Annotated in this window: 55 protein-coding genes (1 of these 55 cut by a window edge); 37 read left to right on the top strand and 18 right to left on the bottom strand. The window is 37.1% G+C overall.

Translation table 11 applies throughout. The annotated features are described in order from the left end of the window. Positions 1–213, top strand: the 3' end of a protein-coding gene (locus FN817_RS04545; protein WP_142716901.1) for a DUF6766 family protein. Its footprint begins 444 nt before the window's first position; 213 of the gene's 657 nt are visible here — the last part of the coding sequence; the start codon falls outside the window, past its left edge; the stop codon is at positions 211–213. Here FN817_RS04545 and FN817_RS04550 read toward each other — a convergent pair. Beyond that, complete coding sequence (locus FN817_RS04550) at positions 210–998, bottom strand: AraC family transcriptional regulator (protein ID WP_228451471.1); 789 nt, start codon at positions 996–998, stop codon at positions 210–212. The two genes, FN817_RS04545 and FN817_RS04550, sit on opposite strands and share 4 nt — an antisense overlap. Before the next feature lie 127 nt (positions 999–1,125). Between FN817_RS04550 and FN817_RS04555 the strand changes: the two genes are divergently transcribed. Beyond that, complete coding sequence (locus FN817_RS04555) at positions 1,126–2,262, top strand: Atu1372/SO_1960 family protein (RefSeq protein ID WP_142716903.1); 1,137 nt, start codon at positions 1,126–1,128, stop codon at positions 2,260–2,262. A gap of 60 nt (positions 2,263–2,322) precedes the next feature. Here FN817_RS04555 and pdxR read toward each other — a convergent pair whose 3' ends face one another. Beyond that, entirely contained in the window at positions 2,323–3,759 is a 1,437-nt protein-coding gene (pdxR, locus tag FN817_RS04560) for a MocR-like pyridoxine biosynthesis transcription factor PdxR (RefSeq protein ID WP_142716904.1), read from the bottom strand. A 101-nt stretch (positions 3,760–3,860) separates the two neighbouring features. On the opposite strand from pdxR, the gene FN817_RS04565 reads away from it, so the two are divergent. The 3 genes from FN817_RS04565 to FN817_RS04575 all read left to right on the top strand — a co-directional run bounded on the left by FN817_RS04565 (position 3,861) and on the right by FN817_RS04575 (position 5,594). Then, entirely contained in the window at positions 3,861–4,316 is a 456-nt protein-coding gene (locus tag FN817_RS04565) for a cupin domain-containing protein (RefSeq protein WP_142716905.1), read from the top strand. Between the two features lie 150 nt (positions 4,317–4,466). Then, the gene (locus FN817_RS04570) at positions 4,467–5,351 is read left to right on the top strand and encodes a dihydrodipicolinate synthase family protein (RefSeq protein WP_142716906.1); all 885 of its coding nucleotides are present in this window, start codon (positions 4,467–4,469) and stop codon (positions 5,349–5,351) included. Positions 5,352–5,360: 9 nt separating this feature from the next. Beyond that, positions 5,361–5,594 (top strand): thioredoxin, encoded by a 234-nt coding sequence (locus FN817_RS04575; protein ID WP_047422955.1) that lies wholly within the window; start codon positions 5,361–5,363, stop codon positions 5,592–5,594. 247 nt (positions 5,595–5,841) lie between these two features. Here FN817_RS04575 and FN817_RS04580 read toward each other — a convergent pair whose 3' ends face one another. Further along, positions 5,842–6,348 carry a pyridoxamine 5'-phosphate oxidase family protein gene (locus FN817_RS04580; protein ID WP_047422956.1) on the bottom strand — a complete coding sequence of 169 codons (507 nt, stop codon included), beginning with the start codon at positions 6,346–6,348 and terminating at the stop codon, positions 5,842–5,844. A gap of 235 nt (positions 6,349–6,583) precedes the next feature. On the opposite strand from FN817_RS04580, the gene FN817_RS04585 reads away from it, so the two are divergent. Both FN817_RS04585 and FN817_RS04590 read left to right on the top strand, forming a co-directional pair. Further along, positions 6,584–7,381: a helix-turn-helix domain-containing protein gene (locus tag FN817_RS04585; protein WP_142716907.1), complete on the top strand. Its 798-nt coding sequence runs from the start codon at positions 6,584–6,586 to the stop codon at positions 7,379–7,381. A gap of 64 nt (positions 7,382–7,445) precedes the next feature. After that, positions 7,446–8,399, top strand: a complete 954-nt coding sequence (locus FN817_RS04590) for a nitrilase family protein (RefSeq protein WP_142716908.1) — start codon at positions 7,446–7,448, stop codon at positions 8,397–8,399. 46 nt (positions 8,400–8,445) lie between these two features. Here FN817_RS04590 and FN817_RS04595 read toward each other — a convergent pair whose 3' ends face one another. From FN817_RS04595 to FN817_RS04610, 4 genes are all read right to left on the bottom strand, one after another. After that, on the bottom strand, positions 8,446–8,763 hold the full coding sequence (locus FN817_RS04595) for a rhodanese-like domain-containing protein (protein ID WP_228451472.1): 318 nt from the start codon (positions 8,761–8,763) through the stop codon (positions 8,446–8,448). Positions 8,764–8,798: 35 nt separating this feature from the next. Beyond that, complete coding sequence (locus FN817_RS04600) at positions 8,799–9,101, bottom strand: DUF3817 domain-containing protein (RefSeq protein ID WP_142716910.1); 303 nt, start codon at positions 9,099–9,101, stop codon at positions 8,799–8,801. 2 nt (positions 9,102–9,103) lie between these two features. Beyond that, entirely contained in the window at positions 9,104–9,562 is a 459-nt protein-coding gene (locus FN817_RS04605; protein WP_142716911.1) for a hypothetical protein, read from the bottom strand. 70 nt (positions 9,563–9,632) lie between these two features. After that, positions 9,633–10,223 carry a TetR/AcrR family transcriptional regulator gene (locus tag FN817_RS04610; protein WP_142716912.1) on the bottom strand — a complete coding sequence of 197 codons (591 nt, stop codon included), beginning with the start codon at positions 10,221–10,223 and terminating at the stop codon, positions 9,633–9,635. Between the two features lie 150 nt (positions 10,224–10,373). On the opposite strand from FN817_RS04610, the gene FN817_RS04615 reads away from it, so the two are divergent. Further along, entirely contained in the window at positions 10,374–11,591 is a 1,218-nt protein-coding gene (locus tag FN817_RS04615) for an MFS transporter (RefSeq protein WP_052186409.1), read from the top strand. Positions 11,592–11,830: 239 nt separating this feature from the next. Here FN817_RS04615 and pdeM read toward each other — a convergent pair whose 3' ends face one another. The 5 genes from pdeM to FN817_RS04640 form a co-directional block, all read right to left on the bottom strand. Then, positions 11,831–12,475, bottom strand: a complete 645-nt coding sequence (gene pdeM / locus FN817_RS04620; RefSeq protein WP_142716913.1) for a ligase-associated DNA damage response endonuclease PdeM — start codon at positions 12,473–12,475, stop codon at positions 11,831–11,833. Positions 12,476–12,523: 48 nt separating this feature from the next. Beyond that, positions 12,524–13,126, bottom strand: a complete 603-nt coding sequence (locus FN817_RS04625) for a 2,3-bisphosphoglycerate-dependent phosphoglycerate mutase (protein WP_047422963.1) — start codon at positions 13,124–13,126, stop codon at positions 12,524–12,526. A 355-nt stretch (positions 13,127–13,481) separates the two neighbouring features. After that, positions 13,482–15,935: a ligase-associated DNA damage response DEXH box helicase gene (locus FN817_RS04630; protein ID WP_142716914.1), complete on the bottom strand. Its 2,454-nt coding sequence runs from the start codon at positions 15,933–15,935 to the stop codon at positions 13,482–13,484. Between the two features lie 340 nt (positions 15,936–16,275). Then, a complete protein-coding gene (locus FN817_RS04635; protein ID WP_142716915.1) occupies positions 16,276–17,856 on the bottom strand; it encodes an ATP-dependent DNA ligase in 1,581 nt (526 codons plus the stop codon). Then, on the bottom strand, positions 17,853–18,875 hold the full coding sequence (locus FN817_RS04640; protein WP_142716916.1) for a ligase-associated DNA damage response exonuclease: 1,023 nt from the start codon (positions 18,873–18,875) through the stop codon (positions 17,853–17,855). Before FN817_RS04640 ends, FN817_RS04635 begins: the two co-directional genes overlap by 4 nt. Positions 18,876–19,076: 201 nt before the next feature. Between FN817_RS04640 and FN817_RS04645 the strand changes: the two genes are divergently transcribed. Genes FN817_RS04645 through FN817_RS04655 form a run of 3 tightly spaced genes read left to right on the top strand, consistent with a single transcriptional unit; the run spans position 19,077 to position 21,092 of the window. Further along, positions 19,077–19,865: an SDR family oxidoreductase gene (locus FN817_RS04645; RefSeq protein WP_142716917.1), complete on the top strand. Its 789-nt coding sequence runs from the start codon at positions 19,077–19,079 to the stop codon at positions 19,863–19,865. A 4-nt stretch (positions 19,866–19,869) separates the two neighbouring features. Further along, on the top strand, positions 19,870–20,271 hold the full coding sequence (locus FN817_RS04650; protein WP_142716918.1) for a GlcG/HbpS family heme-binding protein: 402 nt from the start codon (positions 19,870–19,872) through the stop codon (positions 20,269–20,271). A gap of 14 nt (positions 20,272–20,285) precedes the next feature. Then, on the top strand, positions 20,286–21,092 hold the full coding sequence (locus FN817_RS04655) for a helix-turn-helix domain-containing protein (protein WP_228451473.1): 807 nt from the start codon (positions 20,286–20,288) through the stop codon (positions 21,090–21,092). 153 nt (positions 21,093–21,245) lie between these two features. On the opposite strand, the gene FN817_RS04660 is transcribed toward FN817_RS04655, so the two are convergent. Next, a complete protein-coding gene (locus FN817_RS04660) occupies positions 21,246–21,701 on the bottom strand; it encodes a PPC domain-containing DNA-binding protein (protein WP_142716919.1) in 456 nt (151 codons plus the stop codon). Between the two features lie 145 nt (positions 21,702–21,846). Here FN817_RS04660 and FN817_RS04665 point away from each other — a divergent pair, with 145 nt between their 5' ends. Further along, the gene (locus FN817_RS04665; protein ID WP_142716920.1) at positions 21,847–22,473 is read left to right on the top strand and encodes a CatA-like O-acetyltransferase; all 627 of its coding nucleotides are present in this window, start codon (positions 21,847–21,849) and stop codon (positions 22,471–22,473) included. 78 nt (positions 22,474–22,551) lie between these two features. On the opposite strand, the gene FN817_RS04670 is transcribed toward FN817_RS04665, so the two are convergent. Next, positions 22,552–23,145, bottom strand: a complete 594-nt coding sequence (locus tag FN817_RS04670) for a Crp/Fnr family transcriptional regulator (protein WP_142716921.1) — start codon at positions 23,143–23,145, stop codon at positions 22,552–22,554. A gap of 541 nt (positions 23,146–23,686) precedes the next feature. Here FN817_RS04670 and FN817_RS04675 point away from each other — a divergent pair. Next, positions 23,687–24,028 carry a helix-turn-helix transcriptional regulator gene (locus tag FN817_RS04675; protein ID WP_052186412.1) on the top strand — a complete coding sequence of 114 codons (342 nt, stop codon included), beginning with the start codon at positions 23,687–23,689 and terminating at the stop codon, positions 24,026–24,028. A 14-nt stretch (positions 24,029–24,042) separates the two neighbouring features. Here the strand turns inward: FN817_RS04675 and FN817_RS04680 are convergent, their stop codons facing one another. Then, positions 24,043–24,774: an MBL fold metallo-hydrolase gene (locus FN817_RS04680; protein WP_142716922.1), complete on the bottom strand. Its 732-nt coding sequence runs from the start codon at positions 24,772–24,774 to the stop codon at positions 24,043–24,045. Between the two features lie 254 nt (positions 24,775–25,028). Here FN817_RS04680 and FN817_RS04685 point away from each other — a divergent pair, with 254 nt between their 5' ends. Then, positions 25,029–26,225: an MFS transporter gene (locus FN817_RS04685; protein WP_142716923.1), complete on the top strand. Its 1,197-nt coding sequence runs from the start codon at positions 25,029–25,031 to the stop codon at positions 26,223–26,225. Between the two features lie 103 nt (positions 26,226–26,328). Here the strand turns inward: FN817_RS04685 and FN817_RS04690 are convergent, their stop codons facing one another. Then, the gene (locus FN817_RS04690; protein ID WP_142716924.1) at positions 26,329–26,706 is read right to left on the bottom strand and encodes a winged helix-turn-helix transcriptional regulator; all 378 of its coding nucleotides are present in this window, start codon (positions 26,704–26,706) and stop codon (positions 26,329–26,331) included. Between the two features lie 159 nt (positions 26,707–26,865). Here FN817_RS04690 and FN817_RS04695 point away from each other — a divergent pair, with 159 nt between their 5' ends. From FN817_RS04695 to FN817_RS04735, 9 genes are all read left to right on the top strand, one after another. Next, positions 26,866–27,804, top strand: a complete 939-nt coding sequence (locus tag FN817_RS04695) for an alpha/beta hydrolase (RefSeq protein WP_142716925.1) — start codon at positions 26,866–26,868, stop codon at positions 27,802–27,804. After that, the gene (locus FN817_RS04700) at positions 27,804–28,970 is read left to right on the top strand and encodes an MFS transporter (protein ID WP_142716926.1); all 1,167 of its coding nucleotides are present in this window, start codon (positions 27,804–27,806) and stop codon (positions 28,968–28,970) included. The genes FN817_RS04695 and FN817_RS04700 overlap by 1 nt, the downstream gene beginning before the upstream one ends. Before the next feature lie 248 nt (positions 28,971–29,218). After that, the gene (locus FN817_RS04705) at positions 29,219–29,920 is read left to right on the top strand and encodes a DsbA family oxidoreductase (RefSeq protein WP_142716927.1); all 702 of its coding nucleotides are present in this window, start codon (positions 29,219–29,221) and stop codon (positions 29,918–29,920) included. A gap of 114 nt (positions 29,921–30,034) precedes the next feature. Next, entirely contained in the window at positions 30,035–30,616 is a 582-nt protein-coding gene (locus FN817_RS04710; RefSeq protein WP_142716928.1) for a 5'-methylthioadenosine/S-adenosylhomocysteine nucleosidase family protein, read from the top strand. 74 nt (positions 30,617–30,690) lie between these two features. Then, on the top strand, positions 30,691–31,485 hold the full coding sequence (locus FN817_RS04715; protein WP_142716929.1) for a helix-turn-helix domain-containing protein: 795 nt from the start codon (positions 30,691–30,693) through the stop codon (positions 31,483–31,485). A gap of 69 nt (positions 31,486–31,554) precedes the next feature. After that, complete coding sequence (locus FN817_RS04720; RefSeq protein WP_142716930.1) at positions 31,555–32,565, top strand: S41 family peptidase; 1,011 nt, start codon at positions 31,555–31,557, stop codon at positions 32,563–32,565. 9 nt (positions 32,566–32,574) lie between these two features. Further along, positions 32,575–33,096: a GNAT family N-acetyltransferase gene (locus tag FN817_RS04725; protein WP_142716931.1), complete on the top strand. Its 522-nt coding sequence runs from the start codon at positions 32,575–32,577 to the stop codon at positions 33,094–33,096. Positions 33,097–33,193: 97 nt separating this feature from the next. Then, complete coding sequence (locus tag FN817_RS04730) at positions 33,194–33,769, top strand: Crp/Fnr family transcriptional regulator (protein ID WP_142716932.1); 576 nt, start codon at positions 33,194–33,196, stop codon at positions 33,767–33,769. Positions 33,770–33,933: 164 nt separating this feature from the next. Then, positions 33,934–34,746, top strand: a complete 813-nt coding sequence (locus tag FN817_RS04735) for an alpha/beta hydrolase (protein ID WP_142716933.1) — start codon at positions 33,934–33,936, stop codon at positions 34,744–34,746. A 354-nt stretch (positions 34,747–35,100) separates the two neighbouring features. On the opposite strand, the gene FN817_RS04740 is transcribed toward FN817_RS04735, so the two are convergent. Further along, positions 35,101–36,198, bottom strand: a complete 1,098-nt coding sequence (locus FN817_RS04740) for a TauD/TfdA family dioxygenase (RefSeq protein ID WP_142716934.1) — start codon at positions 36,196–36,198, stop codon at positions 35,101–35,103. 216 nt (positions 36,199–36,414) lie between these two features. On the opposite strand from FN817_RS04740, the gene FN817_RS04745 reads away from it, so the two are divergent. Genes FN817_RS04745 through FN817_RS04785 form a run of 9 tightly spaced genes read left to right on the top strand, consistent with a single transcriptional unit; the run spans position 36,415 to position 50,110 of the window. Next, the gene (locus FN817_RS04745; RefSeq protein WP_142716935.1) at positions 36,415–37,941 is read left to right on the top strand and encodes a pyridoxal phosphate-dependent decarboxylase family protein; all 1,527 of its coding nucleotides are present in this window, start codon (positions 36,415–36,417) and stop codon (positions 37,939–37,941) included. Then, positions 37,913–40,321 (top strand): GNAT family N-acetyltransferase, encoded by a 2,409-nt coding sequence (locus tag FN817_RS04750; protein WP_142716936.1) that lies wholly within the window; start codon positions 37,913–37,915, stop codon positions 40,319–40,321. Before FN817_RS04745 ends, FN817_RS04750 begins: the two co-directional genes overlap by 29 nt. Next, positions 40,314–41,630 carry a lysine N(6)-hydroxylase/L-ornithine N(5)-oxygenase family protein gene (locus tag FN817_RS04755; RefSeq protein WP_142716937.1) on the top strand — a complete coding sequence of 439 codons (1,317 nt, stop codon included), beginning with the start codon at positions 40,314–40,316 and terminating at the stop codon, positions 41,628–41,630. The genes FN817_RS04750 and FN817_RS04755 overlap by 8 nt, the downstream gene beginning before the upstream one ends. Before the next feature lie 7 nt (positions 41,631–41,637). Beyond that, positions 41,638–43,449, top strand: a complete 1,812-nt coding sequence (locus tag FN817_RS04760) for an IucA/IucC family protein (protein WP_142716938.1) — start codon at positions 41,638–41,640, stop codon at positions 43,447–43,449. After that, a complete protein-coding gene (locus FN817_RS04765) occupies positions 43,446–44,849 on the top strand; it encodes an MATE family efflux transporter (RefSeq protein WP_142716939.1) in 1,404 nt (467 codons plus the stop codon). The genes FN817_RS04760 and FN817_RS04765 overlap by 4 nt, the downstream gene beginning before the upstream one ends. Before the next feature lies 1 nt (position 44,850). Continuing rightward, the gene (locus tag FN817_RS04770) at positions 44,851–45,096 is read left to right on the top strand and encodes an acyl carrier protein (protein ID WP_047374822.1); all 246 of its coding nucleotides are present in this window, start codon (positions 44,851–44,853) and stop codon (positions 45,094–45,096) included. A gap of 4 nt (positions 45,097–45,100) precedes the next feature. Next, positions 45,101–46,489, top strand: coding sequence for an AMP-binding protein (locus FN817_RS04775; protein ID WP_142716940.1), 1,389 nt, complete (start codon positions 45,101–45,103; stop codon positions 46,487–46,489). Further along, entirely contained in the window at positions 46,476–48,920 is a 2,445-nt protein-coding gene (locus FN817_RS04780; protein ID WP_142716941.1) for a TonB-dependent receptor, read from the top strand. Before FN817_RS04775 ends, FN817_RS04780 begins: the two co-directional genes overlap by 14 nt. Positions 48,921–48,922: 2 nt before the next feature. Continuing rightward, entirely contained in the window at positions 48,923–50,110 is a 1,188-nt protein-coding gene (locus FN817_RS04785; RefSeq protein WP_142716942.1) for a PepSY-associated TM helix domain-containing protein, read from the top strand. A 427-nt stretch (positions 50,111–50,537) separates the two neighbouring features. Here the strand turns inward: FN817_RS04785 and FN817_RS04790 are convergent, their stop codons facing one another. After that, positions 50,538–52,028 (bottom strand): aminotransferase-like domain-containing protein, encoded by a 1,491-nt coding sequence (locus FN817_RS04790; RefSeq protein WP_142716943.1) that lies wholly within the window; start codon positions 52,026–52,028, stop codon positions 50,538–50,540. Between the two features lie 66 nt (positions 52,029–52,094). Between FN817_RS04790 and FN817_RS04795 the strand changes: the two genes are divergently transcribed. From FN817_RS04795 to bioA, 5 genes are all read left to right on the top strand, one after another. Then, complete coding sequence (locus FN817_RS04795) at positions 52,095–52,718, top strand: hypothetical protein (RefSeq protein ID WP_142716944.1); 624 nt, start codon at positions 52,095–52,097, stop codon at positions 52,716–52,718. Then, a complete protein-coding gene (locus FN817_RS04800; RefSeq protein WP_142716945.1) occupies positions 52,711–53,820 on the top strand; it encodes an aminotransferase class I/II-fold pyridoxal phosphate-dependent enzyme in 1,110 nt (369 codons plus the stop codon). Before FN817_RS04795 ends, FN817_RS04800 begins: the two co-directional genes overlap by 8 nt. A 45-nt stretch (positions 53,821–53,865) precedes the next feature. Beyond that, positions 53,866–54,480, top strand: coding sequence for a dethiobiotin synthase (bioD, locus tag FN817_RS04805; protein WP_142716946.1), 615 nt, complete (start codon positions 53,866–53,868; stop codon positions 54,478–54,480). After that, positions 54,480–55,463: a biotin synthase BioB gene (bioB, locus tag FN817_RS04810; RefSeq protein ID WP_142716947.1), complete on the top strand. Its 984-nt coding sequence runs from the start codon at positions 54,480–54,482 to the stop codon at positions 55,461–55,463. Before bioD ends, bioB begins: the two co-directional genes overlap by 1 nt. Positions 55,464–55,849: 386 nt before the next feature. Further along, complete coding sequence (gene bioA / locus FN817_RS04815; protein ID WP_142716948.1) at positions 55,850–57,142, top strand: adenosylmethionine--8-amino-7-oxononanoate transaminase; 1,293 nt, start codon at positions 55,850–55,852, stop codon at positions 57,140–57,142. The last annotated feature ends 529 nt before the right edge of the window (positions 57,143–57,671 follow it).

Below are 57,671 nucleotides of genomic sequence, written 5' to 3' on the forward strand. Positions count from 1 at the left end.
AAGAACTTTAATGAAGAACAGATGATGAAAAATACAGCTCCAGTAACAGCAATGCAATATATTTCAGAATCAAGGTTCTGGTTTGAATCTTTTCAGAATTGGCAAAGTGAATTTCTGGCTGTGGCTTCTCTTGTACTTTTATCTATCTGGCTTCGTGAAAAAGGCTCACCGGAATCAAAACCGGTTGATATGCCTCATGATGAAACCCCTTAATTTTTTTTGAGTTTTGGCTTCACCTGCATGATAGCAAAGTAGGATGATGTAAACGCGGAGAGACTTTGATAGCCCACTTTATAAGCAACTTCACTCAAGGTATATTGCCTGGTGTCTATCAGCTCTATGCTTTTTAAGATCCTGGTCAGCTGCAGGTATTTTTGCAGGGTAATTCCTGTTTCATTTTTAAAAATTCTCTGAAGACTTCTCACAGACATTTGGGCTTTTTCAGCTAATGAATCTATATCCAGGTTATATTTAAAATGAGTATTGATATCATTGCATACAGGAATCAGTCGGGTATCTGTAGGAACAGGAATTTCCAGTCCGCTGCTTTCTTTGCAGAAATTAGGAAGGCTCTTTAATATCGCTTTAAAGAAAATATCCTGTTCTTCATTTTCATCCAATGATTGGTTCCATTTTGAAGCATACAAAAGCATCTCTTTTAGAACAGGAGGAACGGCAAATACCTGTACATTCTGATAAAATTCATCATCAAAAACAGACTTAAACAGAAAGACCATAAGATTCACCGTTTGTGCTTCGGAAGTTATTTTATGGGCTTTTTCTGACGGAATCCAAATGACATGATGCTGTGGGACAAGATAGATTTTCCGGTCAATATGGAAATACTGATATCCTTCTTCCACAAATGTAAGCTGGGCACGGTTATGCTGATGTTCATAATCATCATGTTTCCAGTTTTTTTCACACCATACATAGGCTTCTTTTTCGATGGAATCTACAAACTGGCTTTCCGTTTTCTCAATCAGTCCACATTTCATGTTGTCGTTTTGTATGTATATTTTGGCAAATTTAATAAAAACGACAATAGTAATTTTGTATAATCAAAGATAACAGGCATCAAATCAATGATGTCAACAAAAAATATTAACTTATATCTTATTCTGAATGAAAAAATTATGTCTTTTTTTTATTTTAATTTTATTATCTAATACCACCCATATCATGGCACAAAATAAAGCTAAAATACTGGTTCTTATCCATTCTGATAATGGCGGAACCTACGAACTGGCCAAAGAGATCGCCAAAGGGATTGAAAGCGAAAATAATGCGGTTCCCTATATCAAATTAGTCAAACCTTCCCAACATCCCAATCTTAAAAACCTGCCTGTAGCAACAGCAGAAGAACTCACAAACTATGATGGAATTGCTTTTGGCTCACCGGTTTATTTCGGGAATATCAGTACGGGAATGAGTGAATTTTTATCCAAAACCGTTCAGCTTTGGACCAATCACGCTTTGGAAGGAGTTCCGGCTACTGTTTTTATGTCAGCAGGAAGCGGGGCAGGAAAGGAGCTGGCCCTTCAGGCATTCTGGAACAGCCTTGCCGTACACGGGATGGTATTGGTATCTAACGGAATTCGTGGAACAGAAGAGCTGAACAAAGCTATTCCGCAGGGAAATACTGTTTTAGGAGTAACAAGCATGGCTTCTTTAAAAGACGTTGAAAGACCTACCAAAGGAGAAAGAAATATTGCAGAGCTTCAAGGGAAAAACTTTGCAAAAATAGTATTGGCACTGAAAGACACCCGCCCGAAAAAAAGTACACCTATCGTTGAAAATCATCAGAATTTTAATGAAATACTGAAACAGAAAAATATTCTACTTCCACAGGTTCCTAAACCCACAGGAAACTATCAGCCGTTTGTACGTTCCGGAAATCTGGTATTTATTAATCAGGTTGCTTTGAAAGATGGGAAAATTTTTAATCCGGGGAAACTGGGTGTTGAAGTAAATGAGCAACAGGTAAAAGACGCTACAAAAGTGACCATGCTGAACGTTATTTCCGTATTGAATGAAGCGGTAGGAGGAGATTTGAGCAGAGTAAAACAATGTGTGCAGCTTACAGGAATTTTCAATACAAAAGATGATTATACAAAACATGCAGACTTGATGAATGTTGCTTCAGACCTGGCTGTTGAAGTTTTTGGAGACAAAGGGAAACATGCAAGAGCGACTTTTGGAGCTTCTTCAATTCCGGTGAATTCTTCTGTTGAAATCCAGGCGGTTTTTGAAGTAGAATAGATTTCAAAAAATAAAATCTGTGGTTACCACTTGACCACAGATTTTTTCATTTTATGCTATTTAAATATTAAAAAACTGAGCAAAAACTTCTGAAATAACAGGAATACTCTGCTCCAACTGTTCTTCAGAAAGCGCACCATAGCTCAATCTGAATCCATTTACATGATTCTGACTGTACTGTTTCGGGTGAATGATTTTTATGTTTTTTTCCAATAACTGAGCGGTTACGGCATCCCAATCTAATTTTACTTTAGGTACAATCCAAAATGCAAGTCCGCCCTCAGGCAGCGTAAAATCTGCAAAGTCTTTCATATGCCTCATCAACAGTTCAAAAACAAAATCTCTTTTATGTTTGTAATGAACGGTTGCTTTTCTGATATGTTTTTTTACGGCTCCTTCTTTTATCAGCTGAAGAACGGCCTGTTCCATAATGACGTCGCCATGAACATCAATAATCTTTCTCAGATTTCCTATTTTTTTCAGTAATTCCTGATTGGCAGTGGCCAGATAGCCAATTCTCAAAGCGGGTGCAACCACCTTACTCAAAGTTCCGATATAAACATAATTCTGAAGCTCCGGAAAGCTTGAAATCGGCAGGATAGGGCGGTACCCGAAATGAAACTCATTATCATAATCATCTTCAATGATCGTGATATTGTATTGGTTTGACAATTCTATTAGTCTTAATCTTCTGGATAAACTAAGAGTAACAGTAGTAGGATATTGTCTGTGAGGGGTAATGTATATTGCTTTTACATTCTGATGCCTTGTTAAAAGCTTTTCAATAGCTTCAATACTGATTCCTTCATGGTCTACAGGTGCCGGTAAAAGTTGTGCACCCACATACTCAAAAGCCTGCCATGCAGGCTGATATCCCGGATTTTCTACAATAACAGCGTCACCGGAAGTAAAAAGAGTCTGAGCGGTCAGAAACATTCCCATCTGGCTGCCTCTTGTAATAGAAATCTCATCTTCATGAATATGCATTCCACGCTGGTGGTTGAGCATTTGAGAAATCATTTTCCGGAATTCCCTGTCACCATGTTCATCCCCGTAACCCATCATCTGCCACTTCGCCTTAATGCTGAAAATCTGTCTGTATGCCCTTGCCAGTTCCGTTACAGGGGCAATCTTACTATCGGGATGACCATCATCGAAATTAATTAAAATAGTACCGGTTTTTCCCGGTTGATGGTGAGAACTATGGATTATTTCAGCATTTTTTTCATGCAAAAGAGGCAGTCTTTCGGATACAAAAATGCCTTTCCTTTCTCTCGAAATTACCCATTCCTCATTGATCAGCACCTGATAAGCTTCTACTACAGTATTTCTGTTGATTTTCAAGGTTTGTGCAAGATTTCGGCTTCCGGGAAGTGCATCTCCGGCTTTTAATCTTCCTGAGCGGATATCACTGATAATGGTATCTGCAATCTGTAGATAAACGGCTTTGTCAAGCTTTTTATCAATTTCCAATTCTAATTTCCAAGGGCGCAGCATCTGGACTATCTATTTATATAAAAACTGAATCATTTGAATAGTCCAAATATAAAATAATTTTGTCATGCAATAAAGCACAAAACCATAATAATTTTAAAATCATGGACAAGAAACAATTCAGCTCTAAAGATTTCCACGAAACTTTTGCAAGACCCAAGTATGTAAAGCCAACTCATTTGATTCATAAAAATGTTGAAAATGCAAGAGAGCACAACCAGTTTTCAACAGAAAGGAAACATCCTGTTTTCTTTGTAGATCTTCCAAGTAAAAATGTCAGTATGACGATTGGCGGACTCACTCCCGGACAGCAAACCAACAGACACCGTCATACCTACGAAACCGTATTATTTGTGATCGAAGGGAAAGGCTGGACAGAAGTAGAAGACGAAAGAGTACATTGGGAAGCGGGAGATGCCGTATATATTCCTTCATGGGCGTGGCACAAGCATCAGAATCTCAGCGATACTGAACCCGCCAAGTATCTTGCCTGCGAAAATGCTCCTCAGCTACAGAATCTGGGGGTTGCGTTGAGAGAAGAAGAGGGCAGGGACCTTTAATAATGAACAGCTAAACCATTAAGATACTTTCATTGTTAAACTCTATTGATACGGATATGATTCTTTTTCAAAGCGAAGCTCATTAAATATTCTTAACAGCTTAAGTTCTCTTAATGGTTTAAAATTATTTAATTTTTAAATCAGTAAAACATGAAAAATGTTCCATTTAAAGGGATTATTGCCTATCCCATAACACCTTTTGATGAAAATGAAAAGGTAAATATTCCTCTTTTCAAACATCTGGTGGAAAGACTGGTTATTTCCGGAAGCCATGGAATTGCTCCGTTGGGAAGTACCGGGGTAATGCCTTATTTATCTGATGAAGAAAAAGAAGAAGTAACGGAAGCTACTTTACAGCAGGTAAAAGGAAGAATTCCGACGCTTGTAGGGGTTTCCAATCTTACAACGGAGAAAACCATTCATCACGCTCAGTTTGCAGAAAAAGCAGGCGCTGATGCGGTTATGATTATCCCGATGAGTTACTGGAAACTTACAGATGATGAGATTGTAACCCATTATGATGCCGTAGCAAGTAAAATATCTATTCCGATTATGGCCTATAACAATCCGGCAACAAGTGGAGTAGACATGTCACCAGCCTTGTTGAAAAGACTTCTGGAAATTCCTAATGTAACCATGATCAAAGAAAGTACAGGAGATGTTCAGAGGATGCACTTTTTGAGAAGAGAACTGGGAGAAGAAGTTGCATTCTATAACGGTTCTAATCCTTTGGCACTGGCCGCCTTTTCTGCCGGAGCAAGAGGCTGGTGTACCGCTGCTCCGAATCTTATTCCCGAACTTACCATCAGTCTTTATAATGCTGTTGAAGAAGGAAATCTTAAAAAAGCAAAAGCTATTTTCTACCAACAGTTCGATCTTTTGAAATTTATTGTGAATAAAGGATTGCCAAGAGCAGTAAAATCAGGGCTTATGATTTTAGGTGAAGACGGCGGAAATTTAAGAAGTCCTTTAAAACCTCTTCAGGAAAAAGAAACTGAAGAATTAAAAAATATTATTAAAACCCTTGCTAATTAATACAATCTTATGAAAAAATCCATTTTTTATCATGCAGGATGTCCTGTATGTATCAGTGCAGAACATGATATTATCAGCCTTATAGGCTCGGGAAATGTTGAAATTATCCACTTAGGAAATGACAGAAACAGAATTGAAGAGGCCGAAAAGGCAGGGGTAAAGTCTGTACCTGCTTTAGTGACGCCCAACGGAAACGTACTTCATATTAATTTTGGAGCATCTATGGAAGATGTGAAAAAATAGAATATTAATCTTGTTGTATAAACGAGGCTGTTTCAGAAGTGTCATTCTGAACGAAATGAAGTGTTGTGAAGAATCTCGTGTATTTAGTTATTAATGAGATTCTTCCTTCGTCAGAAATCGAAGATTCGACGTAGTCAATGACAAAAGCCAATTATTTGACTTTCTGAAACAGCCTCGTTTTTTGTTTTTTCCTAATAACATTTATCTGTAAAATCTTTGAGAGGATTTATTGCCTGTTCAGAACTTTCTAAATGGTTGCATTTCCTTCTACACCGTCAGAATTATTAGTTTTAATTCCTGTGATTGCAGAAGCAACAAAGCTAAACAAGCTGACCAGTTTTCCAGCTTTGGTATCCCAATAATAGGTTTCCTTAGGCTCTACACGGATAATGGTAACATTGGGATCGTCTTTTCCATCGAACCAGGCTTTTGCTAAAGGAGACCATTTTTCTTCAATGGTAGCCTTATCCTTATAAACAGAAGCTTCTCCATACACCGAAAGATATTGGGAATCACTGTTATTCATGAAAAATAACTGTACTCTTCTGTCTTCTTTGATTTCAAAATTCTTGTTGCTGGTTCCGCTGCTGATAAACCAGAGATTTCCACTGTCATCCGTTTCCTGAAGGGTCATAGGCCTTGAATTGACAGGAACAGTTTCCAATTCTGTACAGAACATACATATTCTTGCACTTTCTGAAAGTTCCTTGATTTTCTTGATCGCCTCGAGATGGCTTAGATTCTGTGTTGACATAATATAATATTTTAATTGATTGGTGTAAACTAAATTATTCAAATACCTGACCAAAAGGCAATAAAATGTGGTACCTGAAATAGATTTCTCTTCAAAAACTGATGGTGTTTACTGGAAATCGAAAAGATGCAGGATAATTTTTATGATATAAAAGTGCAATGATTTTATTTTCGGTAAAGTTGATTATTAAAACAGTTTTCTTTTTCTGCCCATAAGTTTTATGTACATTTGATGCATGCAGATTTCGCCACCTGAACATTTGGCTCCTTTTATAAGGCATTATATCTTTTTGGAAAATACTGAAGAGAATATAAGGAGTTTAAGGATGTTTACGGATGGCAGTTCCGGGCTTATTCTTTCCGGAGATATGAATCTGTATTCCGGTATTTCAGAAGATCGGATGCCGCTTTCTTTTTTTTATGGAACTTTAAATGGGTATAAAGACTTCTCTTCAAAAGGAAAATTTTCACTGATTGCCATTGTATTCCAGCCTTATTTCTTAAACATTCTTTTAAAAACGTCCGCCAAAGAGGTTAGAAATCAGATTGTTTCTGTGGAAGATGTTCTAAAAGATAAATTGGAAGCATTTCAGGAAAAACTTTTTAAGAAAATTAATCCTCTGGCTATTATCAATGATCTGAATGTTTTTTTTACTGAATTTTTATCTGAAAAAATAAACACAGATCACCATATTATAGCGTCCACACAGCAGTATATTCTTCAAAATAAAGGAGCTGTATCGTCCAAAGACTTAGAAAAATTCACAGGATATTCTGAACGTCATCTGGAAAGAAAATTTGAATTTCATATGGGAATATCACCTAAAAAATATGGAAATATTATCCGTCTTCATTACTTTTTAAGCCTTATTAATAAAAGTTTTGATGATAAAAACATGACGAATCTTTCTTATGAAGCAGGCTTTTCTGACCAGTCCCATCTTATCAGGGAATTTAAAAACAATATCGGGCTTACTCCCAAACAGTATCTGAAGACAGAAAATAAAATGGCTGTCAATTTCATTCAGCTGTAAACAAGCATGTCGGTTTTATACAATTTTTGATAAGCAGAGTCATCTAGTTTTGCTTAAAAAAACAATGGATATTAAAGTTTCAACGGCACAATTTGAAAATAAGAGCGGAGATAAGGCGTATAATCTGTCGGTCATAGAAAAACTGGCCAGTCAGGCTGCTTCCCAGGGATCTCATGTCATTGCGTTTCATGAATGCTCCATTACAGGGTATACTTTTGCCCGGAAACTTTCCAGGGAACAGCTTCTTGACATTGCAGAACATATTCCGGAAGGGGAGAGTATTCAAAAATTGCAGGAAATTGCAGCGCAGAATGACATCACTATATTAGCCGGATTATTTGAAAAAGATGAACATGATCATCTTTTCAAAGCGTATGTATGTGTTGATAAAACGGGATTGAAGGCTAAATACAGAAAATTACATCCTTTTATCAATCCCCATCTTACACCCGGTAACGAATATTGTGTATTTGATATCATGGGTTGGAAGTGCGGTATTCTTATCTGCTATGACAATAATATTATTGAAAACGTCAGAGCTACAAGGCTTCTTGGTGCAGAAATCATTTTTATGCCTCATGTTACGATGTGTACTCCTTCCACAAGGCCGGGAGCAGGTTTTGTAGATCCTCAGCTTTGGGAGAACAGAATAGCGGATCCTACCTCTTTGCGTTTAGAATTTAATGGAATGAAAGGCAGAGACTGGCTGATGAAATGGCTTCCGTCAAGAGCTTATGATAACGGGGCTTATATTGTTTTTTCAAATCCTGTAGGTATGGATGATGATCAGTTGAAAAACGGTTGTTCTATGATTATAGATCCATTCGGGGACGTCATTGCAGACTGCCGGTCATGGGAAAACAGTTTTGAATCTGCTGTTATTACTTCTGAAAAACTTAGTCAGGCAGGAGGATACAGGTATATTAAGGCCCGAAGACCTGAGTTATATAGAGATATCATAGGGCAGGAGCATTCATCTGAGCAAAAAGTGGTATGGTTGGACGATAAAACTGTTTAGAAATATAAACCCTCCCCCGATAAAACCCGGGGAGGGTTTATTCATTTTACGGGTTGATCGTTTTTTGGAGATCGCTCCATGCACCACCATTGTAAATATGTTTGAAGCCTCTTTCTTTCAGGATATTTTCTGCTTTTACACTACGAAGTCCGTGGGAGCATACAGTGATATATGTTTTTTCAGGATCCAATTCTACATACCGCTCTCTGATTGTTCCTAACGAAATATTGACAGAACCTTCGATATGTCCCGTTTCGTATTCCTTTTCAGTTCTTACATCAAGAATCACCGCTCCTTTTTTAATCAGTTCAGGCAGTCCGTTATCTAAGGTCTGAAACCGGTAAATCCTATATGAAACATACATTATAAAAGCTATTCCACAGATTATAAGAACACTTTTCATAGCTTACTCAGTATTTTTTTGTCAATATAAAATGTTCCGAAAGGAATAAAACAGGCAAGAATCACTTTCCATGTAATCTCTTTAAATTTCCAGTTCTGTTCTACACCAATGCTCAGCGTATTAAACAGAAAAAGCAGGAATAAAGTTCCATGAACGGGGCCTATTAATCTTACAAATGAAGGGTTTCCCATCCAGTATTTCATCGGAACGGCAATACACACTAAACTTAATAATGAAATGCCTTCTAAAATCGCCAGAATTCTTAGCCGGCCGATTTTTGTTTTGAATAAATCCATCATAATTATCTGAAATAAGGTCTGTTTGCTAAAGGAGAAAAAGGCCAAGGAATAGCAATGAAAATGATAATCAGTGCAATAGAATACCAGATGCCCATGGTTTTGAATTTGTCTTTATCTGAAACTTTTCTTTTTGCTAAAGCGGAACCGATAGTGATCATCACAACAGCTGTAATCATCAATGAAATATGAATCAACCCGAAAAAGAGGTGTTCAAAAGATTGTTTGGCTTCATTAAAATTTTTCCAGAAATATTGAATCACAGGACTTTTGAAATAGAATATCATTCCAATAATTAATTGTACATGAGCTATGGTAGCTGTCCAATGTCTTACAGAGTTATCTGTTCCGGTAAATTTTCTGTCTGAGGAATATCCTTTATAAGAACGGAAAATGGCGTATATTAAGCTTATTAAAACCAGCCAGCGGGTCTGAGAATGTAAAAAAGTCAGGGTTTGATACATTGTTTATTTTTTTGAACACAGCAAAGGTATAATAAAAACATACTAGTTAGTATGTTTTTAATCAAAAAAATTATTGAAGGGTGTTAAAATAGGATTTAAGTCCTTTTAAATAAACAAGATACACTTCTTTTGAATTTTCAACTTTTCCAAGATTTCTTACGCCCCAATACCCTGAAATAACAAAAACACTTACTTCTCTGGCATTGACCTCTTTCTTAATGATTCCTGCTTCCTTACCTTTTTCAATACTTTCTGAGAAAGCATTTTCCCATTCTTTTGAAAGTTCGTGTAAAGCCTGGGTAAAAGCAGTATGCCATGGTGCCATTTGCTGCACAAAATTAGAAGTAGGGCAGCCATATTCAACTTTTAAAAAATCAGTTTCCATCAGAAGGTTGTAGATGATCTCATAAATATTGTCCAATGGATTTTTATTATTCTGAAGAGATTCAATAAAGCTGCGTCTGAAATTGGGCTTCATCAGTTCATTGATAATGGCCAGTCCCATTTCATCTTTGGTTTTAAAATGATAAAAAAAAGCCCCTTTCGTCACCTGAGTCGTTGCAATAATCTCATCAATGCTTGTGGTCTGGAAACCTTTCACATAGATCAGTTCGAACGCTTTCTGGAGAATAGTGAGACGGGTTGCTTCTGATTTCTTCATTAAAAATAAGTGATTATTGTACAAAGGAACAAATTTTAAATTGAAAATGAAACTATCATTATTATGATACATTGATACAATTTAAATAATTTTTATAATACAATTATTCGTCGGAAATTTGCCTTGTCAAGATCAACAAAATACAAGACAATGAATTATCAAAAAGAAATACAGATCAATACTGCAACACAGACTGCTAAAAAAGGTCTTCCTGCAGCACTATGGGCATTAACGATAAGTGCCTTCGGAATAGGAACTACAGAATTCGTCATTGTAGGTCTTCTTCCAACAGTAGCTTCTGATTTAGGGATCACGATTCCTTCAGCAGGGTTATTGGTAAGTCTTTATGCAATAGGAGTAGCTATTGGGGCTCCGATATTAACGGCATTAACGGGGAAAATTCCACGCAAAACGCTTTTGGTTTCCATCATGCTGCTGTTTGTTATCGGAAATGGTTTGGCATCCATTGCTCCCGGTTTTATCACTTTAGTTTTGGCCAGAATTCTTACGGGATTTGCTCATGGTGTTTATTTTTCCATAGGTTCTACCATTGCAGCCTCATTGGTTCCTGAGGAGAAAAGAGCAACTGCTATTTCCATTATGTTTGCCGGGCTTACACTTGCCATTGTAACAGGAGTTCCACTGGGAACTTTCATAGGACAGCATTTCGGATGGAGAGCGACTTTCATCGGGGTTTCAATTCTTGGTATCATAGGTTTGGCAGCCAGTTTATTATTGGTTCCTAATACTTTGAAAAACGGAAAAACAGCTTCTTTAAAAAGTCAGTTTAAAGTATTGGGAAACAAACGTCTTATTTTTGCTTTTTTAATGACAGCCATGGGATATGGAGGAACATTTGTAGTGTTTACTTATCTGTCACCTATTTTACAGAAAATCACGGGGTTTCAGGAGTCAACCGTTACCTTTATTCTTTTGATTTATGGAATTGCTATTGCCTTGGGAAATCTGATTGGAGGAAAAGTTGCGAATAAAAACCCTCTAAAAGCACTTCTATGGATGTTTGCTGCCCAGGGATTGGTATTGCTTGCTTTTTATTTTACTGTAAGCAGCCCGGTGTTAAGTATCATTACACTTTTCTTTTTAGGAGCCTTATCATTTGCTTCCGTTCCCGGACTTCAGCTATTAGTGGTACAGATTGCAGAAAAAGAACTTCCGGGGACTGAAGATGTGGCTTCAGGGATTAATATTGCAGCATTCAATATGGGGATTGCAATCGGATCTTATGTAGGAGGAATGATTGTGACATCCTCTCTGGGATTGGCGAGTACACCATGGATCGGAGCTTTATTTTTGGTGGTAACGGTCTTGATTACTCTGTACAGTATCCGTTTAAGCAAGACTAAATAAACGCAAAAAAATAATTTTTATATTAATTTTCATATCATGTGCTTAACGCAAAAAGTAAACATCATATGTTAGATTTAAGTAAATGAAGAAGTCATCAACAGATTGATGATATGAAGTGGATGGTGTATAAAGGCAGGTTTTTATCTGCCTTTATTTTTTTTAATATCGTTTTTTATCCTTGTCAAGGTTTTAAACCTTGACAAGGATAATGATTCATAAGTAAGAAAAGATTCTTACCATCAAATCTCATAAATCTCCGCATCTGTAAATACAAAAAATGTACTGTTCTTAGGCAGATTTTTAGTATCCAGTCCTGTAAATTCACTGAAAGCCGGAAGCAATAACTGATTACTGCTGAGCGCAAAGCAGGGAAGCCTGATGTTTTTTACAGCAGAATTCAGAACAATTCCGGGATGAATATGTCCGGTAATCTGAAATCCGGATCTGGCCGTATCAAAATCGTGAATAAAGGTAATGCCATCTGCTTCCAGCCATTCAGATTTGTGTTGGAAGCATAGCTTGTTCTCCAATGCCTTCGATATTCGGTCATGATTTCCTTCAATAAGATAAAACTGTATATTGGGATATTGGTTTTTCCATGCACAGAACTCATCTACATCAGAATTGTCTCCGGCATGAAGTAAATCTCCAACTACAATAAATTTTTCAGGCTGAAAAAATTCAATCAATGCTGATAATCTTTCCAGATCGCTTTTCATAATATGGTTTGCCAGTGCAATACCGTTTTTTCGAAAATGAGCCGTTTTTCCGATATGAAGATCAGAAAGGATAAGGGCTTTTTCCCTTTCCCGGAATGCTGCACGCTGATTGGTCAGAATGAAAGTTTCATTTTGGACAGAAATACTTTTGGTTGCTATAAACACGTTTTATAATTAAAATGAATGTTTAAAGTTACGTTATATTTAATTGAATCAGCCTACCTTTCGGCTTACATGAAACTTTTCATCAAAAACATAAGTCAGAGGAAATCCTGTAGCAATTTCTCTTTCTAAAATTTCTTCAGGAGACAGATGTTCGAGGTACATGATCAGTGCACGAAGGCTGTTTCCATGAGCGACAATCAATACATTTTCGCCCTTTTTTAATAAGGGTCTTATCTGACTTTCAAAATAAGGAATTACCCTGTTATAGGTATCTTTAAGGCTTTCTCCTCCGGGAGGAACCACATCATAAGATCTGCGCCAGGTATGAACCTGTTCATCACCATATTTCAGAGCGGTTTCTGCTTTGTTTAATCCCTCCAGATTTCCGTAAGAACGCTCATTGAGTGCTTTATCTTTAACGATTGGTATATTGGGGTTTCCTATTTCATCCAGAATAATGGATAAGGTATGCTGTGCTCTGATCAATGCAGAAGTGAAAGCAATATCTATTCTTTCTCCTTTTAAAGCAAGGCCTGCTTTTTTTGCCTCTTCAATACCGGCTTCAGTTATATCGATATCTTTCCACCCTGTAAATCTATTTTCCAGATTCCAGAGTGACTGTCCGTGACGGACTAAGAACAATTTTTCCATTTTAAATTTTATTTAAACTTCTAAGAAGCTATACTCTAAGCTACGATGATTATTTAAACTTATCAAGAAAATTAACTTAGAATATTAGGCTAAGAATAAGATTAAAACGGTAGGTTTTTTATTTGATTTTATAAATTTTAGAATCTCGCAAATGCGCAAATTTTATATTGTCTATTTTATTTAAGGCGCGAGAACATTTCAACTTAGCTCAATGTGAGATTTTCAGCAAGATTAACGTGACTAAATTTTATCGGAGATAAAATCTTTGCGTCTTAAACGTTATTATTATCAATTTTTTGCGTCTTTGCGATCAACAAATATTCATCGGCATATCTGCAGAAAATACATTAATTGATTATAAAAGATCACTTATATTGGAAAGTTTCAGCATTCTTTTAATTCTTGCATCAAGCCCTTCACTGGAAAGTGTTTGTCTCAGACTGTCTACTTTGATCGGGAAACTCAGCGGAGTAAAGGAACGGGAATGTTTTAGAATAATTTCAGACTTTTCAATCCTTTTAAAAGCTTCTACAAGCCGCTGCTCCTGAAGCTGCATATTAAAAACTTCCGTATAGGCCTGTTTTATTAAAAAATGATTGGAATCATGGTCTTCCAGCACTTTAAAAATAAGTCCGGCTGAACTCTGCAATGATTTATTGGAGCGTTGCTGCCCGGCATAATTTTGAATTACCATTCCTGAAATTACGGCAATATCCCTGAATTTTCTTCTCGCCATTTCAGCAGAATTGATGCTTGCAATCACATCATTCATCAGATTATCTCTGGTTAAAATCTGCTGCAGATTCTCTTCATTCAAAGGGATTTCTTTATCGCTGAACAGTTCAAATCCGTAATCATTCATTGCCATCGAAAATGAAATAGGCGCCAGTTTTGAGATCCGATAAGCGATCAGTGCAGCCATTACTTCATGCACCAGGCGGCCTTCAAAAGGATACATAAACAAATGATACCCTTCACGGTTCTTAATCATTTCCACCAGAAATTCCCCTTCTTTGGGAATATGAGAATTCTTCTCCTGATTGACGAGCAATGGATGTAAAAATTTCAGTTCTTTTTCTGAAGCCTTCGGATTTAAAGCATGAGAAAGCTTTTCTCTTAAAAAATGTCCCAGATTGGTACTTAATGGAAGTCTTCCGCCAAGATAACTCGGAACCAACGCTCTTCCTTTGGCTGCTCGTACATAAACGGTCATATCTTTGATCATTGCAACCTCCAGCGTGCGCCCAGCCAGAATAAATTTTTCTTCTTTTTTCAGTTTTGAAATGAAATATTCCTCAATCATTCCGATATACCCTCCGGAAATAAATTTCACCTTCAGCATGGCATCACTTACAATCACCCCCATATTCATTCTGTGGAGCATGGCAATCTTTCTTGAAGTCACTTTGTAAAGACCATCTTCCATAATGACAACTTTATGAAACTCTTCATAGTTCTTTAAAACACTGCCGCCAATCGTAAGAAATTCTAGAATACTTTTCCATTCTTCATCAAGTATTTCCTGAAAGGCATATACTTTTTTGATTCTTTCGTAGAGTTCATCAGGATAAAAACCGTCTCCAACAGCCAGTGTCATCAGAAACTGAACCAGAACATCAAAGCATAAGACCTGTGGTTCTCTGGGCTCAACGACTTTCTGCTTTACAGCTTCTTTTAAAGCAGAAACTTCAATGAGTTCCAAAGAATGGGTAGGAACACAATAGATTCTGGAAGTTTCAAAAGGGGAGTGTCCGCTGCGTCCGGCCCGTTGTAAAAAACGTGCAACGCCTTTGGCAGATCCTACCTGAATGACCGTATCTACAGGTTTAAAATCAATCCCAAGATCCAGTGATGATGTGGATACAACCGCTTTTAATTTGCCGGAACTTAGATTTTCTTCAATCCAGATTCTCAAATGCGCATCAATGGAACTGTGATGAATAGCAATCTGTCCCGCAAAGTCAGGGTAGGCATCCAATAAAAGCTGATACCACATTTCACTCTGGCTTCTGGTATTTGTAAAAACAATGGTAGATTTTGATTCCAGAATAATCGGAACAACTTTATCAGCAAGCTTATTCCCAAGATGTCCTGCCCATGGTAATATTTCAATTTCATCTGGGAAAACCGGGAGAATATCTATTTTTTTCTGCTCTTTGGCAGTAATTTTTGTCTTTTTACCATCATAAGGAATAAGAACTTCCATGGCTTCATCCAGATTTCCGATGGTTGCTGTAATTCCCCAGATTTTTATCTTCGGAACATATTTTCTAAGCTGGGAAATGGCGAGTTCCACCATAACACCGCGTTTTGAACCTAATAATTCATGCCATTCATCCACAGCCACACATTTCATCTCTGTGAAAAAACGGTCATTATTTTTCTGGGCGAGAAGCAAATGAAGGCTTTCGGGAGTTACAACAAGAATTTCAGGCATTTTCTTGGCCTGTTGCTGTCTTACTTTCGGATCAGTATCTCCGTTTCTTACGCCTACAGCCCAATCAAGTCCTATTTCATCAATCGCTTCCTGCATCGCTTTTGCAATGTCTTTGGATAAAGACCGCAATGGAGTAATCCAGATCATTTTCAAGCCCTTCTTGTATTGCTCAGGATAATTCAGAAAGTCTGAAACCAAAGCTAAAAAAACGGAAAAAGTCTTTCCGAAACCAGTGGGAGCGACTACCATTCCGCTATAGCCGTTTCCGAATTTCTTCCAGGTTTCAAGTTGGAATTTAAAAGGGGCAATACCTTTATCAGTCATCCATTGTTGGATGATTTTTAATCCGTCGCTATGTTCAAAAGCTGCCAATTCTATTATTATTTTAAATATTAACGCAATAGACGCTAAGAGTTTATATTTGTTTTAATGTTTTTCGATCGCAAGAGCGTTTCACTAAGCAGAGACTGTATTTTAATTCATGTTTTAAAAGCTATTTCTGCTTTACTATCTTTTTAAAGCTACACTTCTGTTTTTATTTAAATTTTAACACAAAGAGCCGCACCAAGGATTTATAGGAAACTGTTTAAATGTTTGATCGCAATGACGTTTCACTCAGCAAAATCAATACTTCGCTATAGCTGAACGAAGTGCCTTTGCGAACGAAATATTACTAATAAGTTAAAAAACCTTGCGCCATTGCGTTATAATATTATTGTATTAATTTTTTAATTTCTTCAAGAGAATCAATCTCATCTACTTTTTTATCTTTCCGCCACCGTACAATTCTCGGAAACCGAAGAGCAACGCCACTTTTATGACGATTGCTGAAACCTATTCCTTCAAAAGCAATTTCAAAGACCAGTTCTGCTTTTACGGTTCTCACAGGCCCGAATTTCTCAATGGCATTTTTGGTAACAAACCTGCTTACTTCCATGATTTCTTTATCTGTAAGCCCAGAATATGCTTTAGCTATGGTAACCAGTGCATCTCCGTTTTTTACAGCAAAAGTATAATCGGTATAGTAAGCGCTTCGTCTGCCGCTTCCTTTTTGAGCATAAATAAGCACTGCATCAATGGTAAAAGGATTGATTTTCCACTTCCACCAGTCGCCCTTTTTCCGTCCCGAATGGTAGGGTGAATTTTTTTGTTTTAACATCAATCCTTCACTGTTTACTTCTCTTGAATTGTCACGAAGCAAATCCAGTTCTTCCCATTTTTCAAAGTCAAGGCTTTTGGAAATTTTGATGTTCTGAGGACTTTCATTTAATAATAATTCTTCAAGCAAAGCTCTTCTTGTGGAAATGGGTTTCTCCCTCAGATCGTTATTTTCAAGCTCTAATAGATCATAAGCAAAAACTTCTATCGGAATTTCCGACAGCATTTTTTTAGTTAAAGTCTTTCTGTTTAATCTTTTTTGTAATTCATTGAAATTTAAAACCTTACCGTCTTTTACTGCAAGTATTTCTCCATCTATCACAAAGTTGCCTTTCATGGCTTTTACAACTTCTGTGATTTCAGGAAACTGTTCCGTAACAAGCTCTTCACCTCTTGACCATATGAAGACTTCATCATTTCTCCGGATGATCTGTCCGCGTATTCCATCCCATTTGTATTCTACCAGCCATTCATCAGAATTTCCCAGTTCGTCAGGCTTTTTTTCCAAAGGATAGGCAAGACAGAAAGGATAAGGTTTTGAATTATCAGGGTTCACATTTTCGGCATCAACAAGTTCTTTAAAAGAGACTTCATCGGGCAGCCATTTTCCCATTAAGCTATGCATCAGAGCACTTGATTCCTGGCCGGAAAACTTTGTCAGAGCATTGATCAGGGTTTTATCTGATACCCCGATTCTGAAACTTCCGCCAATTAATTTATTGAAAATCAATCGTTCAGTATAATCCAGACCGTTCCATGAATGCAGTACAAATTCTTTTTTTTCTGTATCTGTCTTTCCTTTTAAACCGACAATATCATTCATCCATTCTGATAAGGTACGCTCTATATTTTCCCTAGGAGGTGGAAGAATCAATGATAATGTTTCCCCAAGATCTCCTACAGAAGAATAAGATTCCTGAAACAGCCAATAAGGAAGTTTTGTGATTTCCAGAGCCCATTCTTTCATGTAATTGGTATTTACATTTCTCTTGGGTCGTTTTCCTGTAAACAAGGCAATAAACCATACTTTATCTTCATCAGGGGCACGTTCCAGATAATCGATGATGGCATCAATTTTAGCATTGGTCTTATTGGTGGTTTCCAAAGCGTTGATAAGGTCTGCAAAATGTCTCATGATTCCGGGGTTTCAAGGGTTTCTTTTTCAGATTCTTCTTCGTCTTCTCCAAATAAGGTTTCCACAACATCTGCTTTGACTCCGATTTCATTCAAATATTTTGAAAAAACTTCAGTTTGTCCGTGTGTAACGTGTACAAGTTCAGCTTCTGTGGCTTTTACAGTCTGTAATAAACCTTTCCAGTCTGCATGGTCACTCATGGCAAAGCCTGCATCTGCACTCCGCCATCTTCTGGCACCGCGAACCTGCATCCAGCCGGAGCATATTGCAGTAGCCGGATCAGGAATTTTTTTAATGATATTACTGTCGAGTAAAGCGGGAGGAACAATTACAATCTCATGTTCCATTTCTTTCGGACGTTCCCTGAAATCTGCAATGGTATAGTCCGGCAGGTCGATGCCTACTGTTTCAAAGGCTTCATTCAGTTTTCCGATGGAATAGTGGACATATATTTTTCCCAGATCTTCTACCGCCTTCATAATACGCTGCGCTTTCCCTAAAGAATACCCGATAAACACGGATGTTTTATTATTTTCTTTATTCTTCAGGACCCAGCTTTGTAATTTTTTATTTAAATCCGGAACTTCAAGCCAATTGTAAATAGGCAGGCCGAAAGTACTTTCTGTAACAAATTCATTGCATTTTACCAACTCGAAAGGAGTGCTCAATCCATCATCCTGAACTTTGTAATCCCCTGAAATGACAGCCACATATCCTTTGTATTCAAGTCTGATCTGTGCAGAACCAATAATATGTCCGGCAGGATGTAGAGAGAGTTTTACCCCATTGATCGTGATAACTTCTCCATATTCTACACTCTGGCATTCGATATCCATTCCGATTCTTTGATACAGAATTGGTTTTGTGAAATGATGGCAAAGATATTTTTTCATTCCCCAACGGGCATGATCAGCGTGGCCATGGGTAATAACCGCCATATCTACAGGTCTCCATGGATCTATATAAAATTTACCCTGTGGACAGTAAATTCCTTTTTTTGTAAATGTGATTAATTTCAACGGTGTGACTGGTTTTACAGAATAAGCTTCAAAAACTTAACCAATTTACAATAAACAGTTTATTTTTTAAGGATTAATATCTGAAAGACTTCCTTCTCAATATATTATCTGAACTTTTCAGCAATATAAAATTGAACGCTGTAGCAATATTGAGCTTCCCGAAATCTTAGAAATTTGTATCATCATTAAAAAAAGAATACAATGAGTAAAACAATTTTAATTACAGGTGCAGCAAGTGGATTCGGAAAGATTGCTGCTTTTGATCTTGCAAAAAAAGGACATAAAGTAATTGCGACTACACAGGTCTATCCTCAGATGAGTGATTTAATCCGCGAAGCTAATGAACAGGGAATTGACCTTACAGTGGATAAACTGGATGTAACCAGCCAAAGAGATATTGATTATATCTTAAAAAAGTATGAAATAGATGTTTTAATCAGCAACGCCGGAATCATGGAAGGTGGCCCGATTGCTGAACAACCGGTAGATATTATCCGTTCAATGTTTGATGTGAATGTGTTTGGTGCGTTGATTCTTGCACAGGGATTTATCAAAAAGTTTGTTGAAAAGAAAAGCGGTAAAATTGTTTTCACCTCTTCAATGGGAGGTTTATGGACGGTTCCGTATGTAGCTGCTTATTGTGCTTCAAAACATGCTTTGGAATCTATCGCTGAAGGTTTGAGAACTGAACTCGCTCCGTTTAACATCAAAATTGCGACTTGTAATCCAGGTGTATTTGGAACAGGATTTAATGACAGAGGGGTAGATTCTATTTTCCATTGGTATGATCCGAAAGTGAATTTCACACCGGAATCCGCTTTTGACGGAGCGGCAGAATCTTTAGCTCATCAGCTGGATCCGCAGTCTATGGCAGAGGTGATTGTGAATGTAGCATTAGATGATGAGAGTCATTTTAGAAACGTACATCCAAAAGAGACTGAGAATTTTGTAAAACAGCTTCAGGCAGATGCGTGGACTGCAAAAAGTTAGTATCATGAAACTGAATTATAAAACCGCAGAAAAAGCACTGCATGCAGCAAAGGAAAAAGCATTATCTATGAATATTCCTGTAAGCATTGCTGTGGTAGATACCGGAGGACATCTTGTCGCATTAGCAAGATTGGACAGCGTCTACGGAGTGATTGATTTTGCCATTAAAAAAGCAAAAACAGCAGTTATGTTTGGGGTAAACAGTGATCTGATGGGTGAAATTATCTCAGGAACCGGTATTCACGGTTACGGAATGCTGAATTCAAATGAGGGGCTTCTGACTATTGCAGGCGGAGTTATCCTTAAGAATGTGGATGGAGATGTCATTGGAGCGATAGGCTCTTCCGGCGGAACTCCCGAGCAGGATAAACAAATTGCAGAAGCAGGCGCTCAGGCTATTGGTTAATTTCAGATATTTGTATGATGGAAAACACTTCTGAGATCATATTCGATAAACTGGTTTACTCATGTGCCTTTGAGTCTTACAGAGGTCATGAAGAGTTTATTCCCGACCATTTTCTGGGATTTCAGATCTCCGGAGAAACCCATGCTTTTCATGAGCAGGGCAAGACTGTGATCAAAGAAAATACAGTAGTTCTGGTCAGGAAAAATCAACTGATCAGAACTATTAAATATCCTTCAGCACATGAAAAATATCAGTTCATCTCAATTACGCTTGATGATGAAACGCTGAGACAATATGCCAATGAAAACAAAATCACTGTAAATAATAATTTTCCAGGGAATCAGCGGTTATTTTTTGAGCCCAATGATTTTTTTAAGAGCTATTTTGCATCTCTTATTCCTTACATTAATAAAACACAGGAGATCCCGCCAAAATTAGCTGCATTAAAGGTCAAAGAGGCCATAGAGCTGGTTTTGCTTAGTAATCCTGATCTTAAAAACCTTCTTTTCGATTTTTCTGAACCTTATAAAATTGACCTTGCAGAATTTATGAACAAAAATTTTATGTTCAATGTATCAGTAGATGCTTTTGCAAGACTTACAGGCCGTAGTCTATCTGGTTTTAAAAGGGATTTCAATAAAATATTTCAGATGACTCCGAAACAATGGCTGAAAGAAAAAAGGTTAAAGGAAGCCTATTATTTAATTAAAAACAGGGATAAAAAGCCTTCAGAGATTTATCTTGATCTGGGGTTTGAGAATTTATCCCATTTTTATTCTTCTTTTAAAAAGAAATTTGGTGTAACGACTACGGAAGTTTAATGTAAATTAATAAAAACACATTTATATGATAAGGACTGGAAGTACAAAGACACAGGAAATAAATCTTGTGTCTTTGTATTTTCCTTTTTCTGTTAAGGAATTATATTTTCAGCCTTATTCAGATGCGCACTGATGGTATCGACCTTCAATGTCTTATTTTTCAAAATCATAAAGATTGATTCCTATCTCTTCATTTTTAATTTTTACGACTCTGGTATCCAGCGGATATATAATAAATTCTGCGGCTCCCTGGATTTTGGCTTCTAAAAGATGTCCGGCCAAAGCGGTATAATCTTCTCTTCCCAATTTAATATGAAGATGAAGGGTTGGGTTTTCTTCTATTTCAGATATATTTCCTGAGATATTGGTGACTTCCATCTGCTCTGTAAAGGTTTTGTCAACATACTTTTTGGTTGCAGGATTAAAAAAGCGGAGTGTAGCTTCACTTACAGCACCTATTCCTGTGACTTCTCCTGCCCGGATATTCTGATTCCGTACAAAATCCGTTAATGTCTCTACAATATTGGAATGATTATCAAGACTAACCACATATATTGAACCTGCTTTTCTTGCGGACCAATTATTTCCTTTATGATTTTGAACCTCCATAATACTAAGATTTAAGAATAATACATGCAATAACTATGCTCTGCTCAAACTTAAGTTTAAAAATCTATTATTTGTCATGAAAACTCTGAATAGTAAATCCCTGAAACCGGCAAAAAATGCCGAAATTTGCAGCAAATAAGAAGTAATGAATATCGTAGATATAGAGAACTGGAACAGGAAAGAACATTTTGAATTTTTTTCTAAAATGGCAAGCCCTTATTTTGGATTTACAACGGAGGTAGACTGTACGAAAGCGTATAATACCGCTAAAGAAAAAGGCTATTCTTTTTTTGCTTATTATTTTCACAAGTCCATGGTCGCAATCAATACCATTGATGAATTAAAACTAAGAATCATTGAGAGCCAGGTAATACAGTTTGATACCGTACATGCCGGCAGTACAATCGGAAGACCGGATGGTACTTTCGGATTTTCATTTACGCCTTTCTCAGAAGATTTTGAGATCTTCAATGCAGCGCTTCAGGAGGAAATAAAAGGAGTACATCAGACTTCAGGATTAAGATTAAGCAATGAAAGGTTAGGGAAGGACCACGTAAGACATACGACCATTCCATGGAATTCCTTCAGTGCTATATTGCATCCTACAGATTTTAATACTACAGAATCGGTTCCTAAAATTGCTTTTGGAAAATTCAATATCCGCGACGGCAGAAAATATCTTCCGGTTTCTATTGAAGCGCATCACGGACTGGCTGATGGTATTCACCTTGCCAGATATATGGAAGAATTTCAGAGACAGCTTGATCGGTAGAGCATTGTAGCGTTTAAAGAAAATAGTTAATATATTTTTTAACAATAATTAAAGCCGGACATATCCGGCTTTTGCTTTTTAATAATGAATCTTCCGCTTTTCTATTTTCACAATCTGGTCTTTTTCCATCTGCTTTATGGTACGTATAACCGTTTCTACACATAATCCGGTGAGTGAAGCCAGCTGCTGCCGGGTAAGAGGAATCTGAAAAGAATAAGGTGTTTTATCCTCATGATAACTTTTCAGGTAATCCATCAGCAGTTTTAGTTTAGCAACCGGATTTTGAAAAGAAAGATTATAAAGCATGATGTATTTATAGTACATTCTTTCAGCAAGACATTCGTAAATGTTGAGTGAAATTTCAGGATTAGTTTTGATCAGGTCCAAAAAATTCTGCTTTGTCATTTTGTAAATGACGGAATCTTCTATTGCTACAGCATTCATGGGATAAGGCCGGTCAACAAACAACAGAGATTCACCAAAGCTGTGACCATCCGAGAATATATTCTGAATAAATTCTTTCCCGTCTTCCGTATAATTATTGAGTTTAATTTTCCCTTTTTCAATCTGGTAATAATGAGTTGGAAAATCTTTTTCATGGAAGATGGTCTCGCCTGCCTGATAAGTTCTTGTTTCCGCCCCAAAAGAAATTAATAAACTTTCAGTGATCATAGTTATGATTTATTTATAAAATAAAGGAACACCGATTTTATTGATTTCTCTTATCATGTGGTACCATTTACATACCACATATATTCATTTTTTATACGCGGTTATCCTGAAAAACATTGACTGAGATCATAAAAAGTAAAGCCAATAACCCGTTACATTTACATCCCACTAAAAAACAAGGTATAAATAAAAGGAAACTGGCTGATAAAAGCAGTTAAGATATTTTTGCTTAAAATATAACGTGGTATCTATGTGGTACACGGTTTTTATAAAATTTTAATCATTTTTTCTTTCTTTGCCAATATAAAAATGAAATAAAATTCATAGGTGTGATTTTTTTAACATAATCATTCAATAAATACAATCATACGCTATGAATCATTGCATTATATTAATGAAAACTAATAAAATTTTGAATACATAAAAATTATTTTGTTCCCGATATCAAATCAACAAAAACACAGATTGAGCAGAGAAAAAAGACTTTGTACAGATTCACAAAAGATGTGGTATCTGAAATGAGTAGAGATGAGAAAGTATTATGAAAAATAGAAAAACTGAACCCAACTTAGAGGATTTGAACCAGAAAATTCTTGTACAAGACGAAATTATGGCCTTAGCCAAGGCAAATTCCCCTCGTCTGCTGAATAAATTCAGACTGGTTCATCCTGATTTTTTTAAAAAGTTATCTGCTATACAGCCAGCCCTTAAAAATTCTGAATTGATCTTTTGTATTTACCTAAAGCTCAATATGACGACGAAGGAAATTGCAACCTGTATTTTTGTGACACCTAAGGCGATACAAAACAGAAAGAACAGGATCAGAAAAAAACTCAACATTCCTTCTGAATTTGATATTTATAAATGGTTTAATGAAATTTAAACCATTTTTTTTATTTAAATTTCTATTACGGCTCTTTCCAGATCGTGATAAAGAAGAACTTTCCAGCGGTTTTCCTTTGCCTCTTTTTCCCATTTAAGGCGTAGTTCCATTGCTTTTCTACCATCGAAATCACTTTTATAGGCTACATGGTATTTCAGATAAGAAGCCTGTGGAAGATCATCAGCCCCATAGAAAGCCGTTTCCCCATTTTCCCTGATCCAAAAAACCTGCATAAATGGAGTATGTCCGCCCACTACTTCATAGGAAATCTCATCTGTAAGCTGCCCCTGATCTTCATCCATCCATATAATATTAGGCAGTTGAATCAGCTGTTCCAGAGCAGTAAAATCAAAAGAAGGATTGCCTTTATTTTCCATCGCAAAATCAAGCTCACGTTTCTGGATATAAATCTGAGCATTCGGAAAAGTGGCTTCAAAATCATTATCTGTAACGGTTACTGCACCTTCAATATGATCTTTGTGGAGATGGGAGAGTAATAGCTTCGTAATTTGATCAGGATGGATATTTTCTCTTTTCAGAATTTCTGAAATAACAGTTGTTCCTGATTCATTTTTCCAGCCAATTCCTGCATCCAAAAGGATATGATCATTTTCAGTGATGATAAGAAAAGGCTGTACAGACATTTTGATTCCACCAACTTTATCAAAATTTTCTTCTGTTAAAAGAGTGAAGTCTTTGGTTTTACTTGCCGAGAAATTGCCTTCTTTGAGCGGAATGATTTTCATGCTGCAAATTTCCTTAATATTTCTAACACTCAAAAGGTTTTCCATCGATATATATCATCAATAAAAACAATGATACAAGCAGAGTGTTGAAATCATTCTACTTACCGCAGAATCTTATCGTATTCATAGAAATGTAAAGCCATTAGACGAATAATTTCTTTTTTTAATGATTATCTTTGATCTCTTAAAAATCTGACGGATACATTATCATCCGCTGTCAGACGCCTTTCAATTCAAATAAAAACTTATACGTAATGCAGGAGAGTTCTTCCCACGGTATTTCCCGGACTGTTATCTGGCTTATGGCCGTTATTTCCGGACTGGTAGTCGCCAACAATTATTATAATCAGCCTTTACTGGCACTTATTTCAGAAGAGCTACAGGTTTCTGAGAGCGCAGCAAGTAAAATTTCTGTACTTACTCAGATCGGGTATGCATTAGGACTGTTGCTGATTGTCCCGTTGGGAGATAAGTTTTTCCGCAAGAAACTGATTTTATTAGATCTGTTTCTCGTTTTTGGATCTCTTTTATGGATGACTTTTGCCACTCAGCTGTGGATGCTGTATGCGGCCAGTTTACTGATTGGAGCCACATCGGTTATTCCGCAATTGTTTGTGCCTATTGCAGCAGAACTTTCATCAGATAAAGAAAAATCTTCCAATATCGGATTGGTAATGTCCGGATTATTACTGGGAATTCTTCTTTCCCGTTTTGTAGGTGGAATAGTGGGTGAAGTCTGGGGCTGGAGAGCGATGTTTGGTATTGCGGCAGGACTCATGGTCCTGGTATGGCTGGCAGTATATAAAATGCTTCCCGAGCTTTCTCCTAATTTCAAAGGAACTTATAAAGAGCTTATGCGTTCTGTTGCTCAGCTTGCCAGAACACAACCTGTTCTTCAGCTGGCATCTTTCCGCGGGGCAATGGCATTTGGGTCTATGTGTGCATTGTTTACAACTTTGGTTTTTCATATGGAGAAACCACCTTTTAATGCCGGATCATCTGTTGTAGGAAGTTTTGGATTGGCAGGAGCTGTAGGAGCTTTAGCCGCTGCAAAAGTGGGAAAGCTTCAAAAGTATCTGGATATTAACCGTATTATATTGTATTCTTTACTGATCGTTATAGGAAGCTGGGGCTTTACTTATTTTGCCGGAGAAACTTATTGGGGATTGATTGTGGGTGTTATTCTTGTTGATCTTGGTGTACAGTCAAGCCATATTATGAATCAAACCAACTATTTCCTGATCAAATCAAATGCGGTCAACAGGCTGAATACTGTGTATATGGTGTCTTATTTCATCGGGGGATCACTGGGAACCTGGCTGGCATCCGTTGCATGGCAAAAGGCTCAATGGAGTGGGGTATGCTTTGTAGGAACGGTATTTGGGGTATTGGCTTTGATCGCTCACATTTTGTTTTCAAAAAGGGTAAATGGAGCAAATGCAGAGATGTAAATTTTTATATTTCGGATTTGTTTAAGGAGCGGGATTTTATCAAAGATAAAATCCCGCTCCTTTTATTTTCAACTTATTTTAATTTCGAAATCTTTAAAATCTCTTATTCTTCAATTGTTTCCAGTGTCAGCATCATTTCCCTATGTTTTCCTCCCCATTTATCAAGCTGTTTCCATATAGGGATCAGCTCCCGGGCAATATCTGTAAGTTCATAATCTACTCTTGGGGGAACTTCTGCATGAACAGTTCTTTTTACAAGGTTTTCTTTTTCCAACTCTCTCAGCTGCAGGGTAAGCATTCTTTCCGTGATTCCTGAAATAGAGTTCCTAAGTTCGCTGAAACGTAATTTTCCGTCTTTTAGTTTATTTAAAATAATCAATTTCCACCGGCCTCCGATTTTACATACAGCATAGCTCAGGTCACATCCTTGTATATACTGTCTGTTGATATTATTCGTCGAATTTTCTTTTAACTTTCCCATTACTTACAAATTTGTTAGTACCATACATTTAGCTGTATACAATGCAAATGTAAGGTTTGAGATTTAATTTTACACACAGAAAGCAGAAAATATGCGGCAGGAAGGAACAATAGCGCTCACGTTCCTTGCAAAATAATAGTAACTTAAATTAAAATAATAATGCAATTAACACCTAAAATAACACAGATTTTAAATCATTTAGAAAGAATACAACCCTTCAACCCACAGGATTCACTAGATGGAGCCCGAAAATACCTGGAAACAATGTCTCTTCAGCTTAGCGGGAAAAAAGAATCCGTTGCAATGATTGAAGAATTGGAGATTCAAAGAGAAAGCCATCAGATTCCTGTTCGGATTTATCGTCCTAACGGAAAGGATATTCAGAATTCATCGGCTATTATTTATATTCATGGAGGCTGGTTCATCGCTGGGGGATATGAAACCCATGATGCGGTAGTCCGTAAACTGGCTAATAAAACCGGATCTGTGGTTATTTTTGTAGATTACCGTCTTGCTCCGGAACATCCTTTTCCTGCAGGCTTAAACGATTCTCTTGACAGCATAAAATGGGTCATGGAAAATGCAGAATCGTTAGGAATTGATCCTGATAAAATAGGAATTATAGGAGATAGCGCTGGCGCAGCATTGGCTACGGCTGTTTCTACTCAAATAGGAAAACATCTGAAATTTCAGGTATTAATTTATCCTGCAGCCGATAATCAACTCAATTCAAAGTCGTGGGAAACTTATGAGAACGGACCTGTTCTTAATAAGCAAGGCGGTATTGAAGCATGGGATTGGTATCTTCCCAAAGAAGAAAAAGATAATGCTTTGGCAATTCCTGTCTTAATAAAAGATTTTAAAGAAACTCCACCTACTTTAATAATTCTTGCAGAGCACGACCCTTTGCTTGATGACGGGAAACAGCTTTCTGAAAATATGAAAAATGCAGGCGTTACACTTACAACAAGTCTTTACAAAGATATGGTCCACGGATTTATGCATATGGGAGAAATTCTGGAAGAAGTACAGTCTGCAATAGGTGAAATGGCTGTTTTTGCTCACCGAAATTTAAATTCTGTAGAAGAAAAAGTATAATGAAAAAATACGCATATATTGGATGTCTTGGGTTCATAGCCGTTATTACAACAGAATTTGGCGTTATTGGAATTCTCCCGCCGGTTGCAGAACATTATAAAATCAGTATAGACAAGGCAGGCTATCTTTTGAGTGCTTTTGCATTGATTATCGCGCTTACAGGCCCTTTTATGACCTTATTTACTTCAGGATTTGATCGTAAAAAAATAATGCTTGCAGCCATTTTCATGTTTCTGATTACAGGTTTTGTATCTTCTTTTTCACCTCCTTTCTGGCTGTTGATGCTGGTTAGGATTTTACCGGCATTTCTACAGCCTGTGTATATTGCAACAGCTTTATCTGTAGCAGTCTCCCAGGCAGACAACCGGAAAAAAAATGAACTGATGGGAATTGTATTTAATGGAGTTGCCATTGCCATGGTTACAACGGTTCCTTTTGCAACATGGATTGCGGGGCTTTGGTCCTGGGAATATTCATTTATGATACAGACTGCGGTAAGTCTGATTGCTTTAGCGGTCATTTACTTCCTTCTTCCTCCGATGCCTGTAAAAGAGAAAAAATCTTATGGAAATCAGGTCAGAATCCTGAAGCAGCCTCCGTTTATTCTGAGTACTATGACTAACTTTTTCATGATTACGGCGTGGTTTTCTACCTACAGCTATTTTGCAGATTACCTGAATAAAGCTAAAGGAATGGATACTTCAATGGTAAGCTATATGCTTTTGTTATTTGGAATTATTGGAGTGATGGCCAATGGAGTTGCCGGAAAAATGCTTAACAAAAATATTGCGGGTACTACGGCTATTTTTCTTTCAGGAACCATTTTAATACCTGTACTTTTATATTTTTCTGATGGAAATTTATTCGCAACAATTCTGGTAATCGGAGTCTGGGGATTTCTGTATTCACCAAGTTTTCTGAATGCATCAGCTTATATGATCTCTTCCGCACCGGATTCTCTGGAATTTGCCAACAGCCTGGCTACATCTTTTGGAAATCTGGGGGTGACAGTGGGAACTACAATCGGAGGATGGATAATCGTTACAAAAGGAGTAGCATATATTCCATGGATAGGTGTTGTTTTCGGGCTACTTGCATTTCTGATGATGATCTTAAAAAGCAGAGTTGAAAAACGAAGCCAGGTTGTTTCCATTTGTCAGAATTAAACTGTAACAATTTTTGTTACATTGAATAAATTGTAGTAACTTTGTACTATTAATTTGAAACTTGTTTAAATTTTTATTTTTGAAACATTAAGATTGTAATAAGGTGTTGAGAATAGTAAGATAAGCTTCGCTTTAGGCTTAAAAATCAGAATGATTCATCTTAACTATATTTTATTTCTTAAATCAATTCTTAATGGTTTTAATATTTTTTTTAAGTTTAAACAGTTTCTTGATTTAAAATAAATACAATGAAAATAGAAATCTGGTCGGATGTGATGTGTCCGTTTTGCTATATCGGAAAAAATAATTTTGAACAGGCTTTGAATAAGCTTCCTTTCAAAGATGAAGTAGAAGTAGAATGGAAAAGTTTTCAGCTGGACCCAACTTTAGATCCAAAAAAAACTCAGGATACTATTCAATATTTTAGAGAAAAGAAAGGAGTTCCTGAAGCTCAGGCTACGCAAATGCTTAGTCAGGTTACCCAGATGGGAAAAGGAGCGGGAATTGATTTTGATTTTGGAAAAGCTTTGATCACCAATACTTTCAGTGCCCACAAATTGCTTCATTTGGCCAAAAAGCACAATAAATCCAATGAAATGGAAGAAGCTTTGTTTATCGCTCATTTTATTGACGGAAAAAATGTAGGCGATACTGAAGTTTTGGTTGCTCTTGCAGAAAGCTTAGGAATTGACAAAGAGGAAGCAAGACAAGCCGTTACTACAGATCAACTGGATGATGAAGTAAACCAGGATATTCTTGAAGCAAGAAATAATGGCGTTTCCGGAGTTCCATTCTTTGTGCTGAACGGTAAATATGCCGTTTCCGGAGCTCAGCCTGTAGAGACTTTTGAAAATGCACTTCAGCAGACTTATAAAGAAACTGTAAGTCCGTTTAAGGATATTTCCGGTGGCAGCGGAGCTTCCTGTGATGCTGACGGATGCAGTATCTAAGATAATAAAACCCCAAAACAAATCAATTGTTTTGGGGTTTTAATTTAATATATTAGAAAAACCTGTTGTATCTTTGTCATGCAGTACCAACAGCTGTATAAATCTGATTTCTCCATGATAAAAATTAACAACGAAACACACTATTCAATTGATGATACTCTTTTTGTTTTTGCATTAGATTCTGAAGCAGGAACTGTTTTTAATGATAAAAATAAATTAATTACAGGGATCGGAAAGGTAAATGCTGCGATAGAATTAACCAAAGAAATTCACGCAAGAAAACCTAAACTGATTGTAAACTTAGGTTCTGCAGGAAGTAAAGGATTTCATAAAGGAGAAGTGGTATGCTGTACAAAGTTCATCCAGAGAGATATGGACGTAAGAGGGCTTGGGTTTAAACTCTATGAAACGCCATTATCAGGAGTGCCTCCTGTATTGGAATACGGTCTTAAAATGGATACCTTGAAAGAAGGAATCTGTGGCAGCGGTGACAGTTTTGAAATGAACCACTCCGAGACAGATTATAATATTGTAGATATGGAAGCTTATCCACTGGCATTGATTGCTCAACAGCAAAATATTCCGTTTCTATGTCTGAAATATATTTCTGACGATGCAGGAAGTGACGCAGCAGATGATTGGAGCGTACAGGTACATCTGGCTTCCGAAGCCTTTAAAAAAATACTGTTTTCATAAACAAATATAAATCCTGAACAAAGTGTCAGGATTTTGTTTTCTATTTGTATTTTTACTTTCAACCCATCACTTATATGAAAGTTACTTTTTATAAACCGATGCATCCTGTTTTGAAAGATTATATTGAAGGATATTATTTTATAGAAAGAGATGATCATCAGAAACCGGTAAAATATCTTACATTTCCGGACAATTATTTTATTGTATCAGCATGTCAGGATGTCTGTGTTACACAGGATAAAGGATGGGTAGAAATTACCAGATCTACTTCTGAGAATATTGTGGTTGATTTTGTATTCAGATGCTCTGTTCCTACTGAAATTTTTTATCAGCAATCGGTTAATGAAGTTACCGTTTACTTTAAACCATTGGGTATTTATCATTTTTTTAATGCTGATAAAAGCGAAGATCTGGAACAGGAAATCCTTCTTTCAGACTTTACAGACATTATGAGCACTGTTTTAAAAGAGCCTGACAGGAGAATACAAATTGATATACTGGAAAACTATTGTCTTTCCAAGTTGCGGCAGAGAGACTTACATCTGGCTTATACAATATTGAATGATTTTGAAACAGAATTGAGTATCGAAGAAATTGCTTCAAAAAATAAAATCACGAGACAGTATGTCAACAAGATCTCTCAGCGATATCTGGCTAAACCGGCCTCAGAATTCAGAAAAATACAGCGGTTTCGTAATGTTTTGATTTCAAATAAAAAATCCAGAAACCTTACAGAACTTTCCTATGAACATCTGTTTTATGATCAGTCCCATCTTATTAAAGATTTTAAAGAACTTACCAGAATAAGCCCCGGGAAATTCTTTGAGAATGTAGATACTGATCAGAATAATGTTTGGTTATTCATCTGAGTTTCCATTTTTACAATTCATACACAACTCATTAAAATACATTTGTTGAAATATTAAATCCTTATTTCAATGAAAAAATTATATGCTGGGATTTCCCTTTTCACTTTCTTATTTTCGAGTGCCCAGAAAAATGATATTTCAATAGTGCTTGCTGATATTACAGAAAAAGTAAAAAGTCATTATATTGATAAAGAAACTTATAAAAAAGTAGACTCTTTATTTCAAAGTGAACTGAAAAAGGGAACTTTTAAAGACCTCAATAAAAAAGATTTTGCAGATCTTCTTACTCAAAAGTTAAGAACAACTATTAAAGACGAACATTTTTTCGTTAAATATCTCGAAAACTACACGCCCGAAAAACAGATGAGTGAAAAAGAGAAAGAGAAATTGAACAATGAGCATAATAGTCTTGAAAATTTCGGATTTGAAACAGTTCAGCGACTTCCGGGGAATATCGGGTACATTAATTATAAAGGTTTTGCCTCTCCTGAAGCCAGTGAAAAAACATTAGCCGCCACCATGGATTTTGTTGCCAATACCCATTCTCTGATTATTGATCTTCGGGAAAACGGAGGTGGAGAAAACGGGATGCTTCTTTTGTTTTTAAGCTATTTTTTTGATCAAAAAAAAGATCTTTATACCACGTATTTCAGGCATAATCAGAAAACGGTTGCAGACAGTACTCAACCCAAAGTTTCCGGACAGAAATATCTTCATAAAAAGATCTATATTCTTACCAGTAAAAAGACTTTTTCGGCCGGAGAAGCTGTAGCCTATTTCTTGCAGCAATATAAACTTGCCGAAGTAATTGGTGAAAAAACAGGGGGTGCAGCCAATCCTGTAGATCATTTTATGGTTCAAAATCAATATTTACTGCTTGTTCCGGCAGGAAAAATAACGGCTTTAAGTACTCAAAAGAACTGGGAACATATAGGAGTGATCCCCGATCAGGAAGTGAAAAGCGAAGATGCTTTAAAGGCTGCCCACATCAAAATTTTAAAAAATATAATAACATCAGAAACAAAAACAGAACTAACCTTACCTGAAATAAAAAATCTTATTTATAAATTAGAACAATAAATACCTGTTATGTCATCAATCATTATCAATAGATCCAGCGAAAAAGACCTCGAAACACTTCAGAATATTGGTATGCAAACCTTCACTGAAACGTTTGCAGAAGATAATACTGAAGAGGCTATGAAAAAGTACCTGGAAGAAAGCTTTAATACTGAAAAGATAAAATCAGAGCTGAATAATCCTGATTCATTTTTCTATATTGCCTGGGAAGAAGACAATCCGGTTGGTTACCTGAAAGTTAATTCCGGAAAAGCGCAGACAGAACTTCAGGATGAAAGCAGCCTGGAAATTGAAAGAATCTATGTAAAGAAAAGCCACCAGGGAAAAAAAGTAGGCCAGCTTCTTTATAACCAGGCTTTGGAAACAGCAAGACATCTGAATAAATCATACTTGTGGCTTGGAGTCTGGGAGGAAAATCTAAGAGCTTTACAATTTTACAGAAAGAATGGATTCGTTGAGTTTGATAAGCATATTTTTAGGCTCGGGGAAGAAGAACAGACGGATCTGATGATGAAAAAAGTATTGGATTAATTTTCTTCAAAATAGAAAGATTGTATTTAACCACTGATTACACAGATTTTCACAGATGATTATGTAATACAATTCATTATACCTTCTAAATACCAAAATGAACCATTCAGAATTTACAAAACATATTAATCACTATTATCCTTTATCTGAGGAAACGCTTAAAGATTTATTAAATATCTGTACAGAAGAATATTACCACAAAAATGATTTACTGCTGGAATCCGGATCAATGGCGAGATATTATTACTTCATAAAATCCGGATTGATAGGGTATTATACTGTAGATGAACAAGGGGATAATATTTATAAAATCTTTTTTGAGGAAAACAGTTTTGTAGCTTCCACGGCTGCCATTATCAAAAATGAACCCAGTGATTTCACAATCATTGCACTGGAAGACTGCACAGTGATACAATATCCTGCAAAAGCCTACCGGGAACTGCTTGAAAAGCATCATGACCTGGCACTTTTCCACATGTATTATCTGGAAAAAAACTGGGTAGTAAAAAAAGAGCCTCTGGAAGTCTCGCTAAAGTATGAAACAGCAAAAAAACGTTATTTACAATTGATTGAAAATAAGTCCCTTTACAACAGATTAAAACAGCATCATATCGCTTCTTATCTGGGAATCACACCTACACAGCTAAGCCGGATCAAGAAGGAGCTTTACTGAAATTCCTAAATTTGAAATTGAATAAACTAACAAAAGCTTCAACATATGTTGAGGCTTTTCTCTTTTTTATACTACAATTTTGTTACATCAAAGATGCATTGGTACACAATATGTTTAAAAAAATAAGATACCAGTGATTATCATTAATTAAAATTTATTTCAGCATGAAGAAGCTCATCAAAATTGTATTTGTCCTTACTGCATTTGTACAGTTATCCGCACAAAAAATTATTCATCAGGAAATTTTCAGTCCGAAAATGAATAAAAAAATCAAAACAGTGATCATCACTCCCAATTTACAGCCTAATACGAAGTATCCATCGGTCTATATCCTTCATGGTTTCAGTGGTAATCCGGACAGAATTATGAAGCAGGATATTCCTGATTTGGTTAAAAAAGCTCAGGAATTGAAAACAATCTATGTACTTCCGGATGGAAATTACAGTTCGTGGTATGTAGACAGCCCGCTTATTAAGGATTCACAATATCAGACTTTTATCGGAAAAGAACTGGTAGAATTTATTGACAAAAATTATCCTGTGAAAGCTGAGAAAAAATTCCGTGGGATTATGGGATGGAGTATGGGTGGCTATGGCGCAACCAACATCGGAGTTACTTATAACAAAACATTTGGCATCGTAGGAAGTTCATGTGGCGCCCTTGATTTTAATTCTTTTGGAGAAGGATATCAGAAATATCTGGTGAATAAGGTTTTAGGCCCACTGGAATCCATTAATCCTGTTTTCCTTACTGACAGCAAAATAAAACTGATGGCCGGAGCAGATCAGCAATATATTTTCGACTGTGGAACGGAAGACACTCAAATGATCAATATGAACAGAAATTTTCATAAAAAGCTGACAGAAATGAAGATTCAGCACCTTTACACAGAATCTTTAGGCGGACATGTTCCTGAATATTGGAGCAGATCGTTATCTGAACAGTTGTCTTTGTTTGACAGTTTTTTTAAACAGTAAAATTATAAGCTTTTAAGTTTTGGCTAAAGCCATAATTATCAAATACGATCAGACAAGCGGGCTAAAGCCCGCTTCTATTGAAAAGCAATCTGACTAATTTTTGAATACTGATAGAGTCATAACAAAGAGTATAGTTTACATTTTAAATATTCAATAGGAACGGGCTTTAGCCCGTTTTAATAAATATAAATTCCGATGGCTTTAGCCAAAACTTACCATCTTTAATCCTTGTCAAGGTTTAAAACCTTGACAAGGGTCAATCAAGTGAAAAATCATATAAAAATCCTTTTCAAGCAATGCTTAAAAAGGATTTTCGATTGATTGAATGTTCAAAAATGCTAACTAAGCATTATATTAAAAATGTTTAAAATTTTTACCCAGATGTTCCTCTATCACAAAGAACGGATCCTCTGTAAGTGTATGTGCTCTCATGTCGATAAGGCTTACTTTACTCATCATACGAAGCATGATTCTTCTCTCGCAAGGCTGTTCTATACCGTCAATATTTCTTACCCCCGCACGGAAAGCCGATCTTCCGTGAGCGCATAAATGATTATTAACCAGAATCACATCTCCTGCCTGAGGCGTAAATCCTGAATAAATCAAATGTCTGGCCTCTTCCCAGAACTCATGCAGTGTACTTTGTGCTTCATCAGATTGTCTGATACTGGAATTGAACAATTGTTCAGCAGCATCAAAACGCATAAACGGAAGACTATAATTACCATACAATACAGAATCTAATGTTTCCTCTTCATTATCTCCCGTTTCCAGATTGGCATCCTTTGGAATTTTATAAATACGCTCAAAAAGAGGTCTGTAATTTTCCCCGATAGATTCATGAGAACGGATTGAATATAGAGTAGAAGGGACCTGCTCCTCATTTCTCACGTACATAAAGCTTAAAAAATCTGCCTGATGTTTCAGAAAAGCATCTTCTGTATGCACATACAAATCTGTTGAAGATCCCGATCCAGTCTGTGTTTCTTTCATTCTTTCATCAGGTATTATAGCATGGATCAATCCGCCGCCTTTACGCTGTGAATAGTATTGTACGGGCTTTGAGGGAAGTGCTCCATGAATAAGCGCACATGCAAAACCATATAAATTAAATTTTGAATAATCAGCTGCCTGCCAATTGGGAGGTGTAGAGCCTATATTCTCCTGATCGATGTCCATTAATCCGGTAAAGATCAGTGCACCGTATTGATTTTTTGAAAAGTCACTCGCAAAATCAGCCGCTATATTTAAAATTCTCTCGGGTAAAAAATAAGACGCCAGCTGATGCACATGCTTAATAAAATCACGGTTTTCATAAGTATCATACTTTTTCTGAAGATGCAAAGCTGCATCTTTTATCATTCTTCTTTCCTGAGAGGTGACTTTTATGACCGTAGGAAGCAGTTTTACAGCTGTTAAACAGTCTTTATCTAAAATTTCTGTAGAATTCATTAAAAAAAATTTGGTGTTAAGTAATAATTTTTATCTTTGTTTTTAATTATTCTAAATAACAATAACCAAGTCAAATTTAGTAATAATTATGTAATCACCAAATAAAATATAATAAAAAATGTAAAAATTAAAAACCTGACTATCAGATATATATAATCATATATCGAAAAAACCACAACAATTCACAGATTAAAAAAATCACATTACAAAACTTTTATGAACAACAATTTAATATCCCTGGAAGAGCCCACAAGCATAACTTCACCTCACATTTCGGGGAATTTTGGAAATATTTTTCATCCTGACAATTACGATCACTATCGTAATGCTGTCAATAGTACTTTAGACCTGGTTCAGGAATTTCTTCACAGAAACAACAAACCTTTCAGTGGTATAGAAGCCAAAACCATGAAAGGAATGGTACAACAGATTGATCTTAATCAAAAATTATCCAACTATAATGAGCTTCTGGCAGAAGTGGACGAAATCTATGTGAAACATGCCACAGCTTTTCATCTTCCACAATATGTAGCTCACCTAAACTGTCCCGTAGTAATCCCGGCATTGGCAGGAGAAATTCTTGTAAGTGCCATAAATTCTTCACAAGATACTTATGATCAGAGTGCCGGAGGAACTTTCATGGAAAGAAAACTGATCGACTGGACTGCGGGTCAGATTGGATATAACACTAATGAGAGCGATGGTGTTTTCACAGCAGGAGGCTCACAGAGCAACTTAATGGGATTGGTCATGATGCGCGACTGCTTTTCTCAGAAAAGATACAATCACAATATTAAAATGGATGGTCTTCCAGTGGAAGCAAGCCGTTTCAGAATATTCGTTTCGGATAAATCTCACTTCAGCAATCTTAAAAATGCTTCCATTATGGGATTAGGAGAGAAAAGTATCGTGAAAGTTCCTACAGACGACCGTTTCCGTATGGATATTTCTCTTTTGAAAAAATATATTAAAAGAGAAGAGCAGTTAGGAAATATTCCTATTGGTATTGTAGCAACAGCAGGAACTACAGATTTTGGAAACATTGATCCACTGGATGATATCGCCAATATTGCAGAACAATATAACATCTGGATGCACGTAGATGCGGCATATGGATGTGCTCTGTTATTGAGCGAAAAATACCGTGATCTGATCAACGGCATTGAAAGAGCAGACTCTGTAACGATTGATTACCACAAATCATTCTTCCAGCCCATCAGCAGCAGTGCTTTTATTGTTAAAAACAAGAAAGAACTGTTGATTCTGAAACATCACGCCGATTATCTGAATCCGAAAGAAATGGACGAGGAGGAAATTCCGGCACAAATCAATAAATCCATTACCCAAAGTACCCGAAGATTTGATGCCTTAAAACTTTGGTTTACCCTAAGAATGATGGGGAAAGAACAGTTAGCAGAATATACAGATACTGTGATTGATCTTACCAAAGATGCTGCTGCAATGATCACTGAAGATGCTGATTTTGAACTTCTTTCAGATTCTGACTTAAGTGTTCTTGTTTTCAGATATGTAAATCCGGAAATCAGTGATCTGAATGCCCTGAATCAATACATCAAGATGAAATTGTTCTACAGTGGAGAAATCCTTGTAGCAAGTACAAAGGTTGATGGAAATTTCTATTTGAAATTCACCTTCCTGAACCCGATTACGACGACAGAAGACATTCATCAGATTCTCACCACAATCAAAAAGCATGGAAAAGACTTTAATACAGAAAACTAAAACAGAAGAAAAAGTCCGTGAAATTACTTTCAGGATCCTACTTAACGGAATGTTAAGAGAACTGGGAAACGGAAAATTCTACCAGGGAGTTCCAAAATATGACATTCTGACGGCAAAAGCTCTTCAGAACAGTGAATATTCACTGCATATGAGATTCGAAATGAAGAAAAGCGGACTGTTTTTATTTGCCCCGGTTTCTTATCGTTCCGAAACGCTTTTCCATGAATATGGACCTGTTTTGTGGGCGGTAGACCACCAAAACCAAGAAGTTTTTGAAGTGAATGATGAAAAACTGACTGCACTGGTTTACAAAGAGTTTTCTGAAATAACCGATGAAACAGGATTCAGAAGCTTTGCAGAAAGAATTCAAAGCAGTTTAAGAAATCTGGAACTTACAACTGAAGCATGTCTGCAAGATGATCAGCTTTTAACTTATTCTTTCTTGGAGTCTGAACAAATGCTTCCTGCAGGACACAATCTACATCCTTTCACCAAATCAAGAATGGGTTTCTCTAAAGAAGAACAGTTGTTATATGGTCCCGAATTCGGAAAAGGATTTCAGCTGGATTATTTCCTGATTCATAAAGACTGCATCACAGAAAAATCTCTTCCGGGAGTTTCAGCAAAAGAAATCTTTGAAAAATGGGCATCCATACCGGAAAGCTACGATTTTGAAAACATCAATGATTTTTACATCGTTCCCTGTCATCCATGGGAGGCGCAATATCTTTTATCAACAGCAGAATACCCTGAAATGCTGGGTTCCGGTAAGATTATTCACATCGGACCTTTGGGTGAGGATTTTTACGCAACATCCTCTATAAGAACGGTATATAATGCTGATTTTATCTGGATGCTGAAGTTCTCTCTGCATGTTTTAATGACAGGCTCTGTGAGAACAAACAACTTAAAAGATCTCAACAGAGGATATGCTTCAGCAATCTGGTGGCAGCATGAGAAAGCTTTATTTGAAGACAGTTTCCCTAATTTTAAATTATTGCTGGAACCTTCCTCATTAAGTGTACAATTTGAAGGAAAGAATATAGACAGCCTGAACATTCTGCTTCGTGAAAATCCCTTCTCAACTGAAGATAAAGTCATTTTATTGGCAAGACTTTGTCAGGATGAATCTACAGATGGTTTCAATTTTACAACCCATTTCTTTAAAAATGTTGCCAATCAACTGGGAATGGAACCGGAAAAAGCTGCTATTATCTGGTTTGAAAAATATGTGAGTCTATTGCTTTCTCCATTAAACAGATTGTATAATCAGTTAGGCATGGCACCGGAAGTGCATCAGCAGAATCTTCTTGTTCAGCTGGATAACGAACTTCTTCCTGAGTCAATTTATGTGAGAGACGGGCAAGGGTACCTGATTAAAGAAAGTTCTAAGGAGAAGTATCAGAATCTGATCAATAACTATCCTGAAGTTGAGGATCTTTTCATTAGAGATGAACGTCTTTTAGATATTATTTCTCACCATCTTTTGGTAAGTAATCTGAGCGCACTGATTGCTTCCATAGGAAAAACAGGCCTCGTAAAAGAAAGAAGACTGATCCATATTCTGTACAGAGAATTTGAAAACCTTCATAAATCTGAACCATCATCTTTAACAGAATATGCCTTGAATCAAAGATATTGGGCAGTAAAATCAAATCTTCATTCGGCCGTTGCTGATGTGGATGGAGGTGTGAATGCTTCATCAATTTCTTATGCTAAAGTTCCGAACCTTCTTCATAAACATTTTTTCTCAGATCAGCTGATTCATCCTCAAGGAACAGAAGTTTTCTTTAAAAGGTATTTCCAGAAAGAAGATGTGACCATGAGTATGCGTCCTATAGATCTTGAAAATGACCTTGAAATGCTTCATGAATGGTTCAACCGTGAACATGCTGTAAAAATATGGCAAATGAACTGGCCTATTGACGAACTGGAAACGTATTACAGACTAATGCTTCCAAGTGATGAAGCCCACAGCTATATCATTGCAGGAAACGATGAACCTTCATGTAATATTGAAATCTATTGGGCATGCAGAGATATCGTGGGAGATTATTACGAAGTACTTCCAACAGATTATGGAACACACCAATTCATAGCACCTACTGATCCTAAGAAGAAATTTGTATCTCCATCTACACAATCTATGGTTGATTATGTTTTTGCACAGCCACAGGTAGGAAAAATGGTAGGTGAAGGATCCGTAGACTCTCTTGCTTCTATGATGAACAAAGCCCACGTAGGCTTCAAAGTAGATAAAGTAATTGAAATGCCTCATAAAAAAGCCAATCTGAACTTCTGTTACAGAGAATGGTACTGGGAAAAATTCCCACAGAATAAAGAAGTACAAATCACCACAAACATCACAAAAAATGACTAACGAAGCCGTATACAATGTAATAGGCATAGGCGTAGGCCCTTTCAACCTGGGACTTGCCGCATTATCCAATCCGATTCCGGAACTCAAGACCCTTTTTCTGGACCAGAGAGATGGTTTCGACTGGCATCCGGGACTGATGATTGACCATGTAACCCTGCAGACTCCATTTTTATGCGACTGCGTATCCATGGCTGATCCTACGAATCCTTTAAGCCTTTTGAATTATCTGAAGGAAACCGGAAGACTGTACAAATTCTTCATCCGTGAAAGCTTTTTTATCCCGAGAAAAGAATACAACCGCTACTGTCAATGGGTAATTGAACAGCTTCCACAGTGCCGTTTTTCAACACAGGTAATGGATATCACTTATGAAGAAGGTTTATATCATGTGATGACCATTCACACCAAAACAAAAGAAACAACTGTTTTTAAAACAGAAAGACTGATTTTAGGAACGGGGACACAACCTCATATTCCTTCTTTTATTCCGAAAGATGATTCCAGAATTATTCATACAAGTTCTTATCTGTATAGAAAAGAGGAACTTTTATCTCAAGGAAAGAAGATTGCTATCATTGGTTCTGGTCAAAGTGCCGCAGAGGTTTTTTATGACCTGCTTCAAAACAGAAATGAAGAAACGCAGCTGGGATGGTATTCCCGTCCGGACAGATTTTTCCCCATGGAATATTCTAAGCTGACACTGGAGCTTACCTCTCCTGATTATGTTGATTATTTCTACAACAGAAGCGAATCTGTAAGAAAAACGATTTTAAGCAAACAGCAAGCTCAGTTTAAAGGAATCAACTATGATCTCATCAATGATATCTACGATTTTATTTATGATCTGAACATCGACAACGCTGACCCTAATCTTACAATCATTCCTAACAGCCAGCTGAATAGAGTAGACAACAGTAATCCGGATTTTATCAACCTTGAGTTTACCCAACTGGAACAGGAGGTACCTTATGATCAGGAAGCGGATTATCTGATTCTGGGAACAGGATACCGTTACCACGAACCAGCATTCCTTAAAAACATTCAGTCCAGAATCAAAAGAGATTCCAGCGGATTGTTTGATGTGAACAGAAATTATTCAATAGACCACAACGGAGGAGAAATCTATGTTCTCCATGCTGAAGTACATACCCACAGCTATATTTCTACCGACTTAGGAATGGCGGCTTACCGTAATTCCTATATCATCAATGATATTCTGGGAAGAGAGCATTATACAATTGAAAAGAAAATTGCTTTCCAGGATTTCGATGTGGAAAAATATGCTGATTTACCAACTGCCAAAATTTAATCATAAAATGAACACCAACGTAAAAAATACAGTAAGCCAGGAAAACTGGAATCAGGCTAACAGAAACTTAATGGCCAAAACCATCGCAGAACTGATGCATGAAGAGCTTCTGAAACCTGTAGCAACTTTTGAAGATAAAGAAGAATATACAGTTTTCAAACTCGAAACAGGATTTGAAAATATTACCTACAGCTTCCGCGGACAGGAAAGAATGATGGATTACTGGTATATTGATAAAGACAGCATTATAAAAACAGAAAACAGTGAAGATCTGTCTGCCGTAGATGTAGCAGCTTTCTTTCTGGAAATGCAGTCTGTTTTTGATCTAGATCCTTATACCATTGCAAGATATACCGAAGAATTATTGCATACTTTGTATTGTGATGCTTTAATCTTATCAAGAGGAGTAATGTCTTCAAAAGACCTTGCGGATGCTGATTACCAAACGGTAGAACACAATATGACCGGACATCCGTGGGTAATTGTAAATAAAAGCCGATTAGGTTTTTCTCCAACAGATCTGAAAACCTTTGCCCCTGAAGCAGATGAGAATTTAAAAGTGATCTGGCTGGCTTCCCATAAAAGCAGATCGTCATTCCAGTCTTTGGAACATATTAACAGAGATGAGTTTTATCGTTCCGAAATAGGGGATTTATTGTACAATGATTTTAAACAGCAACTGATAAGCGAAGGAAAAATTGTTGAAGACTATCATTTTATCCCTGTACATCCGTGGCAGTGGGAGCATAAGCTTCAGATTCATTTTGCCGGGGATATTGCTTCCGGACTTTTAATCCAGCTGGGAGAGGGTAGTGATACCTATAGCCCACAGCAGAGTATCCGTACTTTGTTTAATGTAGATCATCCTAAGAAGCGATACCTGAAAACGGCTGTCTCTATTCTGAGTACGGGAAATATCAGAGGATTATCCCCTAAACAAATGAAAATTGCTCCAGCCATTACAGACTGGGTAAAAGGCTTAATTAAAGATGATGCTTACCTTGAGAATAAAGAAACTATTTTCTTAGGGGAAGAGGCTGCAATCACCTATTTGCATCCACAATATGGAGCTATTGCCAGTGTACCTTATCAGTATAATGAATTCCTTGGCGCATTATGGAGAGAAAGTGCTGAAAATTATCTGAAAGAAGATGAGCAAATGGTAACCATGGCCTCTTTACTGTATGTAGACGAAAACGGAGTTCCATTGGTCCAGGCATTTGCGGAAAAAGCAGGTCTGAGTATTGAAAAATGGATTGAAAGTTACCTTGATGCGTATCTTACCCCATTATTACATATCTATTACACGCATTCATTGTGTGTAACGCCACACGGAGAAAACATTATGGTGGTTTTGAAAAACGGAGTTCCACAGAGAATTGTAATCAAAGACTTTGTAGATGATATCGTTTTAACCACTGAAGCAAGAGAAAAGCTCCCTGCACACCTTGCAGATGGCCTGATACAGTCTTCTAACAAAGAAAATATTCCGTTATTTATTTTGCTGGGCGTTTTTGATGCCTTCTTCAGATATCTGTCTAATGCGTTGCATACGTATTCCAACTTTAATGAAGAGAAATTCTGGGAATTGGTTCACAACTGTGTAGAAAATTATAAAGCTGAGAATACTCACCTTCAGGAACGATTTGAAAAGTATGACCTGTATGTACCTGCATTCAAAAGATTCTATATCAACAGTCTGCGTCTGAAAAACAATGGTTACAGTGAAAATAAAGCATTTGCCATTCCAAGAAAAGATGGAGCGCTGCCGAATCCGCTGTACCAGATTGCCAATAAAAATTCAGTAGCAGCAGTATGAGGAAATTCCTGCATATACTAAAAGAAGGAGTGGTTTTTGCCTATGGAGCAATCGCCGGAAAAAAAGTCGAGCTGACTTCCGGAAGCATCAACCGTTCCATCTTTAGCCTTGCCATTCCTATGGTGATGGAGCTTGTGATGGAATCTGTTTTTGTGAGTGTCAACCTATTGATTATTGCCAGATTAGGCGACAAGGTTCTGGGTCTTGTAGGGATCACAGACAATTACATCAACTTTGCTTATGCCATTGCAGTAGGACTCGGTATCGCAGCAGCAACACTGATTGCAAGAAGAGCCGGTGAAAAGGATCAGGAAGGAATGGGCAGAACCGCTCAGTATATTATCCTGCTGGCATTAATTTTTGCTGTGCTTATTGGTGGCATCTCCTGTTATTTCTCTGCTGAAATTGTAGATTTCCTGGGGATCAATGCCAATATAGTAGTTGATGGAGTATCTTTTTCAAGACTGGTCTTTCTGAGCATCGGACTTGTAATTCTCCGCCTTTCGGTAAATGGACTGTTCAGAGGTGCCGGTGATGCGGATATTGCTATGAAATCACTTTGGATCTGCCATATTTCCAATATCATTCTTGCAGTAATCCTTGTTTTCGGATTAGGATTTATTCCTGCTTTCGGATTAATGGGATTGGCATATGCTACGGTTTTATCAAGGACATTAGGGGTTTTATACCAGACTTTTATATTTGTTACCGGAAGAACCAGCATCAGCATCAGAGTTCCTTTCCATGTGGATATTCCATTACTGCAGAAGATCCTGAAACTCGCCTTTGGAGGATTGGTCCAGTATATCATTCCTACATCCAGCTGGCTGATTATGGTGAAAATCATATCTACCTTCGGAACAACAGCGCTTGCAGGATACATTATTGCTCAGCGTATTGCTTCAGTGGCAACAATGCCTGCCTGGGGAATAGGAAATGCTGCCGGAGTTCTTACAGGCCAGAATTTGGGTGCAGGAGAGCCTGAACGTGCTGAAAAAACAGTCTGGAGAGCAGGAACAATCAACATGACGTATCTGGTACTTGTAGCCTTATTCTGGCAGATTGCAGCGGAATATGTGGTGAAATTTTTCACTACAGAACCGGAAGTTGCAAGATATGCGGTTCAATACATCCATGTGGTTTCTATGGCTTATCTGCTTTTAGGATTCACAATGGTAATCAGTCGTGCTCTGAATGCAGCCGGAAACATTATGCAGGTTACTTTATTGTATATCATCATGTTTTATGTGATTCAGCTTCCTTTGGCTTATCTCTTGGGAGTAAGGTTTCAGTGGGAACTGAGAGGAATATTTACTGCTATCGTTTCTTCGGAAATTGTTTTAGCTGTGCTATTCCTGATGATTTTTAGAAATGGAAAATGGAAAACTATAAAAATTTAAAATGAACACTACAGAAGAATTTTATGAAATTATCGCCTCTGCCATCGCCATAAAAAAAGAATTGGTAGACGAAAAACTAACGTATCAGGAAATCCCGGAATGGGATTCTATGTCTCATCTTCTGATCGTAGAAGCGCTTGAACAGTTTTACCAGATCAAATTTGATTTTAATGATATTCTGGAGATGGGAACCGTCGGAAAAATTCGCGAAAAAATGAAAAAATACGAAGTATTCGTAGAAAACTAGGCCTATGAAAATTTTAGAAAATGTAATTGCCAATAAGAACCTGGCGTTTATAGATGCTTCCACCGGTACAACCATACCGGTGGGAACACTGTATCGGTCTTTAGGCTTAAACCCGATAGAAAAAGGACTGCTCTTTTTGTACAATGACAATCAGCTGTCCAGTATTGAGGTACTTCTCAATTTTTACGGAACAGCACACACCATTGCCGTATTGGGACAGAAACTGCATGAGGAATTTAAAGAACGTATTGAGGCAGAATATCGTCCGAAATACATCTTTGATTCGCAAAGAGAAACCATTGAAGGATACAGCCTGAAAGAATTCTCAGACCATATCAGCATCTTTGCAAAGGATGATTATCAACCTGAAATTACCATTAACCCTGAAATTAAAATCCTTTTGAGTACTTCAGGCACAACAGGTGTTCCGAAACTGGTTAAATTATCTGATGAAAGTCTTTATCAGAACGCATTGAGCATCCTTCAGTATATGCCCGTTAAGGAATCCGATGTGGTTCCTTTAAATGTTCCGATCAACTTTGTATATGGATTCTCTATTTTCACCACCAACTGCATGCGTGCCGGAAGAATTGTATGCACGGATAAAGACATTATGCAGAAAGCATTCTGGGATGAAATGGAGGAGTATGGCTACAGTACGTTGGGCGGAGTGCCTTTCCTCTATGAAAATTTGAACAGAATAGGATTCTTCAGAAAAGATTCTCCAAGTCTGAGGTATTTTACCCACACGGGAGGCGTAATCAATGCTGAATTGAGAAAAACCATTTTCTCTTACTGTCATGAATTTAAAAAAGAATTCTTTGCACAATACGGGCAGACTGAAGCAGGAGGAAGAATGGCTTATCTTACCACAGAAGGTTTGCTGGAGGGGGAAACTTCTATCGGAACTCCTGTACACAACGGAAGTTTCAGAATTGATCCTGAAACCGATGAACTTCTCTTTTCACACATCAGTATTTTCGGAGGTTACGCCAATAAGCTGGAAGATTTGACAACATATGAGCAGCCTTCTGTATTGCATACCGGAGATACCGCCAGAAAAGGGGAGAACGGAATGTATTATATCACAGGAAGAATAAAGCGTATCATGAAGCTTTTCGGAATACGCCTTAATCTGGATGAGGTAGAGTTCATTCTTAAAAATGAAATGCAGGGCAATACCTTCGTATGTCTGAATGCCAATGATAAAAAAATCGTTGTGCTGTATGACAATCCGGACATTGATCCTCAGATCATCACCGAAACCATTAAAAATAAACTGCGTATCAACCCACAATATGTACGCACAGAACGTATAGAATCATTCCCATTATCACAAAACGGTAAAATAAACTATCCCCTGTTACAAAACTTACAGCATGAAAACATCTAAAACCCTTATATTACTTCTTGGTCTTGCTTTATCTTCCAACCCTCTTTCTGCACAACAGGGCGACAGAATTCATGGCAAAATCATGCTGTCTGAAAAAGCACCGGTAAAAAACGCTGTTTTAAGACTTGTCAATACGTCTTATCAGGCAAAAACCAATAATTTAGGAGAATATTACTTTGAAAATGTGCCACCTGGAGAATATACGCTTCAGGTGGTTTTAAATGACATTGAACTGATGAGGGAATCTATCCACATCCAGAAAGATGTCTATGAAATTCCTGCAATCTACGCCCCGTTACATAATAATGTGATAGAGGGAATTACCGTATATGCAGTGAGCAGAAATAAATTTTTGGATAAAGACAGTACTTCAGTGGCTAAAATGCCTTTGAAAGTTCTTGAAAATCCACAGGCTTATACAAGCATCAACCAGCAGATCATGAAGGAACAGCTTACTTACGATATTTCGGAAGTATTGAAAAATGTTCCGGGAATGGTAAAAATGCAGGGAAGCCCGGGAAGAGGTTCAGGAGACGGAAGTTTCTACTACAGCCTTAGAGGTTTTCCTACCAAAGTATCTATGGTAGATGGCGTTCCGGCAAATACTAATGGTGAGATCGATCCTGCGGACATTGAACGTCTGGAGGTAATCAAAGGACCATCAGGAACTTTATATGGAGGTGCTGTAACTTCTTTTGGAGGTCTTATCAATGCGGTAACCAAAAAACCAAAAGATTACTTCGGTGGAGAGGCTTCTTATCTTATGGGAAGCTATAATCTGAATCGTGTCACAACTGATGTTTACGGACCGATTACAGAATCCAGAAATATGTTATTCCGTTTGAATGCGGCTTATCAGTATCAGAATGGTTTCAGAGACTCTGAATTCAGAAAATCATTCTTTGTAGCTCCTACAATTAGTTATCAGGTTAATGAAAGACTTAAATTTAACCTAGGAGCTCAGATTTACAATTATGAAGGAACAAACACTCCGATTATTTTCCTTCCGAGAACAAGAGCTTATTTTGCTCATAATCCTGATGAACTTGGCTTCGATTGGAAAAGGTCATATTCCAACAATGATATGACGTTAAAAGCTCCATCCATCAATGTAAAAGCTGAGGCTAATTACAAAATTGCAGATAAATGGACTTCACAAACCTTGCTTTCAAGAAACTTCAGAAAAACAGAAGGTTTATATCAATATCAATTTATCAGAGGAAATACCAGTGATGCAATGTTAGAACGTAATGTACAGTGGCAGAATTCGGAAGCTTCTTCTACAAGTGTTCAACAAAACTTCAATGGAGAATTTAACATCGGAAAAATAAAAAATAAAGTCCTGATAGGATTAGACTATCTTAATCAGACCATCAACAATAACCATTCCCCGATTGTTGTATTTGATAATGTGGACGGACAAAACCTGACAGGAAGCTATGGAAGCATTTCTAAAGATCTTGCCCTTCAGAAAATCCAGGCAGCTACTCAGGCAGCAATTTCAGCTGGTAAAACTCCTTTGGTGAGAAATACCACTGCATCCAACCTTTATGGAGCTTATATTTCAAACGTAACCTATATTACAGACCGTTTGATTACGATGATAAGCTTGCGTATGGACCATTATGAAAGTAAAGGACAGCTTAACCTGAATGATAACAAACGGGCGGGCGAATTCAAACAGACAGCCTGGTCTCCCAAAGTAGGAATCGTATACCAGATCCTCAAAGATCAGTTATCAGCCTATGGAAATTATATGAATGGGTTCAGCTATACAGCACCTGTTACACAGCAGTTGGCCGACTATAGCGGAGATATGAAGCCACAGATGGCCAACCAATGGGAGGTAGGATTAAAAGGAAATCTTTGGAGAAATAAAATTAATTTCACCGTTTCATATTATGACATCCTTGTTGACAATATCCAGAGAGGAACCGGAGTGATCCGTGACGGAAAAGAATACAATATTGTTGTTCAGGATGGAACGCAGAGAAGTAAAGGGATTGAAATCGAAACGATCATGAACCCTGTTCAGGGATTAAATATTATGGCCGGATATGCCTACAATCACAGCAGATATGAAAAAGCTGATCCTGCTGTAGATGGGCGCCGTCCGGAATCTGCAGGTCCTGCGAATGTATTCAATTCCTGGATCAGTTATATCCTTCCTATCAGAGGACTTCAGGGACTTGGAGTAGGTTTCGGGATAAACCGTGTAGGAAAACAGATTACCGGAAATAAAGTGGTTACCGGGCAGTTTATATTTCCTGCCTATACTTTAGTCAATGCTTCTATTTCTCTTGAAAAAGAAAGATACAGATTAGGATTTAAAATGAATAACCTGGGCAATGTACAATATTTTGCAGGGCAGGGAGTAGTAGTCGCTCAGATGCCTCGTAATTTCGTTGCTGAGGTAAGCTTTAAATTTTAAGGATGAAATTAAAGTTTAGAAAAATTGCCTATCAGTTACATCTATGGCTCGGACTCACGTCCGGGCTTATAGTTGTTATTATGGCCGCTACTGGATGTATCCTGGCTTTCGAAGAAGAATTAAAACATATTGTTCACCCCAACAGATATTACGTTGAAAATATTGGAAGAAAAAAGCTTTCATTATCTGAGCTTACGGAAAAAGCAGAAAAAGCACTTCCTGAAGGACTGAAGATCAAAAGGGTCATAATTCCTGCCAATCCTGCACAAACCTATGTATTCCGAACCCTTAAAATAGACAATGAAGCATGGACCTATTGGGGAACTTATCTTTATTATTATAGAATTTATGTAGATCCCTACACCGGAAAAGCACAGGAAGTAGAAGATGCCAAAAAGGACTTTTTTGAAATTGTTCTGGATCTTCACAGAAGGCTTTTGCTGGGTGAGAAAATAGGAAAAACAATTACCGGTTATTCCACACTCGTGCTGGCGATCATTCTTTTATCGGGGCTTGTGATATGGTATCCCCGTAAAATGAGCAAAAGCATGCTGAAAGGAATGTTTTTCATTAAATTATCAGCCAACTGGAAAAGAATCAACTATGATCTTCATAATGTGCTGGGATTTTATTCCATAATTCCTTTGCTTCTGATCTCTTATTCCGCTTTGATATGGAACTTTGAAGATGTAGATCAATGGATAAAGAATACATTAAATGGAAACATTTCTACGGAAAAGAAAGCCAAAAGTACCATACCTTCCGAAGAATTTTCAAACCGGGAACATATCCTCAATCTGATCGGAAGCACCATGGAAAACAGACTTCAAGATAAGAAATCAGCGCTTATCAATTTTCCTAGATCAGAAGAAGGTACTTATTATGCTGAACTAACTTATGACGGAAGACAATACAGAAACGAACAGTTTAATTTTGATCAGTATTCAGGAGATATCTTAAAATCTCAATCTTATAAAAACAAAAATATCGGATATGGAACCGCATTAAGAGAAAGAAATTATGACCTTCACACCGGAAGCATCTTGGGGATAACGAGCAGAATCATTTATTTTCTGGCAGCAATGATCGCAACATCACTTCCCATCACCGGGTTTATCATCTATTTAAACAGGAAAAAGAAGAAACCAAAACATAAGAAAAACAAAATAGTTTATCCTACTCATCATTAGTAAAGAGAAGAGGTTATCTCAAAAGTCAACTCATTGACTTTTGTCATTGACTACGTCGAATCTTCGATTTCTGACGAAGGAAGAATCTCATTCATAATTCAGGTTAAGAGATTCTTCACTACATTCCATTTCGTTCAGAATGACACTTTGACATAGCCTCCTTTTACTATTCAAAAGTAAGAATATCAGTATTAATTTTATCGAAGATAAAATCCTCGCGCCTTAAAACGCATTGTTTTAGTCCTTATTTGCGCCTTTGCGATTTCCAAAAATACTTTATCAAAAGAGTATCTTAGTTGGAAATCGCAAAGGCGCAATTTTTTTTATCTTCTATTTTTTAGGCGCAAGAAAATCAAAGATTTTCAGCAAGCAATACAATACAATTTTTTCATAAATGTCTACCTGGAAATCTGTATAATTTCCTTAATCACCCAATCAATCCCTTCACGTTTTTTGAAAACACCTCAATCCCCTTATTCATCTCTTCAACATTCAAATCCCCGAATCCCAAACGCATCGCGGTAAGCCCTTTATTCTGATACAATAATGTTTTAGGAATAAAAAGATTGTCTTTCGCGCAATTCCTGCTCAGTTGCATCAGATTCAGCGGAATATTCCATTCCAGCCATATGGCAAGTCCTCCGGAAGGTTTCTGAAAGGAGATTAAATCACCCAAGTTTTCTTCCAGCAATCCGGAAAAATAATTACGCCTTTCCTGATAAACTTTTAAAGATTTCTTCAGATAACGGTTGATTTCTCCTTCTGCAATCATTTCTCCAAGTGCTCTTTCCATCAGAATATCGCCCTGACGGTCTATAATTCCCAGGTATTTACGCATTTCAGTCATCAGATTTTCCGGAGCTACAATAAACCCTGTTCGGAATCCGGGAGCCAGAGATTTCCCGAAAGAACCAATGTAAATTACCATTCCATTCGTATCAGCACTGGCTAAAGGAAGAATTGGACTTTTATCGTAATGAAATTCATAATCGTAATCGTCTTCGAGGATAATAAATCCGTACTCATTGGCCAGTTCCAGTAATTCAAATCTTCTCTGCGCACTCAAAGCAACCGTAGTAGGATAGTGGTGATGCGGAGTGAGATAAAGCATTCGTATTTTTTGCTTTTTACAGGCTTCTCTTACACTTTCTACGATAATTCCTTCCTCATCAATGGGAATAGAAACAATATCAACACCAGCTTTCATAAAGATCATATTGACAGAAAAATAGCTCAAAGCTCCCACCAATACAGTATCGCCGGCAGAAAGAAGGATTTCGGAAACAATATAGATACTCATTTCCGTACTTCTGGTAATGAGCAGATTATTTTTGGAAATAGGAAGTCCGCGGGAAAGATTCAGATATTGGGATAAATGTTCCTTAAAAAATTCACTTCCGTCATGATTGTAATGTCCGAAAGCTTTCTGGCTGGATTTACGTTTCAAAATAGAACTGTAAAACCGGGAATGCTGTCCGATTTGTGTTAAACGGATATCCGGCACCCCATCATTAAAGACATACTCACAATCCGAATGTTCAAAAGGATTATCTAAAATATTGGATGTTTTGAATGAAAAACCGGTCGTTATTGGATAGTTTTGAAGATTATTCTGCTCAAAATCGTTCACTTTTACAGGTTTTTCCTGATCTTTTCCAATCACAAATGTTCCCTTATTCGGAAAACTCTCTGTCCAGCCCTGAGCTGAAAGTTCATCATACACTGCAACCGCTGTATTTCTATGGATTTCCAGCATTTCACTGAAGGTTCTTGTTCCCGGAAGTTTTGTTCCAAAAGGTAAAACACCTCGCTGAATCGCATTGATCAGTTGATTCGCAATCTGCAAATAGATAGAAGTCTCTGATTTTCTATCAATCTTTATAAAACTTTCATAAGGAATTTTAACCGGACTATCCATAATATCAAAACTGGCACCATAGAACCATCCGGCAATATACTACTTTTGACATCAAAATAAAAATCTATGGAATTTCACCATCTGTTAAAAAGAATTGTACAGGACGGAAGCACCCATGCCAAATGGCTCAATACACTTTCTTTCATGGAAAATGCCGGTGCCCGAAAAATATCAAAATGTGAACATCCAACTTTGGTTTCTCAGATCCAGCTGAAACATGCTGCTGAAGAACACCGCCACGCTTATTATCTGAAAAAGCAGATCGGTAAAATAGATCCTGAACTCTGCAAAACCTACGAAAGCACAGAGCTTCTGGCGCCTATTGCAACAAGTCAATATCTTCACTCATTGGATATAAAAGCCTGTCGCTACCTTCAGAAAGCTTTCCAACTTAATAAAACAGATATTAAATATGCTGCCTATCTTTTTGTAACCTATGCGATTGAAGTACGTGCTGACGAATTGTATCCGGTTTATCAAGAGGCACTTACCGAAGCTTCTTCTAAAATTATGGTAAAGTCCATTATTCTTGAAGAAGAAGGACATCTGGAAGAAATGATCAACCAGCTCAACGAATTTTCACCGGACTGGAAACATCATGCAGATCATATTCTGACCATAGAAAAAGAACTGCATAAAGAATGGATTAATGCCATTACAGGAGAAGTTACTCAGTTACATTATGCTTAATAATATCCTTCGTTTTCAGCAATCCCTTGATAAAAGAAAAGCGGAAGGAACGTTAAGGCGGTTAAGACTTCAATCTGAAGGAGTTGATTTTTATTCCAATGATTATCTGGGGTTTGCACGAAATAAAGAGCTTCAAAACATTCTGCTGCAGAAGAGTATAGACAATCCTCAACTGCTCTCAGGAAGTACAGGTTCCAGACTGATCAGCGGAAACAGCAATGTTGCCACTTCAGTGGAACATTTTATTGCTCAGAAACATCATTTTGAATCGGCATTGCTTTTTCCGTCAGGATATAATGCAAACCTTGCTTTGTTTTCAACGCTTCCCAGCCGTCATGATACAGTGATTGTGGATGAACAGATTCATCGGTCAGTACATGATGCGTGTCAACTTTCGAATGCTAAAAAACTGAAGTTCAAACACAATGATCTCGAAGATCTTGAAAATGTGTTAAAAAGACAGGAAGGACATTGTTATATCGCCATCGAAAGTTTGTACTCGATGGAAGGAGATTTTGCTCCTCTTCAGGAAATTACAGCGATTTCAGAACGGTATAAAGCTTCTTTGATTGTTGATGAAGCCCACGCTTTCGGAGTTTTGGGATATGGACTGATTGAAAAACATCAGTTACACGATCAGGTTTCAGCAGCGGTTATCACTTACGGAAAAGCTCTTGGAAGCCATGGAGCAGCAATTCTTTGTAATGAAACGGTAAAATCTTATCTGGTCAATTTTGCAAGCCCTTTCATTTATAGTACTTCAGCGCAAGATTTTCAGTGGATGAGCATCAAAACAGGATATGAATTTTTTGATCAAAATCATGAACAGGCAATAAAACTTCAGGACAATATCAGAATTTTCCGAAGCCAAAATGTACAGTCTCCATCCGCAGAAGCAAGTCCGGTTCAGGCTATTCTAATTCCGGATAATCAAAAACTGAAAACACTACAGAACACTTTATTTGAAGAAGGATTTTTAACCTATGCCATTTACAGTCCAACAGTAAAAGAAGGTAGCGAACGCTTGAGAATATGTCTTCACAGCTTTAATACAGAAGAAGAAATTATGAAACTGACAGAAATCATTAAAGAATTTATGTAAAAACCCCGAATCCCGAAACACGAAACACAAATCCCAAATCAAAGCATGCAATTATTTATAACAGGAATAGGAACCGAAATAGGAAAAACAGTTTGTTCAGCTGTTTTGGTCCAGCATTTTAAAACAGAATACTGGAAACCGATACAGTCCGGAGACCTTCATTACACGGACAGTCATAAAATTGAAGCATGGACAGATACCAGCTTTTGTCATCCGGAAACGTATCGTTTACAGCTGGCAGCTTCACCACATCAGTCTGCAGGAGAAGAAAATATCACCATTAATCTGAATGATTTTCAACTCCCCAAAACAGCAAACCCACTGATCGTAGAAGGTGCAGGAGGCCTTATGGTACCCATTTCAGACACAACATTTATGATCGACCTGATTGAAGAATTAAACCTTCCGGCAGCATTGGTCGTAAGAAACTATCTGGGCTGCATCAATCATAGTTTACTCTCAATCTTAGCCTTACAACAGAGAGAAATACCGTTGGAATATTTAATTCTTAACGGAGATTTCCCGAAAGATACAGAAAGAGTGATCTGCAGTTTTATTGAAAAAGAAACAAAAATTATAAGAATTCCAGAGATCAATCATACCGATAAGGAATCAATACAAAATGCTGCAAAGCAATTAACAATAACAAAAATAGGATAATGGATACTAAAACAACATTGAGAAACAACTGGACCAAAGAAGAAATTGAGGAAATTTATCATTTACCTCTGATGGAACTTATTTATAAAGCAGCAACGGTACACCGCGAATGGCATGATCCTTCTGAAGTACAGATTTCAACACTATTATCCATCAAAACAGGTGGATGCCCTGAAGACTGCTCCTACTGCGGACAGGCAGCACGTTATCACACCAATATCAAAGTGCAGGCTTTATTACCCACAGAAACCGTAATTGCACACGCTCAGAAAGCAAAAGATTCCGGTTCATCAAGATTCTGTATGGCAGCAGCCTGGCGTGAAGTTCGTAATAACCGTGATTTTGACAGAGTAATTGATATGGTAAAAGGCGTAAATGACCTTGGTCTTGAAGTCTGCTGTACGTTAGGAATGCTTACGGAAGAACAGGCTTTAAGATTACAGGAAGCAGGATTGTATGCTTACAATCACAACCTTGATACATCTGAGCAGTATTATGAGGAGATCATTTCTACCAGAACTTTTGACAATAGAATTAATACGATCAACAACGTAAGAAAAGCAGGAATCACAGTATGTTCCGGAGGAATTATCGGACTTGGTGAAACCCACAGAGACAGAATTTCAATGCTTCTGACGCTGGCAACAATGCCCAAACACCCGGAATCCGTTCCTATCAATGCATTAGCAAGAGTCGCTGGAACACCATTAGAAGATAATGAAAAAGTCGATACCTGGGAAATGGTAAGAATGATCGCTACCGCAAGAATTGTAATGCCATCCTCTATGGTAAGGCTAAGTGCCGGACGTATAGAAATGTCAGAAACAGAACAGGCATGGTGCTTTATGGCAGGAGCTAATTCTATTTTTACGGGAGAAAGAGAAACCTTATTGGTAACGCCTAATCCCGGAGTTTCTGAAGATATGCAGATGCTGCAGACATTAGGACTGAAACCTATGATGAAAAAAGAAACATGCTGTTAGTAAATTATAAATGATAAATAATGAGTGATGAGTTGGATCATTAGTATTATCACTTTTATTACAAAATTGGTTTTAGAATACTTTAATCTGATATAGGTTGGAAACGCAAAGACGCAAAAAATGTAATAAGTAATATTTTAAGGCGCAAGGGTTTTATCTCCGATAAAACTGATTATGTACAAGTGATACTGTCAACGACTTAATAAGCGTTGTACTTGCTGAAAATCTCATATTGAGCGAAGTCGAAATATTCTTGCGTCCTTAAATCCCACGCAATCTATGATAAAACTTTGCGCCTTTGCGATCAATCCAACATGTAACATATTATATTCAACTAAATTATTGTTAAATCCATCTCCATCACTCATTACTTTTTAGATCAATATATGAATACAACAACAAAAGAAATCAGTCTGCAAGAGAGAGATAAAACAGTCAACTGGCATCCTTATACCCAGATGAAAACCGCTGATGATGCCATTCCTATTGTAAAAGGAAAAGGGATTTATCTTTATGATACCGAAGGAAAAAAATACCTGGATGTTGTTTCATCCTGGTGGGTTACCCTGCATGGACATTCTCATCCTTATATTGCACAGCGTGTTTTTGAGCAGTTAAACACACTGGAACAGGTGATCTTTGCCGGCTTTACTCACGAACCGGCTGTAAAGCTTTCAGAGAATTTATTACAGCTTCTTCCTGCCAGCCAGGAAAAGGTTTTTTATTCTGATAATGGTTCTACAGCGGTAGAAGTTGCTTTAAAAATGTGTATTCAATATGCATACAATCAGGAAAAAAAGAAGACGAAAATTCTTGCTTTTAAAAATGCTTATCACGGAGATACTTTCGGAGCGATGTCTGTAAGTGGAAAAAGCTTCTGGACAAGACCTTTTGAAAGCATGTTGTTTGAAGTCGTTTTTATTGATACACCCAATCCTGAAAACCTGGAAACCCTGCAGTCACAGATTAAAGAACTGGCAGATGAAGTAGCTTGTTTCATCTATGAACCATTGGTTCAGGGTGCGGCTGGAATGCTGATGTATGATGCTGAAGATCTTAGCCAGCTCATGAAATTCTGCCGGGAGGAAGGTATTCTTATGGTTCAGGATGAAGTTTTTACAGGATTTGGAAGAACAGGTAAGATTTTCGCAGCTGATTATCTTACGGAAAAGCCTGACATTATGTGTTTTTCAAAAGGTTTAACGGGAGGCACGATGCCCATGGGAATCACCACCTGTTCCAATGAAATTTACAATGCTTTTCTATCGGATGACCGTTATAAAACCTTATTTCACGGGCATTCATTTACAGCTAATCCTTTAGCCTGTACAGCTGCTCTTGCCAGTATGGAACTCCTATTGACAAACGAAACTCAAATGAATATCAACCGCATCACTCATCAACATTCAGAGTTTGCAAAAGCACTTGCTTTTCATCCTCATGTAGAAAAGGTTCGTCAGATCGGGACTATTTTAGCTTTCGATTTTAAAACCGGGAATGGTACTTCTTATTTCAATGAAATAGGGAAGAAACTATACAATGAATTCTTACAGAGAGGGATTATTATGAGGCCGCTGGGAAATGTAATCTATCTGGTTCCACCTTATTGCATTACATCCGAAGAATTAGATTTTGTATATCAGAATATTAGGGAAGTTCTGGATCAGTTTAGAGATTAAACGATCCCTTCAAGTAATAATTTTTAATTTTTTTTAAACCTTATAGATTCTAAGATCTATAAGGTTTTTAATATATAACACTCTAACAATCTGTATATTAAAATCAAAACATTTAATCAGAGTGTTTTAGTGAATTTATAAATGAATTGTTATTGTTTTTTTAAATTTTTGAGGTTATAATGCAACCTGCAAGCCTGAAATTTTCAGAGTGTGAGTTCAAATGTATAGTGAAATTTTAGAAAAATAAATAGTCATCACATCATTTTTCATAAACCCCTAAACGAAAATTTATGATAAGGTTCTTCATTTTTTCTTACTACAAAAAGCATTATAACTATTTATTATCAATTCTATTTATGATATTTATTTTTTTATATTAATTTCATAAAAATATTGCTTTATATTTAATAATATGTTTATTTTTATCACAAACTAACAATTACAATTGGTAATGATTCGGATTTTCATAATATCATATTTATACATATGGAAAATCCAAAAAAAAAGAGAAAGAAAACTTTCAGTTCTG

It is taken from the genome of Chryseobacterium rhizoplanae, from assembly GCF_900182655.1.
In the GTDB taxonomy this organism is placed as follows: Bacteria; Bacteroidota; Bacteroidia; order Flavobacteriales; family Weeksellaceae; genus Chryseobacterium; species Chryseobacterium rhizoplanae.

Excerpts from the sequence above, each read along its gene's own strand:
- bioB (WP_142716947.1), top strand. The coding sequence starts at position 54,480 with ATGGATACTAAAACAACATTGAGAAACAACTGGACCAAAGAAGAAATT.
- FN817_RS04575 (WP_047422955.1), top strand. The coding sequence starts at position 5,361 with ATGAAAAAATCCATTTTTTATCATGCAGGATGTCCTGTATGTATCAGT.
- FN817_RS04780 (WP_142716941.1), top strand. The coding sequence starts at position 46,476 with ATGAAAACATCTAAAACCCTTATATTACTTCTTGGTCTTGCTTTATCT.
- FN817_RS04740 (WP_142716934.1), bottom strand. The coding sequence starts at position 36,198 with ATGAATTCTACAGAAATTTTAGATAAAGACTGTTTAACAGCTGTAAAA.
- FN817_RS04790 (WP_142716943.1), bottom strand. The coding sequence starts at position 52,028 with ATGGATAGTCCGGTTAAAATTCCTTATGAAAGTTTTATAAAGATTGAT.
- FN817_RS04690 (WP_142716924.1), bottom strand. The coding sequence starts at position 26,706 with ATGGGAAAGTTAAAAGAAAATTCGACGAATAATATCAACAGACAGTAT.
- FN817_RS04750 (WP_142716936.1), top strand. The coding sequence starts at position 37,913 with ATGGAAAAGACTTTAATACAGAAAACTAAAACAGAAGAAAAAGTCCGT.
- FN817_RS04795 (WP_142716944.1), top strand. The coding sequence starts at position 52,095 with ATGGAATTTCACCATCTGTTAAAAAGAATTGTACAGGACGGAAGCACC.
- pdxR (WP_142716904.1), bottom strand. The coding sequence starts at position 3,759 with ATGCTGCGCCCTTGGAAATTAGAATTGGAAATTGATAAAAAGCTTGAC.
- FN817_RS04570 (WP_142716906.1), top strand. The coding sequence starts at position 4,467 with ATGAAAAATGTTCCATTTAAAGGGATTATTGCCTATCCCATAACACCT.
- FN817_RS04680 (WP_142716922.1), bottom strand. The coding sequence starts at position 24,774 with ATGAAAATCATTCCGCTCAAAGAAGGCAATTTCTCGGCAAGTAAAACC.
- FN817_RS04615 (WP_052186409.1), top strand. The coding sequence starts at position 10,374 with ATGAATTATCAAAAAGAAATACAGATCAATACTGCAACACAGACTGCT.
- FN817_RS04605 (WP_142716911.1), bottom strand. The coding sequence starts at position 9,562 with ATGTATCAAACCCTGACTTTTTTACATTCTCAGACCCGCTGGCTGGTT.
- FN817_RS04595 (WP_228451472.1), bottom strand. The coding sequence starts at position 8,763 with ATGTATGTTTCATATAGGATTTACCGGTTTCAGACCTTAGATAACGGA.
- FN817_RS04705 (WP_142716927.1), top strand. The coding sequence starts at position 29,219 with ATGAAAATAGAAATCTGGTCGGATGTGATGTGTCCGTTTTGCTATATC.
- FN817_RS04715 (WP_142716929.1), top strand. The coding sequence starts at position 30,691 with ATGAAAGTTACTTTTTATAAACCGATGCATCCTGTTTTGAAAGATTAT.
- FN817_RS04645 (WP_142716917.1), top strand. The coding sequence starts at position 19,077 with ATGAGTAAAACAATTTTAATTACAGGTGCAGCAAGTGGATTCGGAAAG.
- FN817_RS04555 (WP_142716903.1), top strand. The coding sequence starts at position 1,126 with ATGAAAAAATTATGTCTTTTTTTTATTTTAATTTTATTATCTAATACC.
- FN817_RS04660 (WP_142716919.1), bottom strand. The coding sequence starts at position 21,701 with ATGGAGGTTCAAAATCATAAAGGAAATAATTGGTCCGCAAGAAAAGCA.
- bioA (WP_142716948.1), top strand. The coding sequence starts at position 55,850 with ATGAATACAACAACAAAAGAAATCAGTCTGCAAGAGAGAGATAAAACA.
- FN817_RS04735 (WP_142716933.1), top strand. The coding sequence starts at position 33,934 with ATGAAGAAGCTCATCAAAATTGTATTTGTCCTTACTGCATTTGTACAG.
- FN817_RS04730 (WP_142716932.1), top strand. The coding sequence starts at position 33,194 with ATGAACCATTCAGAATTTACAAAACATATTAATCACTATTATCCTTTA.
- FN817_RS04785 (WP_142716942.1), top strand. The coding sequence starts at position 48,923 with ATGAAATTAAAGTTTAGAAAAATTGCCTATCAGTTACATCTATGGCTC.
- FN817_RS04755 (WP_142716937.1), top strand. The coding sequence starts at position 40,314 with ATGACTAACGAAGCCGTATACAATGTAATAGGCATAGGCGTAGGCCCT.
- FN817_RS04700 (WP_142716926.1), top strand. The coding sequence starts at position 27,804 with ATGAAAAAATACGCATATATTGGATGTCTTGGGTTCATAGCCGTTATT.
- FN817_RS04675 (WP_052186412.1), top strand. The coding sequence starts at position 23,687 with ATGAAAAATAGAAAAACTGAACCCAACTTAGAGGATTTGAACCAGAAA.
- FN817_RS04685 (WP_142716923.1), top strand. The coding sequence starts at position 25,029 with ATGCAGGAGAGTTCTTCCCACGGTATTTCCCGGACTGTTATCTGGCTT.
- FN817_RS04625 (WP_047422963.1), bottom strand. The coding sequence starts at position 13,126 with ATGGAAAAATTGTTCTTAGTCCGTCACGGACAGTCACTCTGGAATCTG.
- FN817_RS04670 (WP_142716921.1), bottom strand. The coding sequence starts at position 23,145 with ATGATCACTGAAAGTTTATTAATTTCTTTTGGGGCGGAAACAAGAACT.
- FN817_RS04745 (WP_142716935.1), top strand. The coding sequence starts at position 36,415 with ATGAACAACAATTTAATATCCCTGGAAGAGCCCACAAGCATAACTTCA.
- FN817_RS04710 (WP_142716928.1), top strand. The coding sequence starts at position 30,035 with ATGATAAAAATTAACAACGAAACACACTATTCAATTGATGATACTCTT.
- bioD (WP_142716946.1), top strand. The coding sequence starts at position 53,866 with ATGCAATTATTTATAACAGGAATAGGAACCGAAATAGGAAAAACAGTT.
- FN817_RS04590 (WP_142716908.1), top strand. The coding sequence starts at position 7,446 with ATGGATATTAAAGTTTCAACGGCACAATTTGAAAATAAGAGCGGAGAT.
- FN817_RS04765 (WP_142716939.1), top strand. The coding sequence starts at position 43,446 with ATGAGGAAATTCCTGCATATACTAAAAGAAGGAGTGGTTTTTGCCTAT.
- FN817_RS04770 (WP_047374822.1), top strand. The coding sequence starts at position 44,851 with ATGAACACTACAGAAGAATTTTATGAAATTATCGCCTCTGCCATCGCC.
- FN817_RS04720 (WP_142716930.1), top strand. The coding sequence starts at position 31,555 with ATGAAAAAATTATATGCTGGGATTTCCCTTTTCACTTTCTTATTTTCG.
- FN817_RS04650 (WP_142716918.1), top strand. The coding sequence starts at position 19,870 with ATGAAACTGAATTATAAAACCGCAGAAAAAGCACTGCATGCAGCAAAG.
- FN817_RS04600 (WP_142716910.1), bottom strand. The coding sequence starts at position 9,101 with ATGATGGATTTATTCAAAACAAAAATCGGCCGGCTAAGAATTCTGGCG.
- FN817_RS04565 (WP_142716905.1), top strand. The coding sequence starts at position 3,861 with ATGGACAAGAAACAATTCAGCTCTAAAGATTTCCACGAAACTTTTGCA.
- FN817_RS04800 (WP_142716945.1), top strand. The coding sequence starts at position 52,711 with ATGCTTAATAATATCCTTCGTTTTCAGCAATCCCTTGATAAAAGAAAA.
- FN817_RS04610 (WP_142716912.1), bottom strand. The coding sequence starts at position 10,223 with ATGAAGAAATCAGAAGCAACCCGTCTCACTATTCTCCAGAAAGCGTTC.
- FN817_RS04635 (WP_142716915.1), bottom strand. The coding sequence starts at position 17,856 with ATGAGACATTTTGCAGACCTTATCAACGCTTTGGAAACCACCAATAAG.
- FN817_RS04725 (WP_142716931.1), top strand. The coding sequence starts at position 32,575 with ATGTCATCAATCATTATCAATAGATCCAGCGAAAAAGACCTCGAAACA.
- FN817_RS04695 (WP_142716925.1), top strand. The coding sequence starts at position 26,866 with ATGCAATTAACACCTAAAATAACACAGATTTTAAATCATTTAGAAAGA.
- FN817_RS04550 (WP_228451471.1), bottom strand. The coding sequence starts at position 998 with ATGAAATGTGGACTGATTGAGAAAACGGAAAGCCAGTTTGTAGATTCC.
- FN817_RS04655 (WP_228451473.1), top strand. The coding sequence starts at position 20,286 with ATGATGGAAAACACTTCTGAGATCATATTCGATAAACTGGTTTACTCA.
- FN817_RS04760 (WP_142716938.1), top strand. The coding sequence starts at position 41,638 with ATGAACACCAACGTAAAAAATACAGTAAGCCAGGAAAACTGGAATCAG.
- FN817_RS04585 (WP_142716907.1), top strand. The coding sequence starts at position 6,584 with ATGCAGATTTCGCCACCTGAACATTTGGCTCCTTTTATAAGGCATTAT.
- FN817_RS04580 (WP_047422956.1), bottom strand. The coding sequence starts at position 6,348 with ATGTCAACACAGAATCTAAGCCATCTCGAGGCGATCAAGAAAATCAAG.
- FN817_RS04665 (WP_142716920.1), top strand. The coding sequence starts at position 21,847 with ATGAATATCGTAGATATAGAGAACTGGAACAGGAAAGAACATTTTGAA.
- FN817_RS04775 (WP_142716940.1), top strand. The coding sequence starts at position 45,101 with ATGAAAATTTTAGAAAATGTAATTGCCAATAAGAACCTGGCGTTTATA.